Origin of the sequence: Bacillus sp. 2CMS4F (assembly GCF_023161785.1) — a bacterium.
GTDB classification, from domain to species: domain Bacteria; phylum Bacillota; class Bacilli; order Bacillales; family Bacillaceae; genus Bacillus; species Bacillus halotolerans.
In genome coordinates this window covers 57,672-113,837 of the sequence record NZ_JALNTO010000012.1, presented here as the reverse complement: position 1 = coordinate 113,837, position 56,166 = coordinate 57,672, and the positions used below count along the sequence as shown (strand labels likewise).

At 42.7% G+C, this 56,166-nt stretch carries 65 protein-coding genes and 2 pseudogenes (2 of these 67 running past the window's edge); 48 read left to right on the top strand and 19 right to left on the bottom strand.

Features of this window, described 5'->3' with window-relative positions:
- The 7 genes from ilvA to MTN95_RS16410 form a co-directional block, all read left to right on the top strand.
- On the top strand, positions 1-638 hold the 3' portion of the coding sequence (gene ilvA / locus MTN95_RS16440; RefSeq protein ID WP_202852542.1) for a threonine ammonia-lyase IlvA. Its footprint begins 631 nt before the window's first position; only the last 638 of its 1,269 coding nucleotides appear in the window; the start codon falls outside the window, past its left edge; it ends in the stop codon at positions 636-638.
- Between the two features lie 90 nt (positions 639-728).
- Positions 729-980, top strand: coding sequence for a DUF2535 family protein (locus MTN95_RS16435; RefSeq protein WP_024121785.1), 252 nt, complete (start codon positions 729-731; stop codon positions 978-980).
- A 156-nt stretch (positions 981-1,136) separates the two neighbouring features.
- Positions 1,137-1,718, top strand: a complete 582-nt coding sequence (locus MTN95_RS16430) for an SCO family protein (RefSeq protein WP_202852596.1) — start codon at positions 1,137-1,139, stop codon at positions 1,716-1,718.
- A 77-nt stretch (positions 1,719-1,795) separates the two neighbouring features.
- A complete protein-coding gene (locus MTN95_RS16425; protein ID WP_095713132.1) occupies positions 1,796-2,563 on the top strand; it encodes an SGNH/GDSL hydrolase family protein in 768 nt (255 codons plus the stop codon).
- Positions 2,564-2,572: 9 nt separating this feature from the next.
- Entirely contained in the window at positions 2,573-3,136 is a 564-nt protein-coding gene (locus MTN95_RS16420; RefSeq protein ID WP_069487337.1) for a YpmS family protein, read from the top strand.
- Positions 3,137-3,147: 11 nt separating this feature from the next.
- On the top strand, positions 3,148-3,342 hold the full coding sequence (ypmT, locus tag MTN95_RS16415) for a protein YpmT (RefSeq protein WP_044155479.1): 195 nt from the start codon (positions 3,148-3,150) through the stop codon (positions 3,340-3,342).
- Positions 3,343-3,414: 72 nt separating this feature from the next.
- Positions 3,415-4,752 carry an MATE family efflux transporter gene (locus tag MTN95_RS16410; protein ID WP_248339003.1) on the top strand — a complete coding sequence of 446 codons (1,338 nt, stop codon included), beginning with the start codon at positions 3,415-3,417 and terminating at the stop codon, positions 4,750-4,752.
- Between the two features lie 46 nt (positions 4,753-4,798).
- Here MTN95_RS16410 and MTN95_RS16405 read toward each other — a convergent pair whose 3' ends face one another.
- Positions 4,799-5,224: a MarR family transcriptional regulator gene (locus tag MTN95_RS16405; RefSeq protein ID WP_024121778.1), complete on the bottom strand. Its 426-nt coding sequence runs from the start codon at positions 5,222-5,224 to the stop codon at positions 4,799-4,801.
- A gap of 133 nt (positions 5,225-5,357) precedes the next feature.
- Between MTN95_RS16405 and msrA the strand changes: the two genes are divergently transcribed.
- On the top strand, positions 5,358-5,891 hold the full coding sequence (gene msrA / locus MTN95_RS16400; RefSeq protein WP_248339000.1) for a peptide-methionine (S)-S-oxide reductase MsrA: 534 nt from the start codon (positions 5,358-5,360) through the stop codon (positions 5,889-5,891).
- Positions 5,892-6,326 (top strand): peptide-methionine (R)-S-oxide reductase MsrB, encoded by a 435-nt coding sequence (msrB, locus tag MTN95_RS16395; RefSeq protein WP_024121776.1) that lies wholly within the window; start codon positions 5,892-5,894, stop codon positions 6,324-6,326.
- Between the two features lie 45 nt (positions 6,327-6,371).
- Here msrB and MTN95_RS16390 read toward each other — a convergent pair whose 3' ends face one another.
- Entirely contained in the window at positions 6,372-7,397 is a 1,026-nt protein-coding gene (locus tag MTN95_RS16390; RefSeq protein ID WP_248338998.1) for an SDR family NAD(P)-dependent oxidoreductase, read from the bottom strand.
- Between the two features lie 354 nt (positions 7,398-7,751).
- On the opposite strand from MTN95_RS16390, the gene MTN95_RS16385 reads away from it, so the two are divergent.
- Positions 7,752-8,900 carry a phytase gene (locus tag MTN95_RS16385; RefSeq protein WP_248338996.1) on the top strand — a complete coding sequence of 383 codons (1,149 nt, stop codon included), beginning with the start codon at positions 7,752-7,754 and terminating at the stop codon, positions 8,898-8,900.
- 69 nt (positions 8,901-8,969) lie between these two features.
- Here MTN95_RS16385 and cgeB read toward each other — a convergent pair whose 3' ends face one another.
- Both cgeB and MTN95_RS16375 read right to left on the bottom strand, forming a co-directional pair.
- Positions 8,970-9,923 carry a spore maturation protein CgeB gene (gene cgeB, locus MTN95_RS16380; RefSeq protein ID WP_202853597.1) on the bottom strand — a complete coding sequence of 318 codons (954 nt, stop codon included), beginning with the start codon at positions 9,921-9,923 and terminating at the stop codon, positions 8,970-8,972.
- Positions 9,924-9,929: 6 nt separating this feature from the next.
- Positions 9,930-10,322: a protein CgeA gene (locus MTN95_RS16375; RefSeq protein WP_105992041.1), complete on the bottom strand. Its 393-nt coding sequence runs from the start codon at positions 10,320-10,322 to the stop codon at positions 9,930-9,932.
- Between the two features lie 221 nt (positions 10,323-10,543).
- On the opposite strand from MTN95_RS16375, the pseudogene cgeC reads away from it, so the two are divergent.
- The 13 genes and pseudogenes from cgeC to MTN95_RS16310 form a co-directional block, all read left to right on the top strand.
- A pseudogene (gene cgeC / locus MTN95_RS16370) lies at positions 10,544-10,817 on the top strand (spore maturation protein CgeC); the annotation flags it as partial.
- A gap of 68 nt (positions 10,818-10,885) precedes the next feature.
- The gene (gene cgeD, locus MTN95_RS16365; RefSeq protein WP_105992042.1) at positions 10,886-12,166 is read left to right on the top strand and encodes a spore maturation glycosyltransferase CgeD; all 1,281 of its coding nucleotides are present in this window, start codon (positions 10,886-10,888) and stop codon (positions 12,164-12,166) included.
- Between the two features lie 28 nt (positions 12,167-12,194).
- The gene (cgeE, locus tag MTN95_RS16360; protein WP_202853598.1) at positions 12,195-12,974 is read left to right on the top strand and encodes a spore maturation N-acetyltransferase CgeE; all 780 of its coding nucleotides are present in this window, start codon (positions 12,195-12,197) and stop codon (positions 12,972-12,974) included.
- A 79-nt stretch (positions 12,975-13,053) separates the two neighbouring features.
- Positions 13,054-13,170: a YjcZ family sporulation protein gene (locus MTN95_RS16355; protein WP_044155488.1), complete on the top strand. Its 117-nt coding sequence runs from the start codon at positions 13,054-13,056 to the stop codon at positions 13,168-13,170.
- A 131-nt stretch (positions 13,171-13,301) separates the two neighbouring features.
- On the top strand, positions 13,302-14,624 hold the full coding sequence (locus MTN95_RS16350) for an aspartate aminotransferase family protein (protein ID WP_248338994.1): 1,323 nt from the start codon (positions 13,302-13,304) through the stop codon (positions 14,622-14,624).
- A gap of 18 nt (positions 14,625-14,642) precedes the next feature.
- Complete coding sequence (locus MTN95_RS16345) at positions 14,643-15,332, top strand: CoA transferase subunit A (protein ID WP_044155490.1); 690 nt, start codon at positions 14,643-14,645, stop codon at positions 15,330-15,332.
- Complete coding sequence (locus MTN95_RS16340) at positions 15,317-15,970, top strand: 3-oxoacid CoA-transferase subunit B (RefSeq protein ID WP_024121766.1); 654 nt, start codon at positions 15,317-15,319, stop codon at positions 15,968-15,970. Before MTN95_RS16345 ends, MTN95_RS16340 begins: the two co-directional genes overlap by 16 nt.
- 8 nt (positions 15,971-15,978) lie before the next feature.
- Positions 15,979-17,289 carry a peptidase gene (locus MTN95_RS16335; protein ID WP_105992045.1) on the top strand — a complete coding sequence of 437 codons (1,311 nt, stop codon included), beginning with the start codon at positions 15,979-15,981 and terminating at the stop codon, positions 17,287-17,289.
- Positions 17,267-18,094 (top strand): putative beta-lysine N-acetyltransferase, encoded by an 828-nt coding sequence (ablB, locus tag MTN95_RS16330; protein ID WP_105992046.1) that lies wholly within the window; start codon positions 17,267-17,269, stop codon positions 18,092-18,094. The genes MTN95_RS16335 and ablB overlap by 23 nt, the downstream gene beginning before the upstream one ends.
- 32 nt (positions 18,095-18,126) lie before the next feature.
- On the top strand, positions 18,127-19,542 hold the full coding sequence (gene kamA, locus MTN95_RS16325) for a lysine 2,3-aminomutase (RefSeq protein WP_105992077.1): 1,416 nt from the start codon (positions 18,127-18,129) through the stop codon (positions 19,540-19,542).
- The gene (locus tag MTN95_RS16320) at positions 19,539-19,817 is read left to right on the top strand and encodes a YokU family protein (protein ID WP_105992047.1); all 279 of its coding nucleotides are present in this window, start codon (positions 19,539-19,541) and stop codon (positions 19,815-19,817) included. The genes kamA and MTN95_RS16320 overlap by 4 nt, the downstream gene beginning before the upstream one ends.
- An 86-nt stretch (positions 19,818-19,903) precedes the next feature.
- Entirely contained in the window at positions 19,904-20,128 is a 225-nt protein-coding gene (locus MTN95_RS16315) for a YozE family protein (protein WP_010334616.1), read from the top strand.
- 152 nt (positions 20,129-20,280) lie between these two features.
- Positions 20,281-20,961 carry a hypothetical protein gene (locus MTN95_RS16310; RefSeq protein ID WP_010334614.1) on the top strand — a complete coding sequence of 227 codons (681 nt, stop codon included), beginning with the start codon at positions 20,281-20,283 and terminating at the stop codon, positions 20,959-20,961.
- Here the strand turns inward: MTN95_RS16310 and MTN95_RS16305 are convergent.
- On the bottom strand, positions 20,958-21,101 hold the full coding sequence (locus tag MTN95_RS16305) for a hypothetical protein (RefSeq protein WP_105992048.1): 144 nt from the start codon (positions 21,099-21,101) through the stop codon (positions 20,958-20,960). The genes MTN95_RS16310 and MTN95_RS16305 overlap by 4 nt on opposite strands.
- A gap of 120 nt (positions 21,102-21,221) precedes the next feature.
- Between MTN95_RS16305 and MTN95_RS16300 the strand changes: the two genes are divergently transcribed.
- The 3 genes from MTN95_RS16300 (at position 21,222) to yodL (ending at position 22,461) form a co-directional block, all read left to right on the top strand.
- Complete coding sequence (locus MTN95_RS16300) at positions 21,222-21,398, top strand: YozD family protein (protein ID WP_010334612.1); 177 nt, start codon at positions 21,222-21,224, stop codon at positions 21,396-21,398.
- A 77-nt stretch (positions 21,399-21,475) separates the two neighbouring features.
- Complete coding sequence (locus MTN95_RS16295; RefSeq protein ID WP_105992049.1) at positions 21,476-22,087, top strand: phosphatase PAP2 family protein; 612 nt, start codon at positions 21,476-21,478, stop codon at positions 22,085-22,087.
- Positions 22,088-22,146: 59 nt separating this feature from the next.
- The gene (gene yodL / locus MTN95_RS16290) at positions 22,147-22,461 is read left to right on the top strand and encodes a shape determination protein YodL (protein ID WP_038954208.1); all 315 of its coding nucleotides are present in this window, start codon (positions 22,147-22,149) and stop codon (positions 22,459-22,461) included.
- Positions 22,462-22,498: 37 nt separating this feature from the next.
- On the opposite strand, the gene MTN95_RS16285 is transcribed toward yodL, so the two are convergent.
- Positions 22,499-22,624, bottom strand: coding sequence for a hypothetical protein (locus MTN95_RS16285; RefSeq protein ID WP_024121758.1), 126 nt, complete (start codon positions 22,622-22,624; stop codon positions 22,499-22,501).
- Between the two features lie 201 nt (positions 22,625-22,825).
- Between MTN95_RS16285 and deoD the strand changes: the two genes are divergently transcribed.
- Both deoD and MTN95_RS16275 read left to right on the top strand, forming a co-directional pair.
- Positions 22,826-23,527 carry a purine-nucleoside phosphorylase gene (deoD, locus tag MTN95_RS16280; RefSeq protein WP_024121757.1) on the top strand — a complete coding sequence of 234 codons (702 nt, stop codon included), beginning with the start codon at positions 22,826-22,828 and terminating at the stop codon, positions 23,525-23,527.
- Between the two features lie 82 nt (positions 23,528-23,609).
- Positions 23,610-24,431 carry a D-Ala-D-Ala carboxypeptidase VanY gene (locus MTN95_RS16275; RefSeq protein WP_044155508.1) on the top strand — a complete coding sequence of 274 codons (822 nt, stop codon included), beginning with the start codon at positions 23,610-23,612 and terminating at the stop codon, positions 24,429-24,431.
- Between the two features lie 40 nt (positions 24,432-24,471).
- Here MTN95_RS16275 and MTN95_RS16270 read toward each other — a convergent pair whose 3' ends face one another.
- Both MTN95_RS16270 and MTN95_RS16265 read right to left on the bottom strand, forming a co-directional pair.
- Positions 24,472-24,732: a hypothetical protein gene (locus MTN95_RS16270; protein WP_248338992.1), complete on the bottom strand. Its 261-nt coding sequence runs from the start codon at positions 24,730-24,732 to the stop codon at positions 24,472-24,474.
- A gap of 86 nt (positions 24,733-24,818) precedes the next feature.
- Positions 24,819-25,520 carry a class I SAM-dependent methyltransferase gene (locus MTN95_RS16265; protein WP_248338990.1) on the bottom strand — a complete coding sequence of 234 codons (702 nt, stop codon included), beginning with the start codon at positions 25,518-25,520 and terminating at the stop codon, positions 24,819-24,821.
- Positions 25,521-25,671: 151 nt separating this feature from the next.
- Here MTN95_RS16265 and ctpA point away from each other — a divergent pair, with 151 nt between their 5' ends.
- On the top strand, positions 25,672-27,072 hold the full coding sequence (gene ctpA / locus MTN95_RS16260) for a carboxy-terminal processing protease CtpA (protein ID WP_248338988.1): 1,401 nt from the start codon (positions 25,672-25,674) through the stop codon (positions 27,070-27,072).
- A gap of 34 nt (positions 27,073-27,106) precedes the next feature.
- Here the strand turns inward: ctpA and MTN95_RS16255 are convergent, their stop codons facing one another.
- Entirely contained in the window at positions 27,107-28,597 is a 1,491-nt protein-coding gene (locus MTN95_RS16255) for a sodium:solute symporter family protein (RefSeq protein WP_059293347.1), read from the bottom strand.
- On the bottom strand, positions 28,597-28,797 hold the full coding sequence (locus MTN95_RS16250) for a DUF3311 domain-containing protein (protein WP_105992052.1): 201 nt from the start codon (positions 28,795-28,797) through the stop codon (positions 28,597-28,599). Before MTN95_RS16250 ends, MTN95_RS16255 begins: the two co-directional genes overlap by 1 nt.
- 184 nt (positions 28,798-28,981) lie before the next feature.
- Here MTN95_RS16250 and MTN95_RS16245 point away from each other — a divergent pair, with 184 nt between their 5' ends.
- Entirely contained in the window at positions 28,982-29,893 is a 912-nt protein-coding gene (locus MTN95_RS16245) for a ring-cleaving dioxygenase (RefSeq protein WP_105992053.1), read from the top strand.
- 11 nt (positions 29,894-29,904) lie between these two features.
- Positions 29,905-30,507 carry an alpha/beta hydrolase gene (locus tag MTN95_RS16240; protein WP_248339020.1) on the top strand — a complete coding sequence of 201 codons (603 nt, stop codon included), beginning with the start codon at positions 29,905-29,907 and terminating at the stop codon, positions 30,505-30,507.
- A 45-nt stretch (positions 30,508-30,552) separates the two neighbouring features.
- Here MTN95_RS16240 and MTN95_RS16235 read toward each other — a convergent pair whose 3' ends face one another.
- Positions 30,553-31,161, bottom strand: coding sequence for a nitroreductase family protein (locus tag MTN95_RS16235; RefSeq protein ID WP_024121749.1), 609 nt, complete (start codon positions 31,159-31,161; stop codon positions 30,553-30,555).
- 129 nt (positions 31,162-31,290) lie between these two features.
- Here MTN95_RS16235 and yodB point away from each other — a divergent pair, with 129 nt between their 5' ends.
- Together yodB and MTN95_RS16225 are read left to right on the top strand one after the other, a co-directional pair.
- The gene (gene yodB / locus MTN95_RS16230; protein ID WP_024121748.1) at positions 31,291-31,629 is read left to right on the top strand and encodes a transcriptional regulator YodB; all 339 of its coding nucleotides are present in this window, start codon (positions 31,291-31,293) and stop codon (positions 31,627-31,629) included.
- 181 nt (positions 31,630-31,810) lie between these two features.
- Complete coding sequence (locus tag MTN95_RS16225; protein ID WP_024121747.1) at positions 31,811-32,077, top strand: hypothetical protein; 267 nt, start codon at positions 31,811-31,813, stop codon at positions 32,075-32,077.
- Between the two features lie 90 nt (positions 32,078-32,167).
- On the opposite strand, the gene MTN95_RS16220 is transcribed toward MTN95_RS16225, so the two are convergent.
- Positions 32,168-32,557, bottom strand: a complete 390-nt coding sequence (locus MTN95_RS16220; protein ID WP_024121746.1) for a tautomerase family protein — start codon at positions 32,555-32,557, stop codon at positions 32,168-32,170.
- 363 nt (positions 32,558-32,920) lie between these two features.
- On the opposite strand from MTN95_RS16220, the pseudogene MTN95_RS16215 reads away from it, so the two are divergent.
- Positions 32,921-33,021, top strand: a pseudogene (locus MTN95_RS16215) (transporter); the annotation flags it as partial.
- Between the two features lie 99 nt (positions 33,022-33,120).
- On the top strand, positions 33,121-33,354 hold the full coding sequence (locus MTN95_RS16210) for a hypothetical protein (protein WP_044155524.1): 234 nt from the start codon (positions 33,121-33,123) through the stop codon (positions 33,352-33,354).
- Between the two features lie 32 nt (positions 33,355-33,386).
- On the opposite strand, the gene MTN95_RS16205 is transcribed toward MTN95_RS16210, so the two are convergent.
- On the bottom strand, positions 33,387-33,842 hold the full coding sequence (locus MTN95_RS16205; protein WP_105955016.1) for an Hsp20/alpha crystallin family protein: 456 nt from the start codon (positions 33,840-33,842) through the stop codon (positions 33,387-33,389).
- A 98-nt stretch (positions 33,843-33,940) separates the two neighbouring features.
- Between MTN95_RS16205 and rarD the strand changes: the two genes are divergently transcribed.
- From rarD to bshB2, 4 genes are all read left to right on the top strand, one after another.
- A complete protein-coding gene (gene rarD, locus MTN95_RS16200) occupies positions 33,941-34,837 on the top strand; it encodes an EamA family transporter RarD (RefSeq protein WP_024121741.1) in 897 nt (298 codons plus the stop codon).
- Between the two features lie 74 nt (positions 34,838-34,911).
- Positions 34,912-35,190 carry a hypothetical protein gene (locus tag MTN95_RS16195; RefSeq protein ID WP_105955017.1) on the top strand — a complete coding sequence of 93 codons (279 nt, stop codon included), beginning with the start codon at positions 34,912-34,914 and terminating at the stop codon, positions 35,188-35,190.
- Positions 35,187-35,537, top strand: coding sequence for a YojF family protein (locus MTN95_RS16190; RefSeq protein WP_010334594.1), 351 nt, complete (start codon positions 35,187-35,189; stop codon positions 35,535-35,537). Before MTN95_RS16195 ends, MTN95_RS16190 begins: the two co-directional genes overlap by 4 nt.
- A gap of 19 nt (positions 35,538-35,556) precedes the next feature.
- Positions 35,557-36,222 carry a bacillithiol biosynthesis deacetylase BshB2 gene (gene bshB2, locus MTN95_RS16185; RefSeq protein ID WP_024121739.1) on the top strand — a complete coding sequence of 222 codons (666 nt, stop codon included), beginning with the start codon at positions 35,557-35,559 and terminating at the stop codon, positions 36,220-36,222.
- Positions 36,223-36,254: 32 nt separating this feature from the next.
- Here bshB2 and rsbRC read toward each other — a convergent pair whose 3' ends face one another.
- Positions 36,255-37,103 carry an RsbT co-antagonist RsbRC gene (gene rsbRC, locus MTN95_RS16180; RefSeq protein WP_248338986.1) on the bottom strand — a complete coding sequence of 283 codons (849 nt, stop codon included), beginning with the start codon at positions 37,101-37,103 and terminating at the stop codon, positions 36,255-36,257.
- Positions 37,104-37,118: 15 nt separating this feature from the next.
- Complete coding sequence (locus tag MTN95_RS16175; protein WP_248338985.1) at positions 37,119-38,477, bottom strand: MATE family efflux transporter; 1,359 nt, start codon at positions 38,475-38,477, stop codon at positions 37,119-37,121.
- Between the two features lie 275 nt (positions 38,478-38,752).
- On the opposite strand from MTN95_RS16175, the gene cdaS reads away from it, so the two are divergent.
- The 8 genes from cdaS to odhB all read left to right on the top strand — a co-directional run bounded on the left by cdaS (position 38,753) and on the right by odhB (position 50,431).
- The gene (cdaS, locus tag MTN95_RS16170) at positions 38,753-39,367 is read left to right on the top strand and encodes a sporulation-specific diadenylate cyclase CdaS (RefSeq protein WP_105992058.1); all 615 of its coding nucleotides are present in this window, start codon (positions 38,753-38,755) and stop codon (positions 39,365-39,367) included.
- A gap of 243 nt (positions 39,368-39,610) precedes the next feature.
- Entirely contained in the window at positions 39,611-40,828 is a 1,218-nt protein-coding gene (locus MTN95_RS16165; protein WP_248338982.1) for a macrolide family glycosyltransferase, read from the top strand.
- A 397-nt stretch (positions 40,829-41,225) separates the two neighbouring features.
- Entirely contained in the window at positions 41,226-42,461 is a 1,236-nt protein-coding gene (locus MTN95_RS16160; protein WP_105992060.1) for a C40 family peptidase, read from the top strand.
- 142 nt (positions 42,462-42,603) lie between these two features.
- The gene (locus MTN95_RS16155) at positions 42,604-43,194 is read left to right on the top strand and encodes a superoxide dismutase family protein (protein WP_024121733.1); all 591 of its coding nucleotides are present in this window, start codon (positions 42,604-42,606) and stop codon (positions 43,192-43,194) included.
- An 87-nt stretch (positions 43,195-43,281) separates the two neighbouring features.
- A complete protein-coding gene (locus MTN95_RS16150; RefSeq protein WP_202853922.1) occupies positions 43,282-44,172 on the top strand; it encodes an AAA family ATPase in 891 nt (296 codons plus the stop codon).
- 10 nt (positions 44,173-44,182) lie between these two features.
- Complete coding sequence (locus MTN95_RS16145) at positions 44,183-46,099, top strand: vWA domain-containing protein (RefSeq protein ID WP_202853923.1); 1,917 nt, start codon at positions 44,183-44,185, stop codon at positions 46,097-46,099.
- A gap of 228 nt (positions 46,100-46,327) precedes the next feature.
- Positions 46,328-49,162, top strand: coding sequence for a 2-oxoglutarate dehydrogenase E1 component (gene sucA, locus MTN95_RS16140; protein WP_105955025.1), 2,835 nt, complete (start codon positions 46,328-46,330; stop codon positions 49,160-49,162).
- A 15-nt stretch (positions 49,163-49,177) separates the two neighbouring features.
- A complete protein-coding gene (gene odhB, locus MTN95_RS16135; protein WP_059293272.1) occupies positions 49,178-50,431 on the top strand; it encodes a 2-oxoglutarate dehydrogenase complex dihydrolipoyllysine-residue succinyltransferase in 1,254 nt (417 codons plus the stop codon).
- 57 nt (positions 50,432-50,488) lie between these two features.
- On the opposite strand, the gene MTN95_RS16130 is transcribed toward odhB, so the two are convergent.
- Complete coding sequence (locus MTN95_RS16130) at positions 50,489-51,454, bottom strand: bile acid:sodium symporter family transporter (protein ID WP_248338979.1); 966 nt, start codon at positions 51,452-51,454, stop codon at positions 50,489-50,491.
- 240 nt (positions 51,455-51,694) lie between these two features.
- Between MTN95_RS16130 and MTN95_RS16125 the strand changes: the two genes are divergently transcribed.
- The gene (locus MTN95_RS16125) at positions 51,695-53,032 is read left to right on the top strand and encodes a sodium-dependent transporter (RefSeq protein ID WP_095713102.1); all 1,338 of its coding nucleotides are present in this window, start codon (positions 51,695-51,697) and stop codon (positions 53,030-53,032) included.
- Between the two features lie 31 nt (positions 53,033-53,063).
- Here MTN95_RS16125 and MTN95_RS16120 read toward each other — a convergent pair whose 3' ends face one another.
- The 3 genes from MTN95_RS16120 to dhaS all read right to left on the bottom strand — a co-directional run.
- Positions 53,064-53,909, bottom strand: a complete 846-nt coding sequence (locus MTN95_RS16120; protein WP_248338977.1) for a superoxide dismutase — start codon at positions 53,907-53,909, stop codon at positions 53,064-53,066.
- Complete coding sequence (locus MTN95_RS16115) at positions 53,899-55,797, bottom strand: terpene cyclase/mutase family protein (RefSeq protein ID WP_248338975.1); 1,899 nt, start codon at positions 55,795-55,797, stop codon at positions 53,899-53,901. The genes MTN95_RS16120 and MTN95_RS16115 overlap by 11 nt, the downstream gene beginning before the upstream one ends.
- Before the next feature lie 99 nt (positions 55,798-55,896).
- Positions 55,897-56,166: the final stretch of an aldehyde dehydrogenase DhaS gene (dhaS, locus tag MTN95_RS16110; protein WP_105955029.1), read on the bottom strand. Its footprint extends 1,218 nt past the window's final position; 270 of the gene's 1,488 nt are visible here — the last part of the coding sequence; its start codon lies off the right edge, out of view; it ends in the stop codon at positions 55,897-55,899.

Sequence of the window (56,166 nt, the reverse complement as noted above, 5' to 3'; positions counted from 1 at the left end):
TAATCGCGGTTGAACCGGCGGGCGCTGCGTCTTATTTTGAATCTAACAAAACTGGACATGTCGTCACGTTAGATAAAATTGATAAATTTGTGGACGGAGCGGCTGTAAAAAAAATCGGCGATGAAACCTTTCAAGCGCTAGAAACCGTTGTAGATGACATACTTCTCGTGCCAGAAGGGAAGGTATGCACAGCCATTCTTGAACTATATAATCAATGTGCGATTGTCGCTGAACCGGCGGGTGCTCTTTCTGTCGCTGCACTGGATTTATATAAGGAAGAAATTAAAGGGAAAAACGTAGTATGTGTTGTCAGCGGCGGCAATAACGATATCGGAAGAATGCAGGAAATGAAGGAGCGGTCTATGATTTTCGAAGGCCTTCAGCATTATTTTATCGTCAATTTTCCGCAAAGAGCTGGGGCACTCCGTGAATTTCTTGATGAAGTTCTTGGGCCGAATGATGACATTACGCGATTTGAGTATACGAAGAAAAACAATAAAAGCAACGGACCGGCCCTGGTCGGCATTGAGCTTCAAAACAAAGCTGACTATGGACCGCTGATTGAACGGATGAATAAAAAAGCGTTTCATTATTTAGAGGTAAATAAGGATCAAGATTTATTCCATCTGCTGATCTGATTTTTTCGGCACAACCGCGCAAAATGACAGACAGCCCGGCCGGCATTGTATATAATAGAAGAAAACAATCAAAAAATGAGGATTGATAGCTTGTTACTCAAAAGCCTAGAGTTCAAACGCAGCGACGGGATTCAGGTGAAAGTGACAGAAATACCTGTGTTAAAGGAAGATGAACATTATTTCTTTATGTTGAATCAGCATTTGCAGATCTACTTAAAAGAGGTATTTTCATCAAAAAGCAGGGCAAAAGTGTATTCTTTCCGACAATATATGAAACGACGGATGAAATGGACTGATTATCAGGCTGTTTTTCATCAAGAGGTGTTAAAACACAACGCGTGATACGCCGTTTATTCCTGTGTGTCCCCTTTGCTATGCCGCTCGCAGGCGGACGAAGGGGCATGCAGGAATTTTTTTGCGGGTATAGAATTAAACAAAGGATGTAAGAAGGTGAGCGCGGCATTTAGTAAGCGCTTTAAGCTGGAAAGGGTGAACGGCATGAAGATGATCAAAGGGTTGGCGGCGGGGCTGATTTTTCTGCTTTTGTGTGCCTGCGGAGGACAGCATATTAAGGATCCGCTTAATTACGAGGTGGAGTCTTTTACTTTTAAAAACCAAGATGGCAAAAATGTTTCTTTAGACAGTTTAAAAGGAAAGGTTTGGCTCGCAGACTTTATTTTTACCAATTGTGAGACCGTGTGTCCGCCGATGACGGCTCATATGACAGATCTTCAAAAGAAATTAAAGGCTGAGAATATAGATGTGCGTATCGTATCCTTTAGTGTTGATCCTGAGAATGATAACCCGAAGCAGCTGAAAAAATTTGCGGCAAATTATCCTTTATCTTTTGATAACTGGGATTTTCTAACGGGATACAGTCAAAGTGACATCGAGACGTTTGCGTTTGATAGCTTTAAAGCGATCGTGAAGAAACCTGAAGGCCAGGACCAGGTCATTCATCAATCCTCTTTTTATTTAGTAGGCCCTGACGGTAAAGTGCTGAAAGATTACAATGGAGTAGAAAATACACCATACGATGACATTATCGCTGATGTGAAAGCGGCTAGTAAACTCAAGTAATCTCGAAGACAAGGCATTTTCAAATCTTCTAAAACATGATACACTTTCCACTAGTAGAATGGGGAGGAGCAACAAGATTGAAACTGCGCATTTTTGCACTCATGGCCAGTTTGATTTTGCTTCTTACTGCATGTACGAGCATACGTACAGCATCTGAGGGAAAACAAAAAGCCCATGAACTGAAAACGAAGGAACACATTGTCATTGCCGCTGTCGGAGATTCGCTTACAGAAGGTGTCGGAGATCCTGAGGGCAAGGGATATGTCGGCAAGGTGGCGGATTCTATCCGGTCAAATGAGCAAGTCAAAAAGGTTGACGTTAAAAATTATGCCGTCAAAGGGAATCGTTCGGAGGATTTGTTAGAGAAACTAAAAGATAAAAACGTTCAAAAAGGCATAAAAGATGCAGATTATGTCTTTTTAACAATCGGCGGTAATGATCTGATGAAGGTCCTTCGTCAAAACTTCCTGCAATTAACCGTCGAACCGTTTCAGGAAGAGGAAAAGCCGTACGAAAAGCGTTTTAAAAAAATCATTTCAGAAATCCGCGCGCTGAATAATCACGCAGAGCTGATTTACGTCAGCATGTATAATCCGTTTACATTTACTTTATCTGAATTACAGGAAATAAACGGGGTAGTCACTGATTGGAACAACATTGCTAAAAAAGAGCTGAAAAAAGATAAACATGCAAAAATCATTAATATAGAAGACTTGTTCAATCAAAAAAGTGACAGTAAACGAATTTCTGAGGAAGATGATTTTCATCCTAATGGAACGGGTTATTCCTTAATAGCGAAGCGGGTCTATCAAGCAATTGAAAAAGAAGGATTACCGAAAGAGTAGGGTGAAATCATGAATAACTGGAAACGACTGTTTTTTATATTGCTTGCCATCAATATTGTATTAGCAGTAGGATTTGTGACGCTGGTCATGCTGCCGGGCAAGCAAGCGGAGGTAGAGGATACCTCTAAAAGCGAGTACGGATTTCAAGTGACAAGCACAAAAGAATCCTTAGCTGCGTTTGTCAACTCATATTTAAACGAGAAAGCGTCAAATCAGCTTGATTACAAAGTGGATATAGATGACGATGTCCATGTGGCAGGGAAAATCAAAGCATTTTCCACGTCAATTGACGCGTTTATCGCATTTGAGCCGACCGTGAAAAAGAATGGCGATGTTGAGCTGAATGTAACGAAATTTTCCTTAGGGAAATTGAGTATTCCTATTAGCTTTGTGTTAAATTATATGGACAGCTTCTATGAACTCCCATCCTTTGTGCATGTTCATCCCGGCGATAAAAGCATTGAGGTTCGTTTGTCTGAAATGCCATTAACGAACGGTATGTATGTCAAAGCAGATAAAATTAATTTAGAAAAAGATGAAATTGAGTTTTCCTATTACCATCCTAAACAATAGAGGTGACTGAAATGAAACGGATTTACCAGTATTTCAGTTTGTTATCATTTACGTTTTCCCTTTACTTCGGCTGGCTGGCTTATCATCATCTGGCGGCTGAGGATATGGATCAAATGTACTTGAACATTTCGTATTGCGCATTGTTTTTGAGTGTGATGGTGTTTACATTTGGCATGAAAGACCGAAAAAAAACCGATAAATCATAAAAAAAAGAGACATGCGGCACCGTCTCTTTTTTCATGCGGCTGGACGAAAATATAAGAGAACAAGGAGAAGAAATGAAAGCATACGATTTTACGAAGGGAAACGTGCTGAGGCAGCTTATCCTGTTTTCGATGCCTATTATGCTGGGAAATGCTCTGCAGGTTTCTTTTCAATTCATAGACAGTTTATGGATCGGCAATTTGCTGGGGGCAAAAGCGCTTGGCGCGGCCGCGGTATCAAGCACGATTGTTTTAACCGTGCTGTCTTTTATTTTGGGACTTAATAATGCGACCTTAACCATTTTGTCTCAGCAAAAGGGAAAAGATGATGAGAAAGGAATGGCGTCGTATATAAATGCCTTTGTCGTTTTATTAACGGGCTTAAGCATCGGGTTCGGCGCAACCGGTTTTTTCCTGTCAGAACCATTGCTGCGTCTTCTGCAAACGCCGGAGTCCATGATTCCGCTTGCCGAGATCTATTTGCAGATTCAATTTATCGGCATCCTGTTTTTGTTTGGTTATAACTTTATCAGTACGGTTCTTCGGGCGCTAGGCGACAGCAAAACACCGCTGCGGTTCATCGCTTTTGCCGTTGTGCTGAATGCTGTGCTGGCACCGCTCTTTATTTCTGTTTTCCGCATGGGGATTGCGGGAGCGGCTTATTCAACTGTTTTGTCACAGGGCATTGCGTTCCTTTACGGTTTGTTTTATGTCATCAAACATCAGCTGGTTCCGTTTTCTATGCCAAAAGCACCTAAGTGGGAAGAGACTGCATTGATTCTGAAACTTGGTATTCCCGCCGGTCTGCAGATGATGGTGATTACAGGCGGTATGATGGCGATCATGAGCGTTGTCAACTCTTATGGAGAGCATGTGGTCTCTGGATTTGGCGCAGTGCAGCGGCTGGACAGCATCATCACACTTCCGGCTATGGCGGCCGGTACGGCGGTCAACAGCATGGCGGGACAAAATATCGGGCTCGGAAACTATAAAAGGGTGGAATCGATTGCGAAGCTTGGTGTGATGTCTGTTTTTTCTTGCATGCTCGTAATTGCTATTATCATTTGGATATTCGGAAAATATTTAATGAGGTTATTTATTAGTGAGCCTGACGCGGTAGCGTTTGGTGAACAATATTTGCGGTGGATTGCGTTTTTCTATCCCTTTATCGGTATTAATTTTGTACTGAACGGAATTGTCAGAGCCGCTGGGGCAATGATGCAGGTTTTGGTTTTAAATTTGATTTCTTTCTGGGTTTTGAGATATCCTTTCACGGCTCTGTTTTCAGCTTGGCTTGGACAGAAAGGGATCGGTCTCGGAATCGGTATGAGTTTCTTATTCAGCAGCTGTGCGGCGTTTTTGTACTACAGATACGGCCGCTGGAAAACGATGAAATTGTTTACTGAAAGATAAGAAAGGCGCTGCGAAAAGCACATACCCTAATTGGGTATGTGCTTTTTTACCGTTTTTTATCAAGTTTGCTGAAAAGCTCGATTAATGTGGCGAGTTCAGTATCCGTATAACAATCAAAGCGTTTAAAGAAATATTCAGTTTTTTTCTCATTGAAATGCTGAACGATTTTTTCACCTGCTTCAGTGATATGGATGCGGATGATCCGCCGATCTTCCTTCGATCTGATTCTCGTGATCCATTCTTTTTCTACCAGCGCGTCAGTCACTGCGGTAATATGGCTTGCTGATACTTCCAAAATGGGCGCAAATTCCGTCACTTTCTTAGGTCCCTGTTCACTTAGAATGCGCAAAATGGTAAATTCATTCCGCGAAAGCTCTTTATCTAGAATATCGTTGATTTCATTGCGTATTTGTTTAAAAACTTTACGGAGTAAAGTTTCCATATCATACATCATTTGTGTTCTTACTTTCAAATTTGTGAACCCCCATTACATAATTGCTAATACTCAAAACCTATAGATTTTTATTGAAAAGCAGAATCATTTTCATTCTATTTTTACATGCTATAATATAATAATACCACGTATTAACAAAGGAGGCACCAGTATGTCTGAAAAAAAAGAACTCGCCACATTTGCAGGCGGCTGTTTTTGGTGTATGGTCAAACCATTTGACGAACAGCCGGGAATTGAAAAAGTGGTGTCCGGGTATACAGGCGGCCATACTGAAAACCCTACGTATGAAGAAGTATGCAGCGAAACAACAGGGCATCGTGAAGCTGTACAAATCACGTTTGAGCCTGATGTATTCCCTTATGAAAAGCTGTTAGAGCTGTTCTGGCAGCAAATTGATCCGACAGATGCAGGCGGCCAGTTCGCTGATCGCGGCAGCTCTTACCGTGCAGCGATTTTTTATCATAATGAAAAACAAAAGGAGCTTGCCGAAGCATCAAAACAACGGCTGGCGGAAAGCGGCATTTTTAAAGGTCCTATCGTGACAGACATTTTAAAGGCTGAACCATTCTATGAAGCGGAAGATTACCATCAGCATTTTTATAAAAAGAATCCAGGGCATTATCAGCGTTACCGGACAGGCTCCGGAAGAGCTGGATTTATCAGTGAGCATTGGGGGGCGAAATAAATGACGCTAAATAAAGAAGAAAGAATAAAGTCATTAAACCGTATGCAATACGAGGTCACACAAAATAACGGAACGGAGCCGCCGTTTCAAAATGAGTATTGGGATCATAAGGAAGAAGGGCTTTATGTTGACATTGTGTCAGGAAAGCCTTTGTTTACTTCCAAGGATAAATTTGATTCCCATTGCGGCTGGCCAAGCTTTACAAAGCCGATTGAGGAAGAAGAAGTGGAAGAAAAACAGGATACGAGCCACGGAATGATTCGGACAGAAGTCAGAAGCCGAACAGCCGATTCCCATCTGGGACATGTATTTAATGACGGACCCGGACCTAGCGGACTTCGTTACTGCATTAATTCTGCGGCGCTGCGGTTTATTCCTAAGGATAAGCTCAAAGAAGAGGGATATGAAAGCTATCAGCACCTATTTGACAAATAAAATGCAAGAAAAAACAAGCCTGCCTAATGGATAGACAGGCTTGTTTTATGCCTTTTTTTCTTTATGCAGGTCTTCAATAATTTGGGCAATTCTGTCTTTTGTAATAAGAGGAGCCTGATCAGACTGATATCCGGGCAAATTGACTTTGCGAAAATCAGGATGTTTTTCAGGTTCTGGGAGGATAGCATATAGGTTGCCCCATTCATATAGTGACTCTACTTCGTGGGGAGATGTCAATTCTTCGTGAAGTTTTTCACCTGGACGCTTGCCGACTTCTATTGCGGCCGGGCGCGGGAGACCGTGCTGTGCTGCGTATTCTTCAAATCCATGAATCAATTCCTCAAGTTTCAGTGATTCCATTTTAAAAATAAAAGTTTCTCCGCCTGTGGTTATAGCGGCTGATTGCAGTGTCAGTGTGGCCGCATCATCAATAGACATAAAAAATCTGGTCATGTTCTTGTCTGTGATGGTCAGCGGTTCACCTTCCATCATCTGTTCAAATAAAATAGGGATGACTGAACCTCTTGAGCCGAGAACATTTCCGAAACGGACGGAACAAAAAACAGTTCCTCTGTTTTGAACGTGGCGGTTAGCTTGATGAAACAGCTTTTCAGATAACAGCTTAGTGGCACCCATTGTGTTTACAGGGGACACAGCTTTGTCTGTACTGATATTGATGACATGCTGTACTCCATTGATTAGGGCGGCCTCCACCACATTCTGTCCGCCGATGAGATTGGTATGAATCGCTTCAAACGGATTGTCTTCGCATGTCGGTACCTGTTTCAGCGCTGCTGCGTGAAAGACGATATCGACACCTGTCATCACCTGATTCACTCTCCGGTGGTCGCGCACATCTCCAAGTACAAATGAAAGCCGCTGATCCTCCGCATACTTTTGACTCATTACATACTGTTTACTGTCGTCTTTGCTGAATACAATGATCTTTTTTGGTGTAAGCAGCAAAAGGCGTTTGACAATTTGACTTCCGATTGAACCCGTTCCGCCAGTGACTAAAACTGTTTTGTTATGGAAAAATGGTTTTAGTTCTGCTGTTTGCTGTTTAGGCATGGCTTATCCTCCAACTCTCGTTTCTCTACCATGCATCATATGTTCAACATTTTAATCGAGTTAATGAAAGCAACCAATAAAACGAAATTTAGGGGAATGATGATGTCACAAAGTGTTCTTTTTTAATAGAAAATGAAGAGATTGGCTTAATCTAACTAAATAAACAGTGTACTAAATTTTCATATTATCTTTTTTCGCTCCATATAAACAGGTCCCATATGATCTTATCACGTCCATATAAAAAGCTCTCTTTTGAATCAGAAACACTACGAAAAAAAGGTTCGATTGTCTCATATTCATCAACTTCATATATTTTACAATAAGAAATGAAGGTTAAAATAAGGAGGCTGTAAAATGAAGTATCCAAAAACTATTCTGTTTAGTGCTGCTGCGGGTTTATTGCTTAGCCTATCTGCAAACTCGGTATCGGCTCATCAGGCTGATGAAGTGAATCATTTCAAAGTGACGGCAAAGGGAGAGACTGACCCGGTTGCTTCCGGGGATGACGCAGCGGATGATCCGTCCATTTGGGTTGATGCAAAGCATCCGGAAAAAAGCAAATTGATAACGACAAACAAGAAGTCCGGGTTAGTCGTGTATGATTTGGACGGCAAACAGATCAATTCTTACGAGTTTGGCAAGCTGAATAATGTCGATCTGCGTTATGATTTTCCGTTCAACGGCAAACAGATTGACATTGCCGCTGCTTCAAACCGGACAGAAGGAAAAAATTCGGTCGAAGTTTACGCCATTGATGGGGCAAAAGGTGAATTGAAAAGCATCACAGACCCAAAACATCCTATTTCTACTGATATTTCTGAAGTTTACGGTTTCAGCCTGTATCACAGCCAAAAAACAGGGGCATTTTATGCGTTGGTAACGGGAAAGCAAGGAGAGTTCGAGCAATATGAAATTGCCGACAATGGAAAGGGATATGTAACAGGGAAAAAAGTGCGGCAATTCAAATTACATTCACAAACTGAAGGTCTCGTCGCAGATGACGAGTACGGGAATCTCTATATAGCGGAGGAAGACACAGCGATTTGGAAATTTAATGCTGAACCATCTGGAGGATCGCAGGGCAAAGTCATTGATCTTGCTTCCGGAAAGCATTTGACAGCTGATATTGAGGGCCTGACCATCTATTATGCGCCGGACGGAAAAGGTTATCTTATCGCTTCAAGCCAAGGCAATAACAGCTATGCGATGTATGAAAGACAGGAAGGCAATCAGTATATTGCCAATTTTGAAATTGCGGATGGCGAGAAAATAGACGGGACGAGTGATACTGACGGTATTGATGTTCTTGGTTTCGGACTGGGGCCAAAATATCCGTACGGCATTTTTCTAGCCCAGGACGGAGAAAATATAGAGAATGGACAAGCTGTCAATCAAAATTTCAAAATTGTATCATGGGAACAGATTTCTCAGCATCTTGGCGAAAAACCTGACCTGAATAAACAGGTGAATCCAAGGAAGCTGAAGGACAGATCTGATGAATAAAGAAGCAGCCTATTTTCGGCTGCTTTTTTATGTGCACGAAAAAATCGTTCATATGAAATGAACGATTTTTCAAGAAAGCGCCAGATGAATGGCTTTCAGTTTTGCGGGAAGCTCATCAAATGTATGAGCAGGAACGGTCTCTTTATAATTTAATGCTGCAGCTTTGTTTCGTTCCTCAGGATGATTGATATAGAAAGCGGCTTTTTCCTTAAAGTCGTTGATGCTGTGATAAGAAATAAAGGATGAAAAAGGATGTGCCGCGGGGAGATCCACTAGTTGAAATGCTTCGCATGCAGCGATATCAAAGGTGCGGTTATTAAAGCTTGTATTTTTAATACGGCTTTTATTTTTGTTGAACGTAAAATGATACGGCCGATGCGGATTGATCACGATGTCTGCCCCGTTATAATAATGAACGGCCTGTTCAGGCGGAACCCATGTGCTGACTACATCTATATGCGGCTGTTTGAGTACTTTTTTAGGCAGGTACTTTCTCCATTCCTTTCCGATGACCCGAACGGTGTACGGGAGAAATGCCGCTTCTTTCACAAGCTGAACCCGATTAGGGTAAGGATAGCCGATGATAAGCAATTGTGAATGAAAGGAATGTTCGGTGTCCATTTTTTTAAACAGCCGATGATTAACAGGAATCGGAACATAATAGATATGCTGATAACCAAGCTCCTGATAATAGAGAGCAGCATTTTGGTCAATTGTTAAAACCGCGTCAGCGTGCTTTATCACCTGAAGACTGATATCAATATAAAATGGGTCTTCTGTCAGCCAAACATATACGGGAATACCCTTACCCTTTAACCAGGTCAGCCAGTCGTGAGGAACGTGAACTCCAACCATCATGAGTGCGAAGTCCGGCTGAAACGTTTCAATGCGTGACAGCGATTCGGTGTCTGGTGTATCTGCAGACATGTATTCTGTCTGAGCGTGCCGAAAGCATTCTTCAGCCCAGCGGTCAAAATAACTGTATATTCCTCCATATCCCGACTGGATATACAAAACTTTCATCAGAGGTTATGAAAAGAATGTAACGCTTTCTACTTTATCTACATCAATCAATGTTGTCGCTTGACCTGGCGGAGTTACAGAGCTTTCCTGTGTTACGAATACAATGCCTCGTAGCCGATCAAAATCAACAAATACGACAGGACCGATCATGTCACCTGAATCAGTTACTATACTAATTATAGTGCCCGGTTCGATTCTCGCAAAAATCCATTCCGCCGGCGAACTATTAAACAAAAACTCGGCTGAAGCAGTATCGTCCACTTTCTGATCAATCGCAGATTCCAGTAAAGCTTTAAGTGTATTCTCCACGTTATCTCCTCTTTCAGTTGCATTTGTAAATAAAGGGCTTAAAAGGCTTTTAATAATATCCTTTTTTAACTGCGCATTTTCACTGCTCAACACATACACCTCCTATTAATTATTGAACTCACGTTTAATCATATTCTTCTGATTGGCAATTGGTATGAGTCGAACGCCGTACCTGAGCTATTTTTCATATATTTAAGGAAAATGCTGATTTTCTGCTATGGATGGACATTGCCTATACCGCAATTGACAGCATGTTCATATTGTGAAACAGAGGGTAAGGGAGAGAGGGAAGTGCGGATTTAGAAAACAAAGTGAACCAAGAAGAAAATGACCACGAATTGCATTTTATTCTGTTTTTATTCATTCTGCTTATACGTCAAACAGCTTCAGACGGAAATCCATTTGATCACAGACGCCAGCTCGTAGTTGTTAAAGAGCTTGGTGTGCCGATTTCAAGAGTCAATCTGATCAATGGAGATACGCTTCAAAATGTTATCGTGAAAATCCCTGGCTGATTTGGTTATTTTTCAGAACCCGCTAAATCAAACGGGATCAAATGTTGCTATTGTAAGTTGGGGCGCTTTTTACATGATGACAGAGGCTCTGCTTGCTGCGGAGCCGTTTTCATGTGTGACAATAGGAGGCTTGCAGAGATGGGGGACAAAGTTTCCATTATTTTAACGAGTTATAACAAACCTGATTATCTGCAAATGGCGATTGAGAGTGTCATCAATCAAACTCATAGCAATTGGGAGCTTTTTGTCATGGATGACCATTCAAACGAGAAAACGATTGCGGTGATTCATAAGTACCTTCATGACCAGCGCATTCGTTATAAAAACAGCTTCGTCCATCCTCAAAATCGATTAAAAACAACCCGTTATGCCACATTAATTAATAACGCTCTTCCATTTGCCGCTGGCGACTACATTTCTTATCTTACTGATGATACGGTTTATCATCCTGATCGGCTGAGCCGTATGGTGCAGACATTTTTGTGTCATCCTGAAGCACAGGCAGTCTATTCAAAACAAAAAGTTGTTCATGTAAACGAAAGAGGAGAGGAAATTTCCCATTTTTACAGAGATGCCAATGCGGTGCTTGATCAAGCCGCTTTTCAAGTCGATCATTGCTCTGTTATGCATCGCCGTTCGTTGCTTGATCGGATCAAAGATAAATATGGAAGCTATTGGGACGATGATATGATGCATTGGAATCACGGCGACTCAATTTTTTGGATGAGAGTAAACACATTTGCCCCGTTCCTGCCGATAAATGAAGTATTAGATACAACGTATAAGACCCCGAATTCTTTTCAAAACGCTTATCAGTTTCTGCCCGCCGATTTGATTGACGGCACGTTTGTAAAAGGATCTGATCAACATGTGTATTTTCTGGATCAAGGTGTGCGGCATCCTGTGGGGGAGAGATGGAGTTCAGTGTATCTGGATCGGACTGTTGTTATCCCCGATCCGTATTTATTTCAATATCATACGGGAAAATGTTTAAACATTCCGAATTATGTTTTGGTAAAAGAACCTGACCAGCCTGCAGTATTTTACATTGACGCCGGTAAAAAAAGACGGATAGAAAGTCAGCATGCTTTTCAATTTTATCAATTTAAAAGAAAAGATATTTTGACGATTGAAAAAGAAGTGCTCGAGGATCTGCAGGAAGGGCCGCCTATCACGCGGGACAGATCTGGGATGATCGCAAATCCGCCTGGACGAAGGCTGTTTTTTATAGAACGCGAGCGGTTTCTATTTCTAAACGGTGTTTTTCATCCAATCAGCGAGCAAGTGGTGAGAAAATTCTTTTTGCAGCAGAAACCAATACCCGCTTCTTTCCGGAATATTCAGCAATTTCCAATTGGAAAGCCGTTTTATCCGGTGTACGATGAGATTATAAAGAAATTAAATATTGCAATCGAGTAAATGTATAGGTCATAAAAAGGAGACATTCATGACAGGACTTTATTCAAAAACGGAGCATCAATATCTATCGTTAACGTCTGAATCGAAGTTGTTTGATCATTATAGTGCATATAAAGATTCCAAGCTGCCGCACATTTTTTCTCATAATTTTGTACAGCTTCATGATACATTTCCATTGGAGCGTATACCTGATTTTTTGCCGTCCGTACCGAAGCTGCTTGATGCGAATTATATCCATTTAAAAGCGTCTCCTCAGCATGTTTTTCCGCTCGTTTTGAAGCAGTCGCTTGTGAAAAGCGGTTTTGTGGTTGAAGATGAGCTGTTATACTGCATGAAGCTTGGAGACTGGAAGGGACAGATGGGACATCCTTTCACGGCATGGGGGACGGCAAAGAGTCTTAGTGACGGATCTTCAATCATGAAAATTTATGACTCGCTTTATATAGGAGAGGCAATCGCAGAACAAAAATTAGTGAGAAAATATCCTTTTTACAAAGCAGGTACGATTTTGCTTGTCGTTTGTTACAGCGATTCATCACAAAACATTCCGATTGGCTGCGGAGAACTTTTTATTGATTCGCAAGAGAAAACGGCGAAAATTGAAGAGGTGGCGATTTTGGATCAGTTTCAAAGAAGGGGCTACGGCAGTATTCTTGTGGGTGAGATGCTGTCCATTGCCAAATCTTTAGGAATGGACGATGCTTATTTAGTGGCCTCAAATTCTGATGGCGTTACTCATTTTTATGAAAAGCTCAAATTTAAAAAATTTGAGCGGGTGCACACTGTTTTTCATTATTTCCTTACATAGATGGGCATTTGCACAAACCGTTTGGGACTTGGCCCGCATACAATGCCGTATATCGTGATAAGAAAGGATGAAAAACAATATGCATGGATATCATGGATACGGTTACGGAGGATTTGGCTGCGGGACAAATACATTTGTATTGATTGTTGTCTTGTTCATTTTATTAATTATCGTCGGAGCCGCTTTTATTTGCTAGATGAAATAACACAAGAGCCTTTCGAAGTTCGGAAGGGCTCTTTTTTTGTGCGAAAAAAGATTTTATAGGGAGCGTCATGCCGCTATTTGGACACTCATACAATGTAGAAAAGGTGTTTTTGAGGTGGAAGCATGAGCAGTTATTTAATTAAGCCAGAGCTTAATGCCGAATATCCGATTGTCAGTCATGCAAAGGGCACATATGTGTATGATCAGAATGGAAAAAAATATCTTGATGGCTCATCTGGTGCGGTGACATGCAATATCGGCCATGGGGTTGATGAAGTAACTGAGCAGCTGAAAGAACAGCTTGATAAGGTGTCTTTTGCTTACCGCTCCCAGTTTACGAGTGAGCCGGCCGAGCAATTAGCTGCTTTACTGGCCGAGCAGCTGCCGGGAGACTTGAATTGGTCTTTTTTTGTCAATAGCGGATCAGAGGCCATAGAAACGGCAATGAAAATCGCCATTCAATATTGGCAGGAAAAAAAGCAGACAGAAAAATCCATCTTTCTCTCACGATGGAGCAGTTACCACGGAATAACTTTGGGAGCGCTTTCATTGTCGGGATTTTATGAACGAAGGTACCGGTTCACCCATTTGCTAGAGCGTTATCCCGCTCTCTCAGCCCCGCATATATATCGGCTGAATCAAGAAGCAAAAAAAGATTTTGTTCAAACGGCTGCGGAGGAGCTGGAAACCGCCATAAAAAGAATCGGAAGTCAGTTTATTGCTGGATTTGTGGCAGAACCTATTATTGGAGCCGCGGGAGCAGCAATTACTCCTCCTTCTGGATATTATGAGAGATTGCAAGAGGTTTGCCGCTCACATGGTGTGCTGTTTATTGCGGATGAAGTTATGACCGGGCTTGGGAGAACTGGAAGGATGCTTGCGACAGAGCATTGGCATACCGTTCCTGATATCGCTGTGCTTGGAAAGGGGCTCGGTGCCGGCTACGCGCCTATTGCAGCTGCAGTTGTGTCTGATACGGTTCTCCAAACGATAAAACAAGGATCAGGTATTATTATGAGCGGTCACACATACAGTGCTCATCCCTTTTCAGCCAAAGCCGCTCTCGAGGTTTTGCGTTATGTTATCAGACACGGCTTGATCAAACAGTCTGAAGAAAAGGGCTTCAAGCTGAAAAAGAAACTTGAAGAGATGATGCACCGAAGCGGCATCATTGGGGATGTCCGAGGCAAAGGGCTGCTGTTAGGCGTTGAATTTGTGGCTGATAAAAAGACAAAGCGAGTGTTTCCGCAAGATCGGTCGATGACCCAGCGTATCATCAGCGAAGCAAAAAAACGCGGGCTCATTGTCTATCCTGCCAAGGCTGGAATCGACAGCGGGGAAGGAGATGCCGTAATCATCGCTCCTCCATTCACAATCTCAGACGGAGAGATGGAAGAGCTTTTATCAACTTTTTCGGAAACAGTTGCAGAAGTTGAAAAAAACTGAAAAGGGATTGAAATCAATATGGCACCATTTCAAAAAACGATCAGCATTGAATCGGCAATTGCAGATGTGCGTGATGGATCGGTCCTTATGTTTGGCGGCTTCGGAGGAGTCGGCTCTCCTCCTTCTTTGATTGAAGCCATATTGGACAGCGGTGTGAAAGAATTAACTGTCATTTGCAATGATGCCGGATTCCCGGAGATTGGGATTGGACCGCTTATTGTCAATAAAAGAGTCAAGACACTGATTGCATCGCATATCGGTTCAAATCCTGTAGCCGGAAAACAGATGACAGACGGCACATTAGAGGTTCGATTTTCGCCTCAGGGCACTCTCGCAGAACGGATTCGCGCCGGCGGATCCGGCCTTGGCGGCATTTTGACCGATATCGGCATTGATAATCAAATGGTATGTGAGAAAAAAGAGATTGTGTCTGTAGCGGGGAAACAATACTTGGTTGAAGAAGCGCTGACGGCTGATTTTGCCTTCATCAATGCCTGCATTGCAGATGAATTCGGCAATTTAACGTATGACAAAACAGCGCGCAACATGAATCCGCTTATGGCAATGGCCGCCAAAAGAACCTTTGCCGAGGCTGAGACGATTGTGCCGATGGGTGATATTGCAGAAGAAATGATTGTAACGCCTGGGGTTTTTGTTGAGGGAGTTGTGAGAAGTGAAGGGGTGAGGTGGAAATGGGCTTGGGAGTAACAGAAAGAGAGCAGATCGCCAGACGGGCTGCTTCTGAAATCAAACCAGGCATGATGGTGAATCTCGGTATCGGCATCCCTTCCTTGGTGCCGAACTTTTTGCCGCCTGACATGCAGGTTATGCTGCAGGCGGAAAACGGCGTACTCGGGATTGGCGAAAGTCCCGAAAAAGGGAATGAGGATGAAAATTTATGCAACGCCGCGGGATTCCCTGTCCGTGCTGTTAAGGGAGCATCTTATTTTGATACAACGATGTCTTTTGCCATGATCAGAAGAGGCATGATTGACATTACGATTTTAGGCGCTTTGCAGGTAAGCCAGTCGGGAGACCTTGCGAATTGGCTTGTACCCGGAAAAAAGGTGCCAGGCATGGGCGGTGCGATGGAGCTCGCCCAAAAAGCGAAAAAAGTGGTTGTCGTCATGAGCCATACCGATCAAAAAGGGAGGCCTAAATTAACAGAAGCCTGCACCCTTCCGTTAACAGCAGCAGGCTGTGTAGATATGATCATTACTGAAAAAGCAGTTCTTGCAGTTGGCCGGCATCATTTTATTTTAAAAGAACTGATGAATGGCTCAACTATTGACGAGGTGATCGGTCTGACCGACGCTGAAATAATGGTAGATATGCCTTTTTCTTAAAAGGGGGAGTGATGATGCAGGACATTGAAAGAAAAGTAATCGAATGGCTTGATCAGCATTCAGCCAAAGCCATTCGTCTTTTGAAAAGGCTGGTTGGAGAAAAAAGCACACTTGGCAAGGAATTTAACGCCCAGGCAGTAGTCCTTGAAAAGCTTAGGCAATTTCATATGGACATTGATGTGTGGGAGCCGAGCCTAAAACAATTAAAACAGCATCCCTATTTTATATCAGACCGGTCGGATTTTCATGAGAGCCCGAACATTGTCGCTAAAAAAACGGGAGAGGGCGGAGGACGATCTCTGATTTTAAACGGGCATATCGATGTTGTGCCAGAAGGAAATTTGAAGGAATGGAAGTATGAACCGTTTCAAGCTGCCGAAGTAAATGGTAAAATTTACGGCCGCGGCTCCACTGATATGAAGGGAGGCAATACAGCCCTTCTATTTGCATTAGAAGCTCTGCACGCCTGCGATGTCAAACTGAAGGGCGATGTATTGTTTCAGAGTGTTATAGATGAAGAGTGCGGCGGCGCCGGAACACTTTCTGCCATTATGAGAGGCTATCGTGCGGACGGGGCGCTAATTCCGGAACCGACCAATATGAAGCTTTTTATTAAACAGCAGGGCTCGATGTGGTTTCGGATCACGGTTAAAGGATTAGCGGCACACGGAGGCACACGATATGAAGGTGTCAGCGCCATTGAAAAAAGCATGCATGTCATTACAGCCATTCAAGAGCTTGAAAAAGTCCGCAATGCAAGAATTTCTGACCCGCTTTATGATCATATCCCAATCCCGGTTCCAATCAATATTGGCACTATCTCAGGCGGAACATGGCCGTCCTCGGTAGCAGACCGCGTCGTCATAGAAGGAAGGTGCGGAATTGCTCCTCATGAAAAGCCTGAAGCCGTGAAAATGGAATTGGAAAACTGGCTGAAAGATTTACAATACCATGATGAATGGTTTAAACGCCATCCAATTCAAGTGGAATGGTTCGGGGCTCAATGGCTGCCGAATGATTTGCCTGATGGCCATCCTTTACTATCAGTCTTGCAGTCAGCCTATCAAAAAATGAAACAAACACAGCCGATCATCGAAGCGTCGCCTTGGGGGACAGACGGCGGCCTTTTGTATCATGCGGGAGATACTCCTGTTATCGTTTTTGGACCGGGAGAGACGAAAACGGCACATCAGGCAAACGAGTATATTGAGGTTGAAGCCATGTTAGAATCAGCTAAAATTATTGCTCTTTTTGTGATGGATTGGTGCGGGCTTCATACAGACGGGGAGGATGCTGATGATCAAAACAGTAAAGAATAGCGGTGTCACGGCTGTCATAGACAATGACCGCTTTAATAAACGAATTAGAGTCATTCGTTATGAAGGCGCTATTCAGGAAGTCTTGTCTGATATTATGACAGCGGCTGAAGAGGAGGGCGCCGAAAAAATTATTGTGTACACTAAACAGCATGACGAGGCGGAGCTGGCTAAACAATTGTTTACGCCGGAGGGCTTTCTCGAAGGCTACTATCTCGGCCATCGCGCTGCCGTCATGGTCCGTTATCTCACAGAAAAACGAAGACAAACAGATACCTATTTATCCGAGCAGGAAATGATAGAGCTATTATATAAATTGAAGCCTCAGCCACAAATCGAAGACAGGTCTCCTTTTACAATGAGAAAAGCAGAAACAAACGACATGTATCAGTTATCTATGCTGTATAAAAAAGTATTCCGCACGTATCCGACTCCTGTGTTTGATCCCGCCTATATTGAAAAGACGATGAATGAGCATACGCTTTATTATGTCATGCTTGAAGATGACCGTCTGATTAGCGCGGCAAGCGCAGATATCAATCCTGAGCTGGGGCATGCCGAAATGACGGACTGTGCCGTGCTTCCCGATTATCGGGGCCGTTCGCTGACAAGTATTTTAATAGATGCATTAGAAAAAGAAATGAGAGAGCAAGATATCTTTCAAGTATTTTCACTCGCCCGCGCTGCATCTTTTGGAATGAATGCGGTCCTGTATCATTCCGGGTATCAGTATAGCGGAAGGCTGATCAATAATTGTTATATAGGAGAAGGGCTCGAAAATATGAATATCTGGTGCAAGCGCCTGTAAGTGAAAAAGAAATGCACGAGGAGGAATTTCATTTGACAAACAAATGGTATAAACCGAAACGGCATTGGAAGGAGATAGAGTTATGGAAGGATGTTCCGGAAGAAAAATGGAATGATTGGCTGTGGCAGCTGACCCATACTGTAAGAACATTAGATGACTTGAAAAAAGTGATTAACCTGACCGAAGAAGAAGAGGAAGGCGTCAGAATTTCTACTAAAACGATCCCCTTAAATATCACACCCTATTATGCTTCCTTAATGGATCCCGACAACCCCAGATGTCCGATACGGATGCAGTCTGTGCCGCTCTCTGAAGAGATGCACAAAACAAAATACGACCTGGAAGACCCGCTTCATGAGGATGAAGACTCTCCGGTACCCGGTCTGACACACCGTTATCCCGACCGAGTCCTATTCCTTGTCACGAACCAATGCTCCATGTACTGCCGCTACTGCACAAGGAGGCGTTTTTCCGGTCAAATCGGAATGGGCGTCCCTAAAAAGCAGCTTGATGCCGCGATCGCCTACATTCGGGAGACACCCGAGATCCGGGACTGTCTGATTTCAGGCGGGGACGGGTTGCTGATCAATGATCAAATTTTAGAATACATTTTAAAAGAGCTGCGCAGTATACCGCATTTGGAAATTATCAGAATCGGCACAAGAGCGCCTGTTGTTTTTCCTCAGAGAATCACCGATCAACTGTGCGATATCTTAAAGAAATATCATCCGGTCTGGCTGAACACCCATTTCAACACAAGCATCGAAATGACGGAGGAATCCGTTGAGGCTTGCGAAAAGCTGGTGAACGCAGGTGTGCCGGTCGGAAATCAGGCCGTCGTGCTAGCAGGCATTAATGATTCGGTAACAATTATGAAAAAGCTTATGCATGACTTGGTGAAAATCAGAGTCCGTCCCTATTATATATACCAATGTGATCTCTCAGAAGGCATCGGACATTTCAGAGCTCCGGTTTCAAAAGGGCTGGAGATTATTGAAGGGCTGCGAGGCCATACTTCAGGCTACGCGGTACCAACCTTTGTCGTTGACGCACCAGGCGGCGGCGGGAAGATCGCACTGCAGCCAAATTATGTTTTATCGCAAAGTCCTGACAAAATCATCTTGAGAAATTTTGAAGGAGTCATTACCTCTTATCCGGAACCTGAACATTATATCCCTAACCAGGCTGACGCCTATTTTGAGTCTGTTTTTCCTGAAGCTGCTGACAAAAAAGAGCCAATTGGACTGAGTGCCATCCTTGCCGACAAAGAGATTTCTTTCACACCGGAAAACGTGGCCAGAATCAAAAGGAGAGAAGCATATACAGCGAAGCCGGGGCACGAAACCTTAAAGGACCGGCGGGAGAAAAGAGACCAGCTAAAGGAAAAGAAATTTTTAGCCCAGCAGAAAAAAGAAAAAGAGGCAGAAAGCGGGGGGGATTCTTCATGAAAACATGCGTATGGTGCGGTGTGCCTGAGGCGCAGCCTGGCACGAACACGGTTTATTGGGAGCTTCCTGACGGCACACGAGCCATAGAGCTGACAAACACCCCCGCGATGATTTGCTCTTCTTGCGGAATGGCCTACCAAGAGGATTCGACGATAAAGGATATTGAGGATCAGCTGTTTTTAATCAACACAAAAAAACTCCCTGAAAGTCTGACGTATCAACAGCTCATGGAAACGGAAAGGATATTAAAACGCAACTATTTTGATTTTTCCTGAATGATGTTTCGTTATTCTTTTGTTGTAATTTTACACTTGCACTGTATAATAGAACAACAAAAGACAGACACCAGGAGGGGAAACCCATGAAATCCTTTTATCACTATTTATTGAAATACAGACATCCTAAACCGCAGGACAGCATCAGTGAGTTTGCCAATCAGGCGTATGAGGATCACAGCTTCCCAAAAACATCAACCGATTATCACGAAATCAGTTCATATTTGGAGCTGAATGTTGATTATCTGGACACGATGGCTACGTTTGATGAAGCTTGGGAAAAATACGAGGCCGAGGTGCACGGCAAATAACCACATGTTTAAATCCGCAGATCCGCTGCGGATTTTTTGTGTGCATACACATACCATAATTGGATACTTCCAATGGTTTTCATGCCCATGCGAATTGGTGTAACCCAGCATACGATAGCGTATGAGAAATGTTGCGGCGAGGGGGAGACACCATGAAGCAAAATAAACCGAAATTCCAAGTAGGAGATATCGTAGTCGTCATTATGTATGGGACAGTCGGCACAATCACAAAAGTACACCAAATCGATAAGCACTATCTTTATGAAGTAAACCACAATGAAGTCTTATATTTTGAATCGTCCATTCAATTATATAAAGATTATGAAGGCGTCATTGTCGATATGGAAAAACTTGATATTGAATATGAATTCCTCATTGGAGATGTTGTTTATGTAAAAGATTATGGAAAAGAACTCTTTCGCATTATCGGCCACAGAACAGAAATTTGGAGATATTTAGAAGATGGCTGGGAAGATATTATTTATGAGCTGACTCGTTTAAAGGATGGAGAGTGGCTTGAAACGGAGGAAGAGGATCTCACGCTGGTTCTCAGAAAGTATGAAATGGACCAGTTTGTGCATCAGCTTTTGTTTGTCCATTATGTCGGAGAAACTGCCCATGAGATCGGCGAAGATATTGTACCGTCTGCTCTTCTTCAGTTTGAAGGCGAAGATGAAGATCAAGATACCCTGCGCATCCTGGCTGTATCAATTGTTGATGAGCTTTTGGATATTTACAACGACTACAAAATTCTGTACGAAATGTTTAAAGATGAAGAATATAAAGATATGATGATGTTTGTGCTGGAAAGTTTAAAAGAACACTTCAGTTAGTTTGTGAACAAGCGGATGATCACATATAAAAAGTAAGGCAGACAGCCCCAAATCATGACATGCGTCATACCATTGAGCGTTTTTTCCATCACCATATCGAATCTTTCTCCGTCCAGTGCTTCCATCATTTTAGCGATCATTTGTCAGCCTCCTATGGCTTGTTTTTTTATTCAATATATATGAATGAAAGAATTGTTTAGAACACCGGGTATAATTCATCCCGTTTTTTCATAAAACATAAAAAAGGAGGCGGTACGGTTATGAAAGAAATAGATCTTGTGATTGACACGGAAGAAATCGCTGAATTTTTTTACAGAGAGCTTGCAAGACGGGGCTACATACCGAGTGAAGATGAGCTGTTTGAAATCGCCGATATTACCTTTGATTATCTGATAGAAAAATGTATGATAGATGAAGAGCTGGATGAAGATTGTTAAGGCTTGAAACCGGAGCGGCCAGCTCCGGTTTTTTATTCGGCTGATATGAATTTTTGAGAAATAAAGGAGGGAAAATCTTGTACAAGCCAGTCAGTCTGTTTCTTCTCTTTCTTTTTTTAGCCGCGGTTATTCATACATCTGCTGTTCAATCAGCAGATGAAATGATCAGTAAGGCAGCCGCAGCTATCCGTCAGCCTTGGCTGAATGATGTGATGATTTGGGTGACTCATCTTGGTGCTACTTCCTTTTTACTGCCACTTATCGTAGTCATTGGGGCAGGGCTGTTTTTTTACAAGAGAACCTTGGATGGTTTTTTGATGCTCTTCATATTCGGAGCGGATCGTCTGTTAAACAAAATATTAAAAGAGTGGATCGAACGGACAAGGCCGGATTTTGAACCGCTCGTTCATGAGTCGTCCTTCAGCTTTCCGAGCGGCCACTCCATGAACGCTGCTTGTGTTTATCCAGTAATCGCCTACTTTTTAGTGAAACACATCCCGTTTTTGTCAAAGCATAAAAAAGCGGTATACATAATCGCCGGTACTGTCGTTATTTTGGTTGGTGCCAGCAGAGTCTACCTCGGCGTGCATTTTTTAACTGACGTTTTAGGAGGCTTCAGTCTCGGCCTGCTGCTGTTTTTCCTCATGAAAGGTTTTGACGAAAAGTTTCATTCGTTTCGACAAAAGTAGAGAGAGGAAAAAGAGGGCGAAACGCTAATATGTTATAGAAATAAAAGGGAGGGATCTTGATGATGTTATCCGTGTTTAAAAAGAAGTCTTGTTTTTACGATGTGACAATATTTCAAACACCCCGGTTTGGTGAAAAAAAAGGCTACAGAGCCGTCTATCGAACTGAACTGAACGGGAGCAATCATCAAGACGTGCTAAAAAGAGCGTTCTCTTTGTTTAATGTATTCGATACTGTTCCAAGTGATTATGATGCGAGATTTATGGCCACAGGGGATGTGATTTTGATTGATGAAGGCAGAAAAGGGAAAACATATTATAAACTGCTTCCCGCCGGATGGAGGAAAATCAATCGTCTGATTGTGCAAACAACATAACGAAAGAAAACTGCGGATATCCGCAGTTTTCTGTTTTTTAAGGTTTTCGTTTGGCCGCGGAATGCTCTTTTTCGTGCGCCTCTTCAGCCGCGATAACGTCTTTAGCAGGTATGTGGTTATTCTTTTTTTGTCCGGTTATCCGGTTACGCTGTTTCTTACCCATGTTTCATCCCTCCTTTTGCCGTTAGGTTCTCATATAAGCAGCTCAATTATCCCGATTTTCTCTAATGGCGCCTAAAAATACCCCGGATCATTTTCTTTTTTCGGAACATTCCTTTATAATCAATGCTGAAGTTTGTCTCATCATGACATCCGTTGTAAAATGAACGGACTGATCGTTAATTTTGGTTGAGGAGGATATGAGATGAGTGTACATATCGGTGCGGAAAAAGGACAAATTGCGGATACGGTACTGTTGCCGGGGGACCCTTTAAGAGCAAAATTTATCGCTGAAACGTATCTTGAAAATGTGGAATGCTATAATGAAGTCAGAGGCATGTATGGATTTACAGGTACATATAAAGGCAAAAAAATCTCTGTGCAGGGCACGGGCATGGGTGTTCCATCCATTTCAATTTACGTCAATGAATTAATTCAAAGCTATGATGTGCAAAATTTAATAAGAGTAGGCTCTTGCGGCGCCATCCGTAAAGATGTCAAAGTACGCGACGTCATTTTGGCCATGACTTCTTCTACTGATTCACAAATGAACAGAGTCGCTTTTGGAAGTATCGATTTCGCGCCTAACGCAGATTTCGAGCTTTTGAAAAATGCCTATGACGCCGCTAAGGATAAAGGCGTACCAGTGACGGTAGGCAGTGTATTTACTGCTGACCAGTTCTACAATGACGATTCTCAAATTGAAAAGCTTGCCCAATACGGTGTGCTCGGCGTAGAGATGGAAACAACCGCTTTGTATACATTGGCAGCGAAGCACGGTAGAAAAGCGCTGTCCATCCTGACCGTGAGCGATCACGTTTTAACAGGAGAAGAAACAACAGCAGAAGAGCGTCAAACCACTTTTCATGATATGATAGAAGTGGCTTTACATTCTGTATCAAAATAAAATAAATGAAGAGGCGTGCTGGGTGCCGGCAGCCCTTCTTTATGGATACGGAAACGATTGATAAAAGGAAGGTAATGTGATGATGAAAAAGTCCGGTAAATGGTTCTCGCTGGCCGCCGCTTTGAGTGTGACGGCAATTGTCGGAGCCGGCTGCAGCATGTCAAATGGAGATGCTCAAAAGGATACGAAAACCACTGCAGAATCAAAACAGACAGAAGAAAAAACAGCTGACAGCAAAAAAACAAATACGCAGGACAGTGAGTTCTTATTGGAAAGCAAGTTTTTCAATAACATTAAAAAAGTAGACGGCCTGGAAACCATTCAAAATCCAAAAAATATCCTCGCCCTTGTCAATAAGCAATACGCACTGCCAGGAGACTATGAACCTAGCGATCTAGTTATCCCTGATGTCGAGTTTTCTTTTGAAGAGAAAATACAAAAGCGATACATCAGAAAAGAAGCAGCAGACGCATTAAAAACGATGTTTGATGCAGCGAAAAAGGATGGCTATGAGCTGGCAGCCGTGTCAGGATACCGCTCGTATGACAGACAGCAGGTTATCTTTAAAAATGAAGTAAGCTTAAAAGGGGAAAAGAAAGCAAGAGAAGCTGTCGCATATCCGGGTGAAAGCGAACATCAAACAGGTCTGGCAATGGATATTTCCAGCCGAAGCAACGGTTTTGAGCTAAATGAGGCGTTCGGCAGCACTGAAGACGGAAAATGGGTGCAGAACAATGCATATAAATACGGTTTTATCATTCGCTACCCTAAAAACAAAGAAGACATCACGAAGTACGAATACGAACCATGGCATTTGCGTTATGTAGGCAAAAAGGCTGCAAAGGTTATTCATGAGAATGACTTAACATTAGAAGAATACTTTGAAAAAGTGAAGAAGATATAAAATAAAAACCCGCTTACCATTGGTTAAGCGGGTTTTTCCATTAAAAAAAGAATAAACCGGCGAGCGCCACACCTGTAATCAGCCCAAGGCCAATACCATATGCGGCTCCATATCCAAATCCGTAGCCGCCCCAATATCCATAGCCAAATCCGCCTCTTGGGCCCCCTGAAGTAACTGGAGCAATAAAGACCTTGCGGTTGGTTACCCGTGTAATTCTGCCCACATGGACCCTGCCGTTTCTTTCTGTAATTCTAGCAACTTTTCCTTGGTGCTGTCGGCAGATATGATAGTATTTTTCCAATATAATTCCCTCCTAATCCGTCTTTCTATCAGCTTATGATAGATAAACAAAAAAGGTTGGACGAAAAGAGGGGGTGAAGCGCCGTTTTACTTGTATGCGATAAAGATACAATGACCCATATACTCGCTGTATGCCTGCATGAGGTCATAATGGGACTGAAGCGTTTCATAGTAGATAGGAGCGATTGCTTGCGATACATCCATTTCTGTCGTCGGTTCAAATTCCATATCTTCCGGCAAAAGGGTGATCGTTTCTGTTTTCTGAAATCCATGGAAACGAATCGAGTCCATCCACTCCGATTCGTTATAAAGCTTTGTAAAACCGTAAAAGTCCATCATTTGCTTCTTTTCGCGCGGAGGCATCGGCTTTTTAAGCGCCGCTTCAATACCGATCAGCATTCCACCCGGCTTCAATACTCTATTAATTTCTTGAAGGGAGGATGTCAGATGGGAAAAACTGAGGACGGATTCGGACAGGACGCAGGAAAAGGACGCCGAAGAAAACGGAAGACGTTCCAGCTCTCCAAGATATGCAGGGATGGCCAGCCCTTCATTTGCAAATCTTTTTTTCGCCTTCTCAAGCATGACAGGGTCTTTATCAACGACTGTGACAGGATAAAGCAAATGTCCTAAATAAGCCGCAGTCTGCCCCGTCCCGCATCCGGCATCAAGAATCGGCTGATCAGGCGGAGGTGCCGCTTTTTGCAATACGGCTTTTGAAAAAGCAAGCCCGCCTGGATGTGCACCTGAGACACCGAATAAGGACAGCATTTCTAAATATCGGCTCAAAATGGTATCCTCCTTTTTGGTTATTATATGTCGTGAAAAGACATAGGTTTATGAAACGATAAAGAAGGGCGGATCTCTATATTTTCTGCTCCGAGTTGACGAATAGGAAATCGTCCATGATAATAATGTAAGAAGAAAAGGTGGTGTTTAATTGAAACGGCAATTGAAACTGTTTTTTGTTGTGCTGATCACTGCGGTTGTCGCTTCGGCGCTGACTTTATTTATTACGGGCAATTCAAGCATTCTGGGCCAAAAATCAACAAGCGCAGGAGATAGTAAGTTCGATAAATTAAATAAAGCGTATGAGCAAATCAAAAGTGATTATTACAAGGAAACAAACGATGACAAATTAGTAGACGGAGCAATTAAAGGAATGATTGAGTCTCTGGACGATCCTTACTCTACCTATATGGATCAAGAGGAAGGAAAATCATTCGAAGAAAGCATTTCTGCATCCTTTGAAGGAATAGGAGCGCAAGTAGAGGAAAAAGACGGTGAAATCCTTATTGTTGCGCCAATCAAAGGTTCACCTGCTGAAAAAGCCGGAATCAAACCGAAGGATCAAATCCTGAAAGTAAACGGGAAAAGCGTAAAAGGCATGAATGTAAATGAAGCCGTCGCTTTAATCCGCGGCAAAAAGGGCACAAAAGTGAAGCTTGAGCTGAACAGAGCGGGAGTGGGAGAGATTGATCTTTCCATTAAGCGCGATACGATTCCTGTTGAGACCGTCTATTCTGAGATGAAAGACAACAATATCGGTGAGATTCAAATCACTTCTTTCTCTGAAACAACTGCTAAAGAGCTGACAAATGCGATCGACAGTTTAGAGAAAAAAGGTGCCAAAGGCTATATTTTAGACTTGAGGGGCAATCCGGGCGGCTTAATGGACCAGGCGATTACAATGAGCAATCTGTTTATTGATAAAGGTAAAAATATTATGCAGGTTGAGTACAAAAACGGCTCAAAAGAAGTCATGAAAGCGGAAAAAGAACGAAAAGTCACCAAGCCGACTGTCGTTTTAGTAAATGACGGAACAGCGAGCGCTGCAGAAATCATGGCCGCTGCCCTTCATGAATCGTCAGGCATTCCGTTAATTGGAGAAATCACATTCGGAAAAGGCACAGTGCAGACCGCAAAAGAGTATGAGGATGGCTCAACAGTCAAACTGACAATGGCCAAATGGCTGACTGCTGACGGTGAATGGATTCATAAAAAAGGCATCAAGCCGCAAGTGAAAGCAGAACTTCCTGATTACGCGAAGCTCCCATATTTGGACGCTGATAAAACGTACAAATCAGGCAATACAGGCACTGAAGTCAAAGTCGCTCAGCAAATGCTGAAAGCACTTGGCTATCAGGTGAAGGTAAACAGTACGTATGATCAAGATTTTGTATCAGTCGTCAAACAGTTCCAGAAAAAAGAGAATCTGAAACAAACAGGCGTGCTGACTGGCGATACTACAACAAAACTAATGACAGAACTTCAACAAAAGCTGTCAAATAATGATACGCAAATGAAAAAAGCAATTGAAACGCTGAAAAAAGAAATGTAAAAAAGCCATACGCGGCTACCGCGTATGGCTTTTTTTAAGCACCCTTCTGATTCGGATTCGGTTCAGTTTTTTTACCAAATAAACCTTCTTTGACTGGATTCGAACCTGCTCTTTTTACAAACAGCGGATTGAGAATGACTACAGCGATGATATTGGCGGACAATCCCCAGAAACCTTCATAAATGCCGTGTGCAGATTGAGTGATATACACAATAAACGTAACCGCAAGGCCTGCTAATAATCCGATCACTGTTGCCTCTCTCGTTTGGTTCTTCCAGAATAAGCTGACGGCAATCGCCGGGAAGATCTGCACCATACCGGAAACGCCTAAAAGCTGAAGTGTTACTAAGGCAGTCGGGAACAGCATTCCAAATAGAAGAGCAAGACCGATCACGACAAACACCATGGAACGTGTAATAAGGGTCAGTTTGCTTTGTGACACATTTGGATGGATCAAGTCACGGTATAAGTTATTGGCAAATAAATTCGATGCTCCGATAGCCATGATCGAACAAGGGATCAATGAAGCTAGGGCGATAGTAGCGTATGCAAAACCTTGTGCCACGCCGCCGTAAGACGTCTGAATCAGATGCAGCAGCGCCAGTCTTGGATTTGTATCTTCCGGCAGCACAAGAAAAGCGATAAAACCAAGGAAAATAACTAAGATTAAAACGATGTTATAAAGCGGCAAAAACATGCTGTTTTTTCTAACTGCATCGGCACTTTTCGCCGTAAATACACCTGTAGCGGCATGTGCCCACATAAAAAGTGCCAAGGCGGATACAATAGATGCTGTAATAAACCAAGGGATGCCTTTTGGGCCCTCTGTCGGTATCGTCAGCATTTGCGGCGCTTCCTTTACCAATGTATCAATCATCGGCGTCCAGCCGTTGAAATGAATAAGAGGGAGGGAAACGACCATAAACAGCATAATCACCCATACTAAAATATCTTTAATAATGGCTGTAAAAGTAGGCCCTTTAATCCCGCTGAAAAACGTGTAAAGAGCAACTAGAATGAATGAGATGATGACAACGAACTTTACGTTGATATAGCCGGTCCCCGCCACCTGAAGCGTATCTTGAATTCCGCTAAGCTGAAGACAGATATATGGGATAAGCATCAGGACACCGACAATTGCAACGAGACTTGCCAACAGCTTGCTGTCAAAACGTTCCCGCGCATAATCAGCGAGAGTTGTTAATTTGTGAATTTTCGCAACTTTCCAAAGTTTCGGCAGGAAGAAATAGGCGATAAAATAAGCCAATACGGAGTAAGGAATTGCAAAAAACGCAACACTTCCGCCTGTGTAAGCCGTACTGGTCAGGCCTAAGAAAGTATATGCCGTGTAAAGGTCAGCGCCTACTAAAAACCAAACGAGAAGGCCTCCAAAACGTCTGCCGCCGACAGACCATTCTTCCACCGAGGTTCGCGATGATTTGTCTCTCCCGGCGAGAAATCCGATACAGACAACAGTTAATACGATAATAGCCGTAATCATAAGTGCAGTGAGATTTCCTTGCATCATTCAATTCCTCCATCTTTTTTTTGCACCAGGTAAATGCCAAACGAACATACCGGCGTAATAATAATCCACAGCAGCAGCCAAAAATGGAAAAAAGGAAGGCCGATAATAATCGGTTCGATTCGATTCACAAACGGCAAAAGTGCAAGCTGAATGAATGGTAAAATGATGAGTATAACAATAAGTGCTTTTTTAACCATTTACTTTCCTCCTGAAACATGATAATGCTCACTATAATAGCAGTTGTAAGATAAGATCACAAGATAATTATTAGAAAAAAATGATTTTTTCAATTATTTAATTAAATCACATGGTTTGCATCCTGCACATTATAGGTTTAAAATAATAAATATCTCGAAACCAAGATAATTTAGGAGTGAAAAGATGAAAACAGAAGGATTGCATCATGTCACAGCATTTGCCAGAGATCCGCAAGAAAATTTGCGATTTTATACAGAAGTGCTCGGGCTTCGGCTTGTCAAAAAAACAGTGAATTTCGATGACCCGGGAACATATCATTTTTACTTTGGGAATCAAAATGGAGATCCAGGGACCATTATTACCTTTTTCCCGTTCCAAGGAAGCGGGCAGGGGACGGTAGGGAAAGGCCAAGCCGGCCGGATTTACTTTTCAGTCCCTAAAGGCTCTCTGGCTTTCTGGAAGGAACGCCTTCAAAATAATGGACTGAATGCAGAGGAGAAAATGCTATGCGGGGAACACGCGCTGATCTTTGATGATACAGAAGACCTTCCGTTAGCAATCATGGAAGACGGCGAAAGCGGAAAAAGCGAGTGGACACCTGACGGCATTTCAGAACATGAAGCCATCACCGGAATGAGAGGCGTGCTGCTGTACTCCTATGATCCGAAAGCAACGATTCAATTGTTAGAGGAAAGCTTCGGATACAGCAAAGCAGCGGAAGAAGATCAGATCGTTAGACTGAAATCCGCAGCGGCTGTCGGAAACGTGATTGACGTTCATTTGCAGCCGGAAAAAAGAGGCGTCGGCGGTTATGGAACAGTTCATCATATAGCGTTTCGGACAACGAGTGAGGAGCAGGCCAAGTGGCAGCCAATGATTGCTGAAAAACATCTCCCTTCATCAGAAATTCTGGACAGGGAGTATTTCACATCAATTTATTTCAGGGAAAAAGGCGGCATCCTATTTGAAATTGCCACAGATGAACCAGGCTTTATGACAGATGAAACGTTTGATGAGCTGGGGACATCCTTAAAGCTGCCTGAATGGCTGGAGCAACACCGCAAACAAATTACAGATATTTTGCCTGAATTGTAGGAGGGGACATGATGAAGCATATTTTTGAAAAAGGGACATCTGATAACGTTTTACTGCTGTTACATGGAACCGGAGGAAATGAGGATGATCTCCTTTCATTGGGCCGTTTTATAGATCCGGATGCTCATTTGCTCGGGGTCAGGGGATCAGTGCTCGAAAATGGAATGCCGCGCTTTTTCAAACGCCTTAGCGAAGGTGTATTTGATGAAAAGGATCTCGTTGAGCGGACAAAAGAATTGAAAGATTTTATCGACGAGGCGGCACAAACGCATCAGTTTGACCGGAGCCGGGTGATTGCAGTCGGCTACTCAAACGGCGCAAATATCGCGGCGAGCCTGCTTTTTCATTATGCGGATGTTTTAAAGGGGGCTATTCTGCATCATCCTATGGTGCCGATACGGGGGCTTGAGCTTCCCAATATGACAGGGCTTCCTGTTTTCATTGGGGCGGGAAAATATGATCCGCTTTGCACAAAGGAAGAATCGGAAGAGCTTCACCGCTGTTTGCTTGACAGCGGGGCATCTGCTTCAGTTTTTTGGCAGGATGGTGGCCATCAGCTCACACAGCATGAAGCTGAACAGGCTCGCCAATGGTACAAAGATACGTTTCAATAAAAAAACCTTAGTCCGTGTTTATCCGGACTAAGGTTTTTCTTAGATTTACAGCCAAGTTGATACTTTTGATAGAGGCAAGCGGTTGCTTTGGTGTGCAGGTTTCACTGCTTTCCCGATAGAAATAAGCATAACCGGAACATAGCGCTCGCTGATATCAAATTCCTTTTGGAACTGCTCCTTATTAAATCCTCCGATTGCGCAGGTGTCATAACCTTTCGCTTTTGCGGCAATCATAAGCTGCATAGCAGCCAATGAAGCATTTAAGAAAGCGGAATCGCGTGCAAACTGTTCACTTTGGTAAGCACCGTTAATTTGGCCAAGAAGCGTTTGTTTGATTTCATCCGTGATGAAACCTTGGTTTGCCAGTTCAGCGTAAACGTCTTCACCGTTTTCATTCGCTTTTAGATCGCCTAAAATGGCAACGACAGCAGAAGATTCAACAATTTGTTTTTGGTTATATGCTACAGGCAGAAGAGCCGCTTTTGATTCATCGCTGTGGAAAACTGTAAAATGCCAGTGCTGCAGATTCCATGCAGAAGGCGCTTTAGTGGCGAGCTCCAAAAGATCAGTCAGTTCCTCTTTAGAGATCGGGGCATTGGTATCATATTCCTTAACAGATGCCCGTGCTTGCAAAATGTCCAGAGTATCAGTCATAATGTTTCCTCCTTCGGGTAAACGTGGTATGATAATAGAAAAGTTAGAAGCTTACTAAATGTAACTTGAAAGATAATTTTAATGGATCAGTGAATACTTGTCAAACAATAGATGAAGGGATGAAGACTAGTGGGAAATACAATGTGCCCTAAAATGGAGTCAGCTTTCTCATTGCTGGGAAAACGATGGAACGGTCTGATCATCCATGTACTAATGGATGGGCCGAAACGATTTAAAGAGATAACGGAAACCATACCGATGATCAGCCAAAAAATGCTGGCAGAGCGCCTTAAAGAGCTAGAGCAAAACGAAATTGTTGAACGCCGGGTTCTTCCCGAGACACCGGTAAAAGTGATCTATACGCTGACTGAAAAAGGAACCGCGCTGCAAGCCGTATTTCAAGAAATGCAAGCGTGGGCCGATCAATTTTGTGAGCCTGGTGTTACAGTGTGCGAAGAAGAGAAATAATGGAAAGAAACAGAGCATCCGCAGAAAGGGTTTGTGTCAGTGAGAAAGTCATGTAAGTGGGTCATACCGTTTACATGACTTTTTATTTTAGGAGCCATGTTATGAATCAGCTTTTATTTTACATATATAAAAAGAGATGTTAGGATGATGTCAACATACAAAAATAGGAAAGGATCCTTCCGTGAAAAAGTTACTAACAGCTATCCTGTTGTTAATGGGAATCATCATTTATCTTGTTGTTCAAATCAGCAAACCGGAGCTCTATCTGCCTGAATTTTATATATACGATCAAAACCCTGTCAGCTTTCATTGGAATTACATAGGAATCGAAACTGGGTATAAAAAGGGAGACCCTGATTCTATCCACCAAATCTGGATCACACCGTTATATTTCGTTTTGCTGGCTGTTTTCATTCTGGTTATTTCTGCTTTTTTGAAAAAGAAATAAAAAAAGAGAGGTCTTGAATAAGGATCTCTCTTTTTTATTTCATTGATGGCCATTCGCTAAGTGTAAAGCAGATGAAGAAGTTTCACCATCTTATAACTTACCATTCAAAAATTGTGCCTCGCCGAGCCCGAAACTCCAATCAGCATCACCGTTTTCCGTAATGGAAACCATTAGGTCTTCCGGGGAAATACCGCATTCTGCTTCTAGTTTTTCAGCCAGCAAGGCATATAATTTCTCTTTTTGGCTCTTTGTTCTTGTTTTACTTGTAATGCTGATCACGATCAAATCCTTGCTTCTATGAAATCCTAATCCGGTATCGTGAATCACGAGCTCATTCGCGGGGTGCTGGTGCACAATTTGATATCGGTCACTCTCCGGCACGCCAAACGCCTCTACCATCGCTTGATGAGCAGTGTCTAATAGCGATTGTAATGCTTTTTGATCACGGCCTTCTATCAGATCGAAACGTAATAATGGCATTTGTATTCCTCCTTTTGTAACACTGATTTTATCAGCATGTTATCACATTGTTTTGTTATCTGAAGCCAATTGATAGATAAAAAACATAACATATAACCAATAATTGATCAATATATAACTATGTTGTTGTCTGACAGCCTATGAAATCATAAATATTCTTGGCAGCAATTGATTAGGAGATTAGCATGAAATAATAGTTGATCAAAAGATGATAATTATATCACCACGAAGATCCTATTTCGTTAAAAATGAAAACATTTTCTAACAAACATCCGGAGAATTGTCAAAAACAACATGAAAATGGAGGTTAGCCATGCCGATTTTTATCATTGCTGCCGGGGTTTTTATTTTGTTATTTCTGACGGCTTGAGCATGAAGGAAACGTTTCAAACATGGAGGCTGCTCACAACGGTCCTCTCAGTACAGGACTGGGCTGTGTTTTATTGGCCGGACTATTTTTGTAATAATGTTTTATCAGTAAAAATCAATATAACAATAGCCCAATCGTTTTTCTTCCTGGATGAATACCTTACATATAGGCAGACATAAAGGAGGAAATAATCATGTACCCTCAACACTCGTATTATCGCGGGAACCCAGGTCCGGCCGGATACCCGGAACGAAACCCTTTTTTGTTTGGCGCTCCTTTAGTCGGCGGTTTATTAGGCGGTTTTCTTGGGAGTGCTCTTTTTAATTATCCGCGTCCCTATGCGTATCCGCCTGTTCCTTACGGTTACGGAGGTGCGCCATACGGCCCCGGAGGACCGTATGGCGGAGGTTATCCCGGTTTTTATTAGCAAAAACGGCCTGCTTCTGTGCAGGCCGTTTTTTATCGCATAATTTCTACCTCGGACATATTGTAGTCCTGCTGTTTATGAAACATGACTTCTAGATGGCTGTCTTTATATACGGCTTTCGTTCCTTTCCGCTTGACAAGACAGGGAAGATTTACTTTTTTAGGATGGGACAAACCCGGGAAATGTTCAATCAGTAATGTATGAGATGTATGTTTAATTTTGAGCTGTTCCAGCTGGCTTTCATTTACTGAAACCTTTACAAACACATGGTCTGCTGTTTCGAATATATCTATATCAGGTTCGGTGCGCTGTGTTTTTTCTTTAGTCGGGAGAGGATCGCGAAATGGAAATTGAGCCGCGTAATCACTTCCGAACACACTTTCCATTACACTGTTTACATAATGCTCAACCTCTTTTGGATCGGCCTTTTTTAATGCTTCCTTGGAAAATTGATTTTGGAAAGGAAAGTACTTGTTCCACTCAAACATCTTCATCACACCTTTCTTCACGGACAAAATAGTATATGCCTGCTCGATCTTTCACGTGATATAATATAAGATGCTCTAAAGAAAGGCAGGGACAAAATATGCATCATTCAGAAACAAAAAAAGGCGTTCTTTACACAGCCGTTTCCTTTACGATGTGGGGGCTGTTTCCGCTTTATTGGAAGCTTCTTGAACAGCTGCCGGCACTTGATATTTTAGCTCACCGTATCATTTGGTCTTTTGTTTTTATGTGTATCGTGCTTTTTTTCTTGCGTCAATGGAAAACGGGGTGGCATGAGCTGCGGTCTTTAAAAAAGAACGGAGGCATACTATCTTTATTTCTCGCTTCAATTCTCATTTCGGTTAACTGGTTTGTATACATATGGGCTGTCAATCATGGATTTCTGCTAGAAGCAAGTCTTGGCTACTACATCAATCCGCTTGTGTCAGTTCTTCTCGGCATTTTGTTTTTAAAGGAAAAGCTGAATCGCCTTCAATTGGTTGCAGTTTCGATAGCGGCAGCCGGCGTTATTATTTCTGCGTTTCAATACGGCTCCATTCCGTACATCGCGCTGTTGCTTGCATTCAGCTTTGGCTTATACGGATTTACCAAAAAAAGAACAAGTCTTTCAAGCGCTATCGGTTTAACACTCGAGACATTCATGATTATGCCGATTGCATTGGGGTATTTGCTGCTTAGCGGCCATATTCAGCCTGCGGGTGCAGAAAGCGGCGGGGCATGGGTGCTTCTCTTTTTTGCCGGTGTGTTTACCGCGCTGCCGCTCTTATTGTTTGCTGAAGGGGCGAAACGGCTGCCGCTGTATCAAGTTGGTATATTACAATATATTGCACCGACCATCACCTTGCTGATCGGGCTGTTCATTTACCATGAGCCATTTTCAAGCTCGAAGGCATTTACCTTTGCCTGTATATGGGCTGCATTAGTCTTGTTTACGTTTTCACAAGTGAAATGGAAACGAGCATCAAAAAGTCATTGAGCCTTTGGCTTTTCAGTTTGAGTATATATTATGTATAATCATTTCATGTATGTAAGACATAAAGGAGCAGGACGATGGACAATGATATAGAAATAGTAAAAGCATACGCCTCGCTATGGAACAGCCGCTCTTTCTCAAACGAAGATGCAGAAGCGATTACAGAGGCAATTGATCTTGAGCTTTTGGATAAGAGAACACATCCGAGACTCCGTAAACCTATGCTGGAAAAATATTATGCCGCTATACAGCGCATTGTGAATTCACAGCTGGAACCGGCTGTCAAATATCAACTGGTCAAATTACATACAGAACGCGTACAGTATCTAAAAGAAGAAAGAGGGGAGCAATTATGAAAGCAATCATAAAAGAAGATGTGCAAGCATCTTTAGAACGATATGCGGACCGCCCTGTATATATCCATTTAGAAACCACAACCGGTTCTTACTCGGCACATTTAAATGAAAAAAACATGACGGTTGTTGCTTATATACGCAATGCGAAGGTAACCTATCATCAAGCTAAAATCAAAGGGAGCGGGCCTTACCGGGTCGGCTTAAAAACAGAAGAGGGCTGGATTTATGCTGAAGGCCTGACTGAGTACACAGTAGATGAAGAAAACCGCTTATTAATGGCAGGACACTTGCCGGGCGGGAAACTGGCTATTTCACTTCAAATCAGTGAAAAACCGTTCACAGTTTAAAGAAAAGGGTGAAAAAATAATGAAAGAACACGTGCTTGTAATCCTGCCTCACCCTGATGACGAATCATACGGTGTGGCGGGTCTGATTGCTTTAAACAGAAAAAAAGATGTGCCCGTTACATATGCTTGCGCTACGTTAGGCGAAATGGGCAGAAATATGGGTGATCCATTTTTCGCTAATCGGGAAACCTTGCCATTATTAAGAAAACAAGAGCTTATCAACGCCTGCAAAGAAATGGATATTAATGACTTGCGAATGCTCGGACTTCGGGATAAAACGCTTGAGTTTGAAGACGATGAATATTTAGCTGATATCATGGAAGAAATCATAGATGATGTAAAACCAAGCTTAATTGTCACATTTTATCCGGGACATGGCGTGCATCCTGACCATGATGCATGCGGGGAAGCGGTCATCCGCGCATTGTACCGCAAAAAGAAAGAAGACCGTCCGCGCACACTATGCATGGCTATTACACGCAATAGGGAAGAGGTGCTTGGCGAAGCAGACGTCGTACTTGATATCAAAGAAGTGGCAGATATTAAAATGAACGCGTTAAGAGCTCATCGCACCCAGACGGAAGGTATGCTCCGAGAGCTTGAGGAAAAACTGAAAAACAATGAACCTGTTATGGCAACATGGTTTGAAGAAGAAGTGTATTGGACATATCAATGGAATGATTAAAAAAAAGAAGGTATAAGGCCCTTGAGGGGACCTTATACCTTTTTTAATTTCAAGTCAGATGCAATCGCTGATGCAAGAGTAGATCTCAGTGAGATGTCCTCAAAAGACAAACCGAGCTGAACCGCGGTTTGCGCAATTTCCGGGCGGATCCCCGACAATGTGGATGAAACGCCGATCAAACGCAGCGCCTCAATCAGACTGAACAGCTGGTGGGCAACCATGGTATCAATTACCGCTACTCCGGACAAGTCAATGTAAAGCTGCGTCACCTTTTTTTTCGCACATTGATTCAATGTATTTTCCATGATCAATTTAGCGCGGACGGTATCAATATCACCGATTAACGGAAGCAGTCCTACACTGTGGAACAGCACGATCACCGGGGCGCTCAATTCAGTGATCATATCCTTTTGGGCTTGAAGCTGAAGGCTTGTGTTTTTGTACATTTCTTCTATAAAAATATGAATCACAAGATCAAACGCCTTAATAAGGGTGTGATACAAATCCTCGGCTTCTTCGCTTTTCACGATATCCTGATTGATATGAACAAAGTCCTTCACATAGGAAATATACAAGTCTCTCACTCTGACAAACTCACGGATAATATAGTGGATAGGCGTTTTTAAATGCTCTTGATCCTGGGTGACTTCAAATGCCCAGGCTTTTAGAATGGGCAAGTATACCTCTTCTTCATCTATAAAGATACGGCTGATCTTATAATTGAAAGCAAGATTCTGGCTCTTTAAATTTTTAATGACGGCCGGGTCTGTTGATGCATAGATTGAATTCGGATCAGTTTCTTCGATTGTTTCATACCATGTAGAACTTATTTCTTCTGCATGCTGAGACAGATACTCATATAATTTCTGATTTTGTGCCATGTCATATCACCTCTTTTAAAATTCCTGTTTCAATAAATAACGCTTCTGCAGTTTAACCAGCCTGAAAAACAGCCCGACTGCTCCTGCCGCTAGCCCTGCAATTAACCCGATCCAATAACCGAACGCGCCAAGTCCTGTAAACGTGCCGACCGCATAACCGACAGGAAGGCCGATAACCCAATAAGAAATAAAAGCGGCTGCAAGTGTATAATTGACATCTTTATATCCTCTGAGGGCGCCCTGAATAGGTGCTGCCACAGCATCGGAAAGCTGAAAAAACAGCGCGTAAATTAAAAAGTGCTGCGTTAGCCGGAGGACATCCGGATCAGAGGTGTACATACCTGCGATTTGCTCTCTGAATAAAAGGATACAGGCAGCTGTTAACAAAGAAAAGCCTACTGCCATCATGATGCCGATAAAGCTGTAAGAGCGAGCGTCTTTAAAACGAGCTGCTCCGGCCTCAAACCCGACAACTATCGTTAAAGCCATGGACACGCTGAGCGGCAGCATATATAAAAGTGACGCAAAGTTCATGGCGGCCTGATGGGACGCGATGGTCACTGTATTGAAATGGCTCATCAGCAAAGTGACAGCCGCGAAGATACTCGTTTCAAAAAACACGGCAAACCCGATGGGCAGTCCGATTTTCAGCATATTTTTGCACGCTTCCCAAGAGAACTTATACATGATAAGGAAAATGCCATATTCAGAAAACGGCGCTGCTTTATGAATGATGATAAAACTGATGATACAGATGCACCAATACGTAAGCGCTGATGCAATTCCGGCGCCGACTCCGCCAAGGGCAGGCATGCCGAATTTTCCGAAAATAAATACGTAGTTTAACACAAAATTAATCGGCAGTGAACATAGTGTAATCATCATGGTCACTCGTGTTTTTCCTAATGAGTCAATGAACGATCTCAAAACGGTGTAAACAAATAAAGGAAAAATCCCCAAAGATAAAAACCCTAAAAAGTGCTTAGCAATGTCATATACGTGAGCCTCAAGGTTCAATCGGGACAGAACAGGATCAACTATTCCATATCCAACCGCTAAAACGGCAATGCTTAGAAGCGCGGCCACATATACAGCCTGTAAGACAGTAAAGGGAATTTGTTTGGTGTTATCAGCACCTAATAGTTGTGCGACAATCGGGGTGACAGCCATTAATATACCTGCCAGTCCAGTATAGACAGGCGTCCAAAGACTTGATCCAATGGCCACACCGGCTAAATCGGCGGCGCTGACTTTCCCTGACATCACCGTATCTAAAAAGGTCATGAGAGAAAGCCCCGCCTGCGTAATTAAAATCGGAATTAAAATGTGCAAAAGCTGTTTTATCTTTTGTCCGGCGTTTTTGGTTTCTTTCATACATTGATCCCCGTTTCTTTATCATAACGAGAGAAATTATAACATTTTATGTATAAAAAGCAATGAACGCCTGGCCTATTCTTTTTTTGTCGGCTTCGTTTTTCTAAACATTTGGGCATAAATAAAAGAAAGCGAAATAACGCCTAAAAAGGTGCAGATATATTGAATGATTCTTTCCATTTCCATTCTTTACATACCTCCTTTACCAATAGAATGTACATCAATAAGATAAGCATGCGTGCAAAGTTGAAAATATGAAAAGGAGATGAAGGCCCATGCATTACGAACAGATGACAGAAAGTGTATTCACGGCAAAGATACAATCGCATTTAGAACAGATATTAGGGGATGCTTCTCTTATTTTGAAAACGTTACACGAAAAAGATCAATGCCTCCTTTGTGAATTGGATGACTTGGGACGTATTTTTCAGAATATGCACGGCATTGCCTCATCCTTTTATTTGCAATCATACATTGAACAATTTACACCGTCATTTGTGGAACTGGCCAAGGCGATTAAAAATTTATCGGAAAATAAGCATGGCGCGTTAATTGTCATTGAAAGGGCAGACCCGGTTGACAAATTTATTCAAAAAGGAACATCGCTTCATGCAGAAATCAGTGCTTCATTAATTGAAAGCATCTTTTTCCCGGGAAACCCTCTTCATGACGGCGCTTTATTAGTGAGGGATCATACACTCGTCTCAGCCGGAAACGTTCTCCCGCTGACGACACAAGAAGTGGATATTCATCTGGGAACCAGGCACCGGGCGGCTTTGGGGATGTCTGGATATACAGATGCGCTTGTGCTGGTTGTTTCTGAGGAAACAGGCAAGATGTCGTTTGCGAAGGACGGTGTGTTATATCCGCTCATCTCACCGAGAACATAAAAATAAACAAAAGGACCTGAACAGCTTTCGTCTCATGAGACAAAATGACTGGAATAGAACTCTTTTTTAAAAGCATTCATGCCATACTGAATGCTTTTTTTCTTGAAAATAGAAAGTCAGGAAATGTAACCTAGTATAAAAGTTATATTGGGTTAATATTAATAAAGTTAAATACTTTACCTGATTTTGTATTTATAGTACTGTATAAAATATTACATAAATTTTAATGGGAGGGTGTGCCGCATGGCTAATGTATTAATGATCGGTTTTCCGGGAGAGGGCCATATTAATCCGTCTATCGGTGTAATGAAGGAGCTGAAATCACGAGGAGAAAACATTACTTACTATGCAGTAAAGGAATATGAAGAAAAAATCACCGCGCTTGATATTGAATTTCGTGAATATAACGATTTTAGAGAAGAATATTTCGGAAAAAACGCAACTGGTAATGAGGAAAGAGATTTTGCCGAAATGATATGCGCCTTTTTGAAAGGGTGTAAGGACATCGCCATCCATATTTATAATGAAGTGAAAAACGAATCATATGATTATGTCATATATGATCACCATTTCCTGGCCGGTAAAATCATTGCCAATCTGCTGAAGCTGCCGAGATTTTCATTATGTACGACCTTTGCAATGAATGAGGATTTTTTAAAGGAAATGATGGACACCTTCAACAGCAGACCATTTGAAGACTCACCTTATTACGAATCCTATCAGCAGCTCGCAGAAACCTTAAATGCCGAGTTTCAAGCGGGGATTACCAAGCCTTTTGACGTTTTTTCGTCCGATGGAGATTTGACGATTGTCTTTACGTCAAGAGAATTTCAGCCAATGGCTGAGCAATTCGGAGAACATTATGTTTTTGTTGGTCCTTCAATTGCAAAAAGAGCCAAAAGCAATGACTTTCCATTCGATGAGATTGACAATGAAAACGTGCTTTTTATTTCTATGGGAACCATTTTTAATAATCAAAAAGAGTTTTTCAACCAATGTCTCGAGGTGTGCAAAGACTTTGACGGAAAAGTTGTGCTGTCCATTGGGAAACATGTTAAACAAAGTGAGTTAAACGATATTCCTCACAATTTTATTGTCCGCCCGTATGTGCCGCAGCTTGAAATCCTGAAAAGAGCCAGTTTGTTTGTCACCCACGGCGGAATGAACAGCACAAGCGAAGGGTTATATTTTGAAACACCGCTCATTGTCATTCCGATGGGAGCTGATCAATTTGCTGTCGGAAAACAGGTGGAACAAGTAGGTGCGGGGAAAGTGCTGAAAAAAGAACAGCTGTCTGAAAACCTTCTGAAAGAAACCATTCAAGAAGTGATCAGCAATCCTGTTTATGCTGAGAAAGCAAAAGCAATTGGTCAGTCACTGAAAGCAGCAGGCGGTGCTGAAAAAGCTGCCGACAGCATTCTTGAATATGTTAAACACAATACTCAATCAGCTAACGTATAGTGTATACAGCCTGTTCATTTGAAATGGACAGGCTTTTAACTGTTTCGGAAAGCTGGGCAGAGTTGCAGTCAGAAGAAGGGATTTGACACTTTGATAGAGAATTGAAAGAAAAACAGACAGGAAAGGAGGAAAATCTGCTTCTTTCATCAGCATAAACCAATCATTTTACCCCCGCTTAAATAGTTCCTTAGACTTTCGATAAACCTATACAAATTATGTAAAGTATTAGGTGTTTATCTAGAGTTTTAAGCTCGAACGAAGCTGAATTTGCTGCCGGATCTATAAAAATTTGTTTATAACGCTAAAAAAGTGACGATAAAACGTATGTGTGCCATTTTTGGAAACAGAATACTAATTATTTCTGTTTGTCTCATAAAAAGTTTAGGAGGTTAAATGAATGAAAAAGAAGATCGTAGCCGGCTTGGCTGTTTCCGCAGTTGTTGGGTCATCGATAGCAGCAGCACCCGCGGACGCAAAAACGATAAAGGTGAAAAGCGGTGACTCTCTTTGGAAACTTTCGCGCCAGTATCATACGAGTATTTCAGCACTGAAATCCGAAAACAAATTGAAATCGTCAATGCTTTATGTCGGCCAAAGCCTTAAAGTTCCTGAAAGCAGCAAAAAAAGCAAAACATCCTCATCAAACTTAAGCAAAACGTCAACATACACCGTAGCATATGGTGATTCCTTATGGATGATTGCCAAAAATCATAAAATGAGTGTTTCAGAGCTTAAAAGCTTAAACAGCCTGAGCAGTGATTTGATTCGTCCCGGCCAAAAACTGAAAATTAAAGGGACAAGCAGTTCAAATGGTTCGAATGGGCAGAAAAAAAGCAACGGTTCAAATTCTGCAGGCTCATCAAAAAGTACATATACTGTAAAGCTTGGTGATTCTCTGTGGAAAATCGCAAACAGTTTAAATATGACGGTGGCCGAATTGAAAACCTTAAACGGCTTAACATCAGATACGCTTTACCCTAAGCAAGTATTAAAAATAAAAAAAAGCAGCTCATCCAATAGCGGGAGCAGCGGTTCCAAAAAGCCGTCAAACTCAAATTCTTCAAAAACAACTACATACAAAGTGAAATCAGGCGATTCGTTATGGAAGATTGCGAATCAACTGGGCGTCACTGTGCAAAGTATCCGTGATAAGAACAATTTGTCTAGTGATGTTCTGCGAATCGGGCAGGTTCTCACGATTTCAGGAACGACTAAATCAAATAATTCCAATAAGACAGTCCCGAAAGACAAACCAGGATCAAACGTTCAAATTGGAACAAAGATTGACAGAATGATAACAGAGGCAAAAAGATATGTCGGTGTTCCATATCGCTGGGGCGGAAATACGCCTTCCGGTTTCGATTGCAGCGGCTATATTTATTACCTCATTAATAAAGTATCATCTATTTCAAGGCTGAGCACGGCAGGGTACTGGAATGTGATGCAAAAAGTCAGCCAGCCGTCAGTCGGAGACTTTGTTTTCTTTACGACGTATAAATCCGGACCGTCTCACATGGGGATTTACTTGGGCGGCGGCAATTTTATTCATGCAAGCTCCGACGGTGTGGGCATTTCTAATCTCAGCAATTCGTATTGGAAACAGCGCTACCTGGGAGCACGAAGCTATTTTTAAACTTTGAGCATCAACATTAGACAGACGGGGCGTTTGGGCAGACGTCCTGCTGCCCTAATGTAAAAGCCTTTTAAAAGGCTTTTTTTAGTTTATATCGGAATATGATTGACCAGACTGTTAGAAAAAACAAGGGGGAGACAGCATGAATCGTTTCTTGCTCCTTATCGTGCTGGCGGCACTGGGTCTTGCGGGATGCAGTCAGGAAACACCTCCCGATCATCCGCGGCGGGTACCGGAAAAAAAGGTAATAGAAACCTCAGCGTTTCGTCATCAGATTCAGCTGGTCAATAGAGAAGGCAAAAAAGTCGGGTTTATTGAAATAAAAGAGTCAGAAGACGAAGGGCTCGATTTTCACATCTCAGCACACAGCCTGACACCTGGGGCTTCACTCGGGTTTCATATTTATGAAAAAGGATCGTGCGTCAGGCCGGATTTTGAATCCGCGGGCGGACCCTTTAATCCGCTGAACAAAGAACACGGCTTCAATAATCCGATGGGACATCATGCCGGAGATCTTCCGAATCTTGAGGTCGGCGCAGACGGGAAAGTAGATGTTATTATGAATGCGCCTGAAACCTCTTTACAAAAAGGAAGCAAATTGAATATTCTCGACCAGGATGGCAGCGCGTTTATTATTCATGAACAGGCTGACGACTATTTGACGAATCCGAGCGGAAATTCAGGAGCGCGAATTGTCTGCGGAGCGCTTTCTGGCAATAACGAGAAACAGTAATATAGCGGGAGCCCTTTTGTATTGAGCATACAGGGGCTTTTTTAGTATACTCGTTAATGGAATACGAATAGGAAAGGAAACCTGTCTATGACATCTCAATTGCAGCACTTAACATTGCCGGAAGATATACAAAATAAGCTTTTATCATATAAAAGCAAGCCGATTTCTCCAGAATTTCAATCGCTTATCGGGACATCAGGCTATGAGGCGGAGGATGAAGCCATTTTATTCGATGCCATTATCGCATTAGCGATGGGGAAAAATATCCTGTTAAAAGGACCTACAGGCTCAGGTAAAACTAAGCTGGCAGAAACATTGTCCAGCTATTTTCATAAACCGATGCACAGTGTCAACTGCTCAGTTGATTTGGATGCTGAAGCGCTGGTCGGCTATAAAACCATTGAAAATCAATCTGGCCAGGCGACGATCGAGTTTGTCTCGGGACCTGTGACAACGGCCATGAATGAAGGCCACTTTCTTTATATAGATGAAATTAATATGGCAAAACCGGAAACCCTGCCAATCTTAAACGGTGTATTGGACTACAGAAAAATGATGACAAATCCGTTTACAGGAGAAGTCGTTCGGGCAAAAGAAGGGTTTGGAGTCATTGCTGCCATCAATGAAGGCTATGTTGGAACCGTTCCGCTGAATGAAGCGCTTAAAAACCGTTTTGTCATCATTGATGTGCCTTATATTAAAGGCGAGCTGCTGAAACAAGTACTCATGTCTCAGTCTGCCCTTTATGATGAGAAATTGATTGACCGGTTTATCACGCTGTCTTCTGATCTGATCGTTCAGGCCAATAACGGGCAGGTGTCTGAAGAAGCGGCATCCATCAGAGCTTTAATTGATACGTGTGATTTAGCCGCTTATATTCCGCCGCTACGCGCCATCGAACGCGGAATTGTAGAGAAGCTTGACGATGACCGTGAAAAGGCGGCGGTCCGAAATATCGCAGAAACTCTGTTTGAATGAGGGATGTGCGATGAAATTTATCAAATTTAATGACAGCACAATTGACTCGTTTTTATTTATGATGCTGACCGATTTGGCCAAAACGCTCACCAAAAGTGAGGCAGTGGAAGTGGAGTATGGCGTTCAGTCCTACTACAACCCATTTGAAAAAAAAATCTACATGAGCCACTTTTGGAAGGACAGAGCAGCTGAAGATATGGAAGCAGGTCTCAAAAGCGATGTCTACCTTCGATCAGTCGGAACAAAATACAGCTCGCTGCAAGAGTTTGCGAGCCTTTTGAATTATATCCAGCACAATCTTACGTACAAAAGCTTTGCCAAACAGCTGTTTATGCTGCTTGAGGACATCAGAATTGAAGAGTGTATCAAACACGAGCGTCCTGGTACAAAGCATGTATTTGCAAAACGAAAAGACATGTACAGAAAACATTTCTCCACGCAGCTGACTTTAAATTTAGAACGAAGCATTTTTACAGATGCGCTCTTTTGCGCCATGTATGTCAAGCTGACGGCGGAATCGCCTCTGGAAGCCATCCCGTCTATGCGTGATGATATTGATCTGATGCGTCCGTTTATCGAACAGCAGCTCTTGCGTGTGTATGAAGCTGATTCTACACATCACGTTCTGAAAATTGTCGAAGATATCATGGACGGACTTGAAGAGGTGCTTGATAAAGACATGCTGAATACCTACTTCTTTTTGCCTGAGTTAGATTATGCAAAGGCTGCAGAGCAGCCGTTATTTGAAGAAGAGAAAAAAGCGCCGAAGCTGAGTGATGACATAACGCTTCCGAAAAAGTCAGACGGCGATGAAGATATTCACGATGAAGAAATGCCGACTTGGCACCGTGAAACAGAAGCGCCGTCTAAAAGCTTCCTTCAATTTGATATTGAACACGGCGCAAAATCCGATTTAGGAAAAGATGCTTCTCGTGAAGGGGACGATGGAGACCAGGCCCTCGGCTCTGTTCAAGGTTCAGCCAGACAGACAAAACGAAAAGACTATTCCAAACTGGAAGCGCTGGAGTCCAAAAAAGACCAGCCGAACGGCGCGGGTCTTGCCGACGGAAAGGAAAATAAATTCGCGTTTGCGATTTATAAAGAACCGCAGCCTGCAACACAAGATGAAGAGCTTTCTTATAAACAGCAGGCAAAATCGATCGAATCGTATCAGAAGCGTTTGAAACAGATGATTCAAAAAACGCTTGAACACAAAAAAACGCTGCCAAGGACTGACCTTCACGCGGGCCGTCTGAACAACAAGCTTCTCCGTTATTTTACGGAGCGGAATCCGCGTCTTTTTTACAAAAAACAAGAGCCTTCTTCAGAAATTGACGCTGTTTTCACATTGCTGGTCGACTGTTCAGCCAGCATGTTCGACAAAATGGATGAAACGAAGAGGGGAATCGTGTTGTTTCACGAAGCCCTGAAGTCGGTAGCAGTCCCGCATCAAATTGTCGGTTTCTGGGAGGATACAAACGATGCGACCGAAACGAGTCAGCCGAACTATTTTAATACGGTAATTCCATTTCAGTCATCCTTAAGACAGGCGGCGGGACCGGCGATTATGCAGCTTGAACCTGAGGAAGACAACCGTGACGGCTATGCGATCAGGCAAATGACGAAAAAAATGCTGCAGCGGAGCGAGGCGCAAAAATTCTTAATCGTGTTCTCTGACGGAGAGCCGGCCGCATTTGGTTATGAGCAAAATGGAATTGTCGATACAAGTGAAGCAGTTATCGAAGCTCGAAAAAGAGGAATAGAAGTCATAAATGTTTTTCTCTCAAACACGGAAATTGAAGAATCACAAATGAAAACGATACAGGATATGTACGGAAAGTTCAGTATATTTGTCCCGGATGTCGATCAGCTTCCGGATGTACTGTATCCGCTTCTTAAAAAACTGCTCCATAAAAGCATAGGATAACCCTTTATTCTATGCTTTTTGGCGTTTCTTTTTTTAAATGATTAAATTTTTTGTTTTTTATAAAGGTTTTTTACTATTTTGTGAACAATCAAGGTAGAATCAAATTGCAAACAGTGGTAAAATATCGTTGGAAGCGTTTTTATTACATAATTTTGGACACAGCGTTCGAAAGTTATTTTAAGATAGTGAATAAATCACTTGATTATCTAGGTTGGGGGTAATATTCAAATGTTTCAAAATAATATGAAACAACGAATGAATTGGGAAGATTTTTACGGTCCGAACCTCGGCTATGCGCTGGAGCTTTACGATCAGTACACTCAGGATCCGAACAGCATTGATCCGGATCTGAAGGAAATGTTCGACGAACTCGGAGCTCCTCCAAGCGATATAAAAGAGGCATCGGGAACAAAAGAAAAGGGACGTGTTACAGCCGATCTGATACAAAAGATCGCATCAGCAATCAGACTTGCAGAAGATATACGAACCTATGGCCATTTGAACGCTTCCGTCAATCCGCTCAGAAAGGATGGGAAAAAGAGCGAGCTCTTTCCATTATCCGATTACGGGCTAACAGAAGAGGAAATAAAAGAAATACCTGCGTCGGTCATTTGTAAAGACGCTCCTACAAACATTACGAACGGTTTAGAAGCCATTCAATATTTACGAAATACGTATAAAAGAACCATCTCATTTGAATTTGATCATGTACACGACTTTAAAGAGCGTGAGTGGCTGACTCAAAAGATTGAATCCGGTGAATTGTTCCAAAAGAACTCAGCCGAAAAGCTGTCAGCTGTGCTGGAGAGACTGATGGAAGTAGAGGGATTCGAGCAATTTTTACACCGGACCTTCGTCGGGCAGAAGCGTTTTTCAATTGAGGGTCTGGACGCTCTCGTTCCAGTGCTTGATGACATTATTGCACAATCTGTCAAATCAGGTACAACGAGCGTCAACATCGGTATGGCGCACAGGGGCCGCCTGAATGTGCTGGCACATGTGCTGGGCAAACCGTATGAAATCATATTCTCAGAATTCCAGCACGCGCCGAACAAAGATCTTGTCCCGTCTGAAGGATCAATCGGCATCAGCTACGGATGGACGGGGGATGTCAAATATCATCTGGGAGCGAACCGTGAGCTTCATGACGCTGAAACGAAGTCAGCGCGCATTACGCTGGCGAATAACCCGAGCCACTTGGAATTTATCAATCCGATTGTTGAAGGCAGCACAAGAGCGGCGCAGGAAACTAGAACACAAAGCGGATATCCGGTTCAGGATGAAACAAAATCACTTGCGATTTTAATTCATGGAGACGCTGCGTTCCCGGGGGAAGGAATTGTAGCTGAAACATTGAATTTAAGCTCTTTAAAAGGGTATCAAGTCGGCGGTGCGATTCATATTATCGCCAATAACATGATCGGATTCACAACAGAAAGCGCTGAATCAAGATCAACAAACTATGCCAGTGACCTGGCGAAGGGCTATGAAATTCCGATTGTTCACGTAAATGCGGACGATCCTGAAGCCTGTCTTTCAGCTGTTAAGTTTGCGGTAGAATACCGAAAAACATTCAACAAGGACTTTCTGATTGACTTGATCGGGTACAGACGCTATGGACACAACGAAATGGATGAGCCGTCAACTACTCAGCCGATGCTGTATGACGCTGTAAGAAAGCATCCGACTGTCAAACATATTTTCGCGGAAAAGCTCGTTAAAGAAGGGGTGCTTACCGAGGAAGTTGTTCAAAACATTGAAAAGTCAGTAACGAAACGCATAGAAGACGCTTATCAAAAAGTGCCGGCTAAAAAGGAACATATCGCCAGTGAAATAGAACTTCCGGAACCTGTTTCAAACGGCTTTCCGGATGTAGATACATCTATTGATTTTGATGTGCTCCGCAAGCTGAATGGAGAACTGGTCAATTGGCCGGAGTCGTTTAATGTATTCGGTAAGCTAAAACGCATTTTGGAAAGACGGGCCAAGGCGTTTGATGATGACAGAAAAGTGGAATGGTCATTGGCTGAATCTCTCGCGTTTGCTTCCATTCTGAAAGACGGAACACCGATTCGATTAACAGGACAGGATTCTGAGCGCGGAACGTTTGCTCAAAGAAACCTTGTGCTTCACGACAGTGAGACAGGCAAGGAATTTGTGGCGCTGCACCATTTGTCAGATTGTGACACATCATTTGCCGTTCATAACAGCCCGCTGTCTGAAGGATCTGTACTCGGTTTTGAATACGGCTATAATGTGTATTCACCTGAAACACTTGTCCTTTGGGAAGCGCAGTATGGGGATTTTGCCAATGCTGCTCAAGTGTACTTTGACCAATTTATTTCTGCCGGACGAGCAAAATGGGGCCAAAAATCCGGATTAGTGATGTTGCTGCCGCACGGTTATGAGGGACAGGGCCCTGAGCATTCAAGCGGTAGAATCGAGCGGTTCCTGCAGCTAGCTGCTGAGAACAACTGGACGGTTGCCAACCTGACAAGCGCCGCTCAATATTTTCATATATTAAGAAGACAGGCAAAAATGCTGCTGCGTGAGGAAATTCGTCCGCTCGTCATCATGACGCCGAAGAGCCTTCTGCGCAATCCGAATACCGTTTCTGAAGTGCAGGAGCTCAGTGAAAGCCGCTTCCAGCCTGTTTACGAACAGTCAGGACTTTCTCATGAGTATGAAAAAGTAACGCGGCTCGTATTATCCAGCGGTAAAGTATCTATAGACATCAGCGATCATTTCAACAAGTTAGAAGACGGGAAAGAGTGGCTTCACATTGCGAGAATTGAACAGCTGTATCCATTCCCTGCAAAAGGAGTCAAAGAATTATTTGCAAAGCTTCCGAACCTAAAAGAAATCGTTTGGGTTCAGGAAGAGCCGCAGAACATGGGGGCTTGGAGCTACATCAGCCCTTATTTGACAGAACTTGCACCAGAAGGAGTAAGCGTTCAATATATTGGACGAAGAAGACGATCAAGTCCTGCAGAGGGAGATCCGACAGTTCATAAAAAAGAACAGGAACGTATTGTATCTGATAGCTTGACTCGCAAAAACTAAGGGGGAAATGAAAAAATGGCGGAAATTAAGGTACCTGAATTAGCAGAATCAATCTCAGAAGGAACAATAGCCCAATGGTTAAAGCAGCCCGGTGATTATGTAGAACAGGGTGAATATCTGCTTGAACTTGAAACGGATAAAGTAAATGTTGAATTGACAGCAGAAGAATCGGGTGTTCTTCAAGAGGTATTGAAAGATTCGGGTGATACCGTCCAAGTTGGAGAAATTATCGGTACCATTACAGAAGGCGCGGGTGAAAGTTCTGCCCCTGCTCCTTCAGAGAAGGCTGAAAGCAAAGAAAGTGAAAAAGAAGAAAAGCAAGCTGAACCAGCGGCGCAAGAAGTGAGCCAGGAAGCGCAAACTGAAGCAAAATCAAGAACAATCGCATCTCCTTCTGCACGTAAGCTGGCGAGAGAGAAAGGGATTGACCTGTCTCAGGTTCCGACTGGCGACCCGCTTGGAAGAGTGCGCAAACAGGATGTTGAGGCGTATGAAAAACCGGCTGCGAAACCAGCTCCTCAGCAAAAACAGCAGCCGCAGGCTCAAAAAACACAGCAAAGCTTTGAAAAGCCTGTTGAAGTGCAAAAAATGTCACGCCGCAGACAGACAATCGCAAAACGTCTAGTTGAAGTACAGCAAACATCTGCGATGCTGACTACATTTAATGAAGTTGACATGACGGCTGTTATGAATCTTAGAAAACGCCGCAAAGACCAATTCTTTGAGCAAAATGAAGTGAAGCTCGGCTTTATGTCTTTCTTTACAAAAGCTGTTGTAGCTGCTTTGAAAAAATATCCGCTCTTGAATGCAGAAATTCAAGGCGATGAGCTGATTGTTAAAAAATTCTATGATATCGGAATCGCTGTCGCAGCTGAGGAAGGACTTGTCGTTCCAGTTGTACGTGATGCAGACCGCCTGACATTTGCAGGCATTGAAAAAGAAATCGGCGAGCTTGCGAAAAAAGCGAGAAGCAATAAATTGACCCTTGGTGAGCTGCAAGGAGGCTCATTTACAATTACAAACGGAGGGACTTTCGGTTCACTCATGTCGACACCGATTTTAAACAGCCCTCAAGTTGGTATCCTGGGTATGCATAAGATTCAGCTGCGCCCTGTCGCAATTGATGAAGAGCGTTTCGAAAACCGTCCGATGATGTATATTGCATTATCTTATGATCACCGGATCGTAGATGGTAAAGAAGCAGTTGGATTCCTTGTCACAATTAAAAACTTACTAGAAGATCCTGAACAGCTTTTGTTAGAGGGATAAAACAAAAAAGGTACATCACGGATAAACGTGATGTACCTTTTTATATACAATAGAATGTTAAAGAGACAGTTCTGTGCTGTTTGAATCTTCTTTTGGATTCTTACCTTTTTTAGACCAATATGTAGCGAGCAGGGAGCCCGAAAGGTTGTGCCATACACTGAAAATCGCGCTCGGAACGGCAGATAGCGGTGAAAAATGTGCCGTGGCAAGTGCTGCGCCAAGCCCTGAGTTTTGCATGCCGACTTCAATTGCAATTGCTTTTTGAGACGCATAATCCATTTTTAACAGCTTTGCACAAAGAAATCCCAGTAAATATCCAAACACGTTGTGCAGGATAACTACTGAAAAAATAAGCAAACCTGATTGAAGCAGGTTTTCCCGGTTGCCGCTTACAACAGCTGACACAATGGCAACGATACCGATGACTGAAACAAGCGGCAGGGCATGAACGGCTTTTGCGACCTGTTTTTTGAAAAATATTTTGACGACTAGGCCTGCAATGATTGGAATCAATACAGCCTGCAAAATCGAAATAAATAACGAGCCAGGTGAGACAGGCAGCCATTCCTTGGCAAACAGCATAATCAAAACCGGCGTTAAAATCGGTGCCAACAAGGTGGAAATCGTTGTGACAGCAACAGACAGGGCCGTATTGCCTTTTGCTAAAAATGTCATAACATTAGAGGCAGTTCCACCCGGACAGCAGCCAACGAGAATGACGCCTACCGCGATTTCTGAGGGAAGATGCAGGCCATATGCTAAGCCGAAAGCAACAAGCGGCATAATCGTATATTGGGCAATCACTCCGATAATGACATACAAAGGTTTTCTGATCAGCTCTTTAAAATCATCGGTTTGCAGTGTGAGCCCCATTCCAAACATAATAATGCCAAGAAAAATCGTAATATAAGAACTGATCCAAGAAAATAATGACGGGAAAGAAAATCCGAGCACGGCAAAAACAATGACCCAGATTCCGAAGGTTTGTCCCGCGAAATGACTTATCTTTCTGATGTTTTCCATAAAAACACTCCTCATACACTGATCAAGAACTCCAGCAGAAATCCTTACAGATTTTTTGGTATTCCCCTATTATAATTAATTTTCTGAATAATTCAATATTGATAGATTGACTATATTCTGATATATCTATGGAGGTAGATGATAAATATATTATGTAAACTAATTAAAATATTCTTGACTATATAGGTAGATATTCTTACAATGAACCTTTAAACTGTTTTGGAAAATAGGAGTGATAGGGTGAAGGAAGCTAATCAATGGTCTTCGAAGCTGGGCTTTATTTTAGCTGCGGCTGGATCGGCTATCGGTCTCGGTGCAATATGGAAATTCCCATATGTAGCAGGCACCAGCGGAGGAGGCGCGTTTTTATTTATTTTTATTTTATTTACAATTTTAATCGGACTGCCATTATTGCTCGGTGAATTCATCATAGGCAGAAAAACACAGCAAGATGCCGTCCAATCCTATAAATCTCTTGCTCCAGGGTCTAAGTGGCATTGGATAGGCTATTTGGGCATGGCGACGTGCTTTATTCTGTTATCATTCTACAGCGTCGTCGGCGGATGGATTTTAAATTACATTTTTAAAGGCTTTACCGGCGGTTTATCGCATACGTCAGGATTTGATACGCTGTTTGCGAATACTATTTCAAATCCTTATTTGGCTGTAGGAGGCCAGCTGCTGTTTATGCTGGTCACAATTCTGGTTGTCGCAAAAGGTGTAAGCAGCGGAATTGAAAAAGCAAGCCAAATTTTAATGCCGGCGCTTTTTATATTATTTATCATTTTAATGGTGCGTTCAGTTACACTTCATGGAGCGATAGAAGGTATTAAGTTTTTCCTGACACCTGATATCTCTGCGATTGACGCCAATACGATATTATATGCGATGGGCCAGTCCTTCTTCTTATTAAGTGTCGGTGTATCTGTAATGGTAACGTATAGTGCTTATCTAGAGAAACAAGAAAATCTAGTGCAGTCTGCTGTATCTGTTACGGTTTTGAATGTCCTTGTCGCCATTATGGCGGGCATCGCGATCTTTCCAGCTGTTTTTTCATTCGGTCTCAAACCGGATCAAGGGCCTGTTCTGTTATTTAATGTGCTGCCGACTGTGTTTAATCAAATGCCGTTCGGAATTGTCTTTTTATTAGCATTTTTAATTCTATTTTTATTTGCGGCACTGACCTCTGCCTTTTCAATGCTTGAAATTTTGGTCGCTGTGCTTTCTAAAGGCGATGTTAGTAAAAGAAAACGATTTGCCTGGATCGGCGGGATTGCTATCTTTCTGGTCGGCGTACCGTCTGCGTTATCATACGGGGTTTTAAGTGATGTTACCATTTTTCACATGTCTATTTTTGACGCAGCTGATTTTCTGGTCAGTAATATTTTAATGCCGCTAGGAGCGTTATTGATTTCTATCTTTGTACCGTTAAAAATACCGAAAGAGGATTTGTTTAACGAGCTGAAAAGCGGCTCAAACCTCAAGCGAAAGTGGTTTGCGGTTTGGCTTCTGCTAATACGTTATCTTTCACCTGTTGCAATCATTATTGTATTTTTACATGTATTAGGTGTTTTTTAAAAAATGAAGCCCCCTGGAAAAGGGGGCTTTTTTAATAGAGTTTCCATACAACTTCTTTTGCCTGTTCAAAACGTTTTTCGGCTTCACGCCAATCGACTACATTCCACCAATGATCAACGTAGCTCCCGCGGTCATTTTTATATTGCAAATAGTAAGCATGTTCCCATACATCAAGCGGCAAAAGAGGGATAACATCCCACTGGCTGAAGTGCTGGTGCTTCTCTGCGGCTAAAATCTCAAGCCGTCCGGAACGAGGGGACCAGACAAGAATGGCCCACCCGACACCCTCCACTTTTTTTGCAGCTTGGGTAAAATGCTCCTTAAAGGCCGAATAGCTTCCAAATGAAAGATCGATCATTTGAAACAATGCTCCAGTAGGCCTTCTTTTTCCGTTTGGATGCATAGAAAACCAAAAAATGCTGTGCAAATAATGGCCCGCTCCATGAAATGCCAGCTCTCTTTCCCAATGAGTGATCAAGTCATAGTTCTTTGAAGCTCTGGCATTCTTAAGCTCCAATTCTGCTTTATTCAGTCCGTCAACATAGCTTTGATGATGCTTTGTATGATGAAGCACCATAATATCACGAGAAATATAAGGTTCTAAAGCGGAGTACTTGTACGGAAGCTTTGGGAGAACATGTTTTCCTATAGGAACGAAGGCACGTCTTTCACCTGTTTCTTCTGATTGTGTAATATCACGATAGAGTGTGGTGGCCTGCTGATACCACTCTTCTTCTGTCGTCTGGTCATCCTCCAGCGCTTCAATCATCTTTTCGATTTGATCCTCAAATTGATCAAGCTGTCCTCGTTTTTGAATCTGATCTTTTAAGGCTTCACACCAATTGAACATCTCGGTTTGATAAGATTCACGTTTCATTTGCTGTCTCCTTTTCAATAGAATTCAAATACTTGCTGACAGCCAGCAAAGGGAACACATAAGGGTAACTATGGTACCGAATATAAAATTGCTTTGGCAGCCCGATTCCCACTGGATAAGTCAAGCTTCTACCGTCATGAGAACTGCTGTCCATGAGGTAGTTCATTCCTTTCACAATTGCTGGATGACTGGGTTTTTCAAATTGCAATAAAGCATCTAAAGCCCAGGCAGTTTGTATAATGGTTCCTTCTTTAAGCGGCACATAGGTTTTGACCTCCGCGCTCTTGCAGGATTCACCCCAGCTGCCGTCATCATTTTGTACGGTTTTGAGCCACCGGATTGCCTTTTGTATCGAAGGATGTGTTCGAACAGCTCCGCAGGCGTGCATACCGGTCAAGGCAGCCCATGTGCCATAAATGTAGCAAACACCCCATCGTCCGTACCAAGATCCATTATGTTCCTGGTTTTCAAAAAGCCAGTTCACAGCACGCTGAATGTGGTGATGTTTTACTGAAAAGCCGGCTTTTTCACCTAAAAAGTGCAGCACACGCCCGGTGAGGTCGGCGGTTGAGGGATCAACAGCCGCATCCTCGGCGGATTCAAGCGGGAGGTGGCGGATAAGAGGGTGGTTCACATTTTTTTCAAAGGCGGAAAACCCTCCATCATTGTTCTGCATCGATAAAAGCCAAGCCACACCTCGCTCCCAAGAAGAAGGAGAGAAGTTGCGGGGAATTGCTTTTAAGACGGCTGCGGTGTCGTCACAATCAGGGTTATTCGTGTTGATATTTGAAAATCCCCAGCCTCCTGGAGATACATTTGGATTTTTGACAGACCAATCTGCTATCTTGGTATGCTGCCGCTTTTGTAAAAAAGAAGCGGCTTTTGTAATTGTACCATCTGTTTCGGCAACACCGTTTTGCTGAAGCGCATAGGTGATTAATGCAGTATCCCAAACAGTGGATGTGGAATTTTCTAAATAAGGAATGCCGCCGCATTCAGTCACCAATGCTTTGATGCCATTTATTGCCCTTCGGATAACCGGTGAATGGCGTGACACACCAAGTGACAGAAGGCTGTATACCATAAATATTGTGGCGCTTGCATAACTGTACAGTGTGCCGTCTTCTTCAATCCGGTCAAGCATATACGTTTTAGCTGTGTGTAAGCCCAGCTCCTGAAGAGCAAAGGGTGCACGAAAAATGCGCTTCCAATGAGTCAGAACAGAAGAGAGGTCTCTCTCCTCGAAAGCATCGGAACGGAGCCAAGTCAAAGGATTTTTTGTCATGTGCGGGTCGAGGTGGCGGAGAGATTGAATTTTGCGGTTTTTTAGTGTGAATCGCTGATTGAGTGTTACGGCCATTGGGGTAAAGTGTATACGGGCATATGTGCTGAACTGATAAAAATGAACCGGGAATGTTGGGGGAATTGCTAAAAGCGACAATGGCAAATATAAAGCGGGCCAAGGGTAAAGGCCATTTGCTGCAAGCATCCATTTTGTCATAAAATGAATATTTCTCAAGCCGCCATGTGATGCAATGAATTGTTCAGCTTTTTTCATGTGCGGATCAGTTCGATGGTAGCATCCTGAAGCCAGCATTCCGACATATCCTTGGACGGTAGCTGTTATATTGCCGCCTGTTTCGTCAGGAAAATTGTTAAACGTTCCGTCTGGCTGCTGATTTTCGCGAATGCCGGCTGCAAGCGCCGAAATGAGTTCTTTTTCATTTTCACCTTCATCAAGTGAGGTGAGGAGCAGAATAAAAAAAGAATTCGTCATGATTGGCCCTTCAAAGCAAAATGTCCAAGAACCGTCATCATTTTGCCTATCTTTCAGCTCTGAAATGGTGTTTTGCTGATAGCGCCTCACCTTCTCCTGAAGTGTGCTCATCCCGCTCAACTCCTTCAGAAGATATATATTCATCTGCTTTTGCCGCCATTACTGAAAGAAAAAAACTGCTGACTGGCAGCAGTTTTTTTGAAAAACCTTTTAGTCCTCAAGATTAATCCATACACTCTTGACTTCTGTGTAGTTATCTAGAGCATATGAACCCATTTCTCTTCCGAGTCCGGATTGTTTATAACCGCCGAATGGGGAAGCTGCGTCAAACACATTATAGCAGTTTACCCAGATAGTCCCGGCTTGAAGACGATCTGCGATATAATGGGCTTGTTTTACATTCTCGGTCCATAGTCCGGCAGCAAGTCCGTATTCAGAATGGTTAGCTCGTTCAATGACTTCATCCACTGTTTCATATGG

Excerpts from the sequence above, each read along its gene's own strand:
- MTN95_RS16120 (WP_248338977.1), bottom strand. The coding sequence starts at position 53,909 with ATGAAACGTGAATCTTATCAAACCGAGATGTTCAATTGGTGTGAAGCC.
- bshB2 (WP_024121739.1), top strand. The coding sequence starts at position 35,557 with ATGAAAGAACACGTGCTTGTAATCCTGCCTCACCCTGATGACGAATCA.
- MTN95_RS16385 (WP_248338996.1), top strand. The coding sequence starts at position 7,752 with ATGAAGTATCCAAAAACTATTCTGTTTAGTGCTGCTGCGGGTTTATTG.
- MTN95_RS16305 (WP_105992048.1), bottom strand. The coding sequence starts at position 21,101 with ATGATCGCTAAAATGATGGAAGCACTGGACGGAGAAAGATTCGATATG.
- MTN95_RS16210 (WP_044155524.1), top strand. The coding sequence starts at position 33,121 with ATGTACCCTCAACACTCGTATTATCGCGGGAACCCAGGTCCGGCCGGA.
- MTN95_RS16145 (WP_202853923.1), top strand. The coding sequence starts at position 44,183 with ATGAAATTTATCAAATTTAATGACAGCACAATTGACTCGTTTTTATTT.
- MTN95_RS16150 (WP_202853922.1), top strand. The coding sequence starts at position 43,282 with ATGACATCTCAATTGCAGCACTTAACATTGCCGGAAGATATACAAAAT.
- odhB (WP_059293272.1), top strand. The coding sequence starts at position 49,178 with ATGGCGGAAATTAAGGTACCTGAATTAGCAGAATCAATCTCAGAAGGA.
- MTN95_RS16220 (WP_024121746.1), bottom strand. The coding sequence starts at position 32,557 with ATGCCATTATTACGTTTCGATCTGATAGAAGGCCGTGATCAAAAAGCA.
- cgeB (WP_202853597.1), bottom strand. The coding sequence starts at position 9,923 with ATGAAAGTTTTGTATATCCAGTCGGGATATGGAGGAATATACAGTTAT.
- cdaS (WP_105992058.1), top strand. The coding sequence starts at position 38,753 with ATGCATTACGAACAGATGACAGAAAGTGTATTCACGGCAAAGATACAA.
- MTN95_RS16240 (WP_248339020.1), top strand. The coding sequence starts at position 29,905 with ATGAAGCATATTTTTGAAAAAGGGACATCTGATAACGTTTTACTGCTG.
- MTN95_RS16340 (WP_024121766.1), top strand. The coding sequence starts at position 15,317 with ATGGGCTTGGGAGTAACAGAAAGAGAGCAGATCGCCAGACGGGCTGCT.
- MTN95_RS16410 (WP_248339003.1), top strand. The coding sequence starts at position 3,415 with ATGAAAGCATACGATTTTACGAAGGGAAACGTGCTGAGGCAGCTTATC.
- MTN95_RS16315 (WP_010334616.1), top strand. The coding sequence starts at position 19,904 with ATGAAATCCTTTTATCACTATTTATTGAAATACAGACATCCTAAACCG.
- MTN95_RS16430 (WP_202852596.1), top strand. The coding sequence starts at position 1,137 with ATGAAGATGATCAAAGGGTTGGCGGCGGGGCTGATTTTTCTGCTTTTG.
- ypmT (WP_044155479.1), top strand. The coding sequence starts at position 3,148 with ATGAAACGGATTTACCAGTATTTCAGTTTGTTATCATTTACGTTTTCC.
- rarD (WP_024121741.1), top strand. The coding sequence starts at position 33,941 with ATGCATCATTCAGAAACAAAAAAAGGCGTTCTTTACACAGCCGTTTCC.
- yodL (WP_038954208.1), top strand. The coding sequence starts at position 22,147 with ATGATGTTATCCGTGTTTAAAAAGAAGTCTTGTTTTTACGATGTGACA.
- MTN95_RS16250 (WP_105992052.1), bottom strand. The coding sequence starts at position 28,797 with ATGGTTAAAAAAGCACTTATTGTTATACTCATCATTTTACCATTCATT.
- MTN95_RS16355 (WP_044155488.1), top strand. The coding sequence starts at position 13,054 with ATGCATGGATATCATGGATACGGTTACGGAGGATTTGGCTGCGGGACA.
- deoD (WP_024121757.1), top strand. The coding sequence starts at position 22,826 with ATGAGTGTACATATCGGTGCGGAAAAAGGACAAATTGCGGATACGGTA.
- MTN95_RS16235 (WP_024121749.1), bottom strand. The coding sequence starts at position 31,161 with ATGACTGATACTCTGGACATTTTGCAAGCACGGGCATCTGTTAAGGAA.
- MTN95_RS16190 (WP_010334594.1), top strand. The coding sequence starts at position 35,187 with ATGAAAGCAATCATAAAAGAAGATGTGCAAGCATCTTTAGAACGATAT.
- MTN95_RS16175 (WP_248338985.1), bottom strand. The coding sequence starts at position 38,477 with ATGAAAGAAACCAAAAACGCCGGACAAAAGATAAAACAGCTTTTGCAC.
- MTN95_RS16285 (WP_024121758.1), bottom strand. The coding sequence starts at position 22,624 with ATGGGTAAGAAACAGCGTAACCGGATAACCGGACAAAAAAAGAATAAC.
- rsbRC (WP_248338986.1), bottom strand. The coding sequence starts at position 37,103 with ATGGCACAAAATCAGAAATTATATGAGTATCTGTCTCAGCATGCAGAA.
- sucA (WP_105955025.1), top strand. The coding sequence starts at position 46,328 with ATGTTTCAAAATAATATGAAACAACGAATGAATTGGGAAGATTTTTAC.
- MTN95_RS16300 (WP_010334612.1), top strand. The coding sequence starts at position 21,222 with ATGAAAGAAATAGATCTTGTGATTGACACGGAAGAAATCGCTGAATTT.
- MTN95_RS16160 (WP_105992060.1), top strand. The coding sequence starts at position 41,226 with ATGAAAAAGAAGATCGTAGCCGGCTTGGCTGTTTCCGCAGTTGTTGGG.
- MTN95_RS16390 (WP_248338998.1), bottom strand. The coding sequence starts at position 7,397 with ATGCCTAAACAGCAAACAGCAGAACTAAAACCATTTTTCCATAACAAA.
- MTN95_RS16345 (WP_044155490.1), top strand. The coding sequence starts at position 14,643 with ATGGCACCATTTCAAAAAACGATCAGCATTGAATCGGCAATTGCAGAT.
- MTN95_RS16165 (WP_248338982.1), top strand. The coding sequence starts at position 39,611 with ATGGCTAATGTATTAATGATCGGTTTTCCGGGAGAGGGCCATATTAAT.
- msrB (WP_024121776.1), top strand. The coding sequence starts at position 5,892 with ATGACGCTAAATAAAGAAGAAAGAATAAAGTCATTAAACCGTATGCAA.
- MTN95_RS16195 (WP_105955017.1), top strand. The coding sequence starts at position 34,912 with ATGGACAATGATATAGAAATAGTAAAAGCATACGCCTCGCTATGGAAC.
- MTN95_RS16245 (WP_105992053.1), top strand. The coding sequence starts at position 28,982 with ATGAAAACAGAAGGATTGCATCATGTCACAGCATTTGCCAGAGATCCG.
- MTN95_RS16275 (WP_044155508.1), top strand. The coding sequence starts at position 23,610 with ATGAAAAAGTCCGGTAAATGGTTCTCGCTGGCCGCCGCTTTGAGTGTG.
- MTN95_RS16350 (WP_248338994.1), top strand. The coding sequence starts at position 13,302 with ATGAGCAGTTATTTAATTAAGCCAGAGCTTAATGCCGAATATCCGATT.
- MTN95_RS16205 (WP_105955016.1), bottom strand. The coding sequence starts at position 33,842 with ATGTTTGAGTGGAACAAGTACTTTCCTTTCCAAAATCAATTTTCCAAG.
- cgeD (WP_105992042.1), top strand. The coding sequence starts at position 10,886 with ATGGGGGACAAAGTTTCCATTATTTTAACGAGTTATAACAAACCTGAT.
- msrA (WP_248339000.1), top strand. The coding sequence starts at position 5,358 with ATGTCTGAAAAAAAAGAACTCGCCACATTTGCAGGCGGCTGTTTTTGG.
- MTN95_RS16130 (WP_248338979.1), bottom strand. The coding sequence starts at position 51,454 with ATGGAAAACATCAGAAAGATAAGTCATTTCGCGGGACAAACCTTCGGA.
- MTN95_RS16155 (WP_024121733.1), top strand. The coding sequence starts at position 42,604 with ATGAATCGTTTCTTGCTCCTTATCGTGCTGGCGGCACTGGGTCTTGCG.
- MTN95_RS16255 (WP_059293347.1), bottom strand. The coding sequence starts at position 28,597 with ATGCAAGGAAATCTCACTGCACTTATGATTACGGCTATTATCGTATTA.
- MTN95_RS16320 (WP_105992047.1), top strand. The coding sequence starts at position 19,539 with ATGAAAACATGCGTATGGTGCGGTGTGCCTGAGGCGCAGCCTGGCACG.
- cgeE (WP_202853598.1), top strand. The coding sequence starts at position 12,195 with ATGACAGGACTTTATTCAAAAACGGAGCATCAATATCTATCGTTAACG.
- ablB (WP_105992046.1), top strand. The coding sequence starts at position 17,267 with ATGATCAAAACAGTAAAGAATAGCGGTGTCACGGCTGTCATAGACAAT.
- MTN95_RS16310 (WP_010334614.1), top strand. The coding sequence starts at position 20,281 with ATGAAGCAAAATAAACCGAAATTCCAAGTAGGAGATATCGTAGTCGTC.
- MTN95_RS16420 (WP_069487337.1), top strand. The coding sequence starts at position 2,573 with ATGAATAACTGGAAACGACTGTTTTTTATATTGCTTGCCATCAATATT.
- MTN95_RS16115 (WP_248338975.1), bottom strand. The coding sequence starts at position 55,797 with ATGAGCACACTTCAGGAGAAGGTGAGGCGCTATCAGCAAAACACCATT.